General features: G+C 71.0%; 57 protein-coding genes, 2 tRNA genes and 1 riboswitch (2 of these 60 cut by a window edge). Of the genes, 16 read left to right on the top strand and 43 right to left on the bottom strand.

Annotated elements, in window-relative coordinates; translation table 11 throughout:
• The 3 genes from OG985_RS28325 to OG985_RS28315 form a co-directional block, all read right to left on the bottom strand.
• On the bottom strand, positions 1-283 hold the 5' end (the start) of the coding sequence (locus OG985_RS28325) for an ATP-binding cassette domain-containing protein (RefSeq protein ID WP_371671160.1). The gene continues 770 nt to the left of window position 1, outside the view; the window shows 283 of its 1053 coding nt (coding positions 1-283); the start codon lies at positions 281-283; the stop codon falls past the left edge of the window.
• A gap of 83 nt (positions 284-366) precedes the next feature.
• Complete coding sequence (locus tag OG985_RS28320; RefSeq protein ID WP_371674516.1) at positions 367-1173, bottom strand: ABC transporter permease; 807 nt, start codon at positions 1171-1173, stop codon at positions 367-369.
• 79 nt (positions 1174-1252) lie between these two features.
• Positions 1253-2059 carry an ABC transporter permease gene (locus OG985_RS28315; protein ID WP_371671159.1) on the bottom strand — a complete coding sequence of 269 codons (807 nt, stop codon included), beginning with the start codon at positions 2057-2059 and terminating at the stop codon, positions 1253-1255.
• Between the two features lie 228 nt (positions 2060-2287).
• Here OG985_RS28315 and OG985_RS28310 point away from each other — a divergent pair, with 228 nt between their 5' ends.
• Positions 2288-4717: a transglycosylase domain-containing protein gene (locus OG985_RS28310; RefSeq protein ID WP_371671158.1), complete on the top strand. Its 2430-nt coding sequence runs from the start codon at positions 2288-2290 to the stop codon at positions 4715-4717.
• Between the two features lie 5 nt (positions 4718-4722).
• On the opposite strand, the gene OG985_RS28305 is transcribed toward OG985_RS28310, so the two are convergent.
• The 3 genes from OG985_RS28305 to OG985_RS28295 all read right to left on the bottom strand — a co-directional run bounded on the left by OG985_RS28305 (position 4723) and on the right by OG985_RS28295 (position 5927).
• Positions 4723-5043, bottom strand: a complete 321-nt coding sequence (locus OG985_RS28305) for a multidrug efflux SMR transporter (RefSeq protein ID WP_371671157.1) — start codon at positions 5041-5043, stop codon at positions 4723-4725.
• Positions 5044-5075: 32 nt separating this feature from the next.
• Positions 5076-5148: riboswitch (guanidine-III (ykkC-III) riboswitch) on the bottom strand.
• 46 nt (positions 5149-5194) lie between these two features.
• Positions 5195-5551, bottom strand: a complete 357-nt coding sequence (locus OG985_RS28300; protein ID WP_356041228.1) for a co-chaperone GroES — start codon at positions 5549-5551, stop codon at positions 5195-5197.
• Between the two features lie 43 nt (positions 5552-5594).
• Positions 5595-5927 carry a DUF3618 domain-containing protein gene (locus tag OG985_RS28295; RefSeq protein ID WP_371671156.1) on the bottom strand — a complete coding sequence of 111 codons (333 nt, stop codon included), beginning with the start codon at positions 5925-5927 and terminating at the stop codon, positions 5595-5597.
• 140 nt (positions 5928-6067) lie between these two features.
• Between OG985_RS28295 and bcp the strand changes: the two genes are divergently transcribed.
• Complete coding sequence (bcp, locus tag OG985_RS28290) at positions 6068-6535, top strand: thioredoxin-dependent thiol peroxidase (RefSeq protein WP_371671155.1); 468 nt, start codon at positions 6068-6070, stop codon at positions 6533-6535.
• Between the two features lie 106 nt (positions 6536-6641).
• Positions 6642-6714: transfer RNA gene (locus tag OG985_RS28285), tRNA-Leu, on the top strand.
• Positions 6715-6772: 58 nt separating this feature from the next.
• On the opposite strand, the gene rdgB is transcribed toward OG985_RS28285, so the two are convergent.
• The 4 genes from rdgB to OG985_RS28265 all read right to left on the bottom strand — a co-directional run bounded on the left by rdgB (position 6773) and on the right by OG985_RS28265 (position 9061).
• Positions 6773-7375, bottom strand: a complete 603-nt coding sequence (gene rdgB, locus OG985_RS28280; protein WP_371671154.1) for an RdgB/HAM1 family non-canonical purine NTP pyrophosphatase — start codon at positions 7373-7375, stop codon at positions 6773-6775.
• Positions 7376-7409: 34 nt separating this feature from the next.
• Positions 7410-7811, bottom strand: a complete 402-nt coding sequence (locus OG985_RS28275) for a hypothetical protein (RefSeq protein ID WP_371671153.1) — start codon at positions 7809-7811, stop codon at positions 7410-7412.
• 185 nt (positions 7812-7996) lie between these two features.
• Entirely contained in the window at positions 7997-8734 is a 738-nt protein-coding gene (rph, locus tag OG985_RS28270) for a ribonuclease PH (RefSeq protein ID WP_371671152.1), read from the bottom strand.
• A gap of 93 nt (positions 8735-8827) precedes the next feature.
• Positions 8828-9061 carry a PTS glucose/sucrose transporter subunit IIB gene (locus tag OG985_RS28265; RefSeq protein ID WP_356041213.1) on the bottom strand — a complete coding sequence of 78 codons (234 nt, stop codon included), beginning with the start codon at positions 9059-9061 and terminating at the stop codon, positions 8828-8830.
• Between the two features lie 176 nt (positions 9062-9237).
• On the opposite strand from OG985_RS28265, the gene OG985_RS28260 reads away from it, so the two are divergent.
• Both OG985_RS28260 and OG985_RS28255 read left to right on the top strand, forming a co-directional pair.
• Positions 9238-10542 carry a PTS transporter subunit EIIC gene (locus tag OG985_RS28260; protein ID WP_371671151.1) on the top strand — a complete coding sequence of 435 codons (1305 nt, stop codon included), beginning with the start codon at positions 9238-9240 and terminating at the stop codon, positions 10540-10542.
• Positions 10543-10742: 200 nt separating this feature from the next.
• Positions 10743-11996: a PTS transporter subunit EIIC gene (locus tag OG985_RS28255; RefSeq protein ID WP_371671150.1), complete on the top strand. Its 1254-nt coding sequence runs from the start codon at positions 10743-10745 to the stop codon at positions 11994-11996.
• A gap of 64 nt (positions 11997-12060) precedes the next feature.
• On the opposite strand, the gene OG985_RS28250 is transcribed toward OG985_RS28255, so the two are convergent.
• Complete coding sequence (locus tag OG985_RS28250; protein ID WP_371671149.1) at positions 12061-12813, bottom strand: MBL fold metallo-hydrolase; 753 nt, start codon at positions 12811-12813, stop codon at positions 12061-12063.
• A 215-nt stretch (positions 12814-13028) separates the two neighbouring features.
• Here OG985_RS28250 and OG985_RS28245 point away from each other — a divergent pair, with 215 nt between their 5' ends.
• Complete coding sequence (locus OG985_RS28245; protein ID WP_371671148.1) at positions 13029-13529, top strand: type II toxin-antitoxin system PemK/MazF family toxin; 501 nt, start codon at positions 13029-13031, stop codon at positions 13527-13529.
• Between the two features lie 13 nt (positions 13530-13542).
• Here OG985_RS28245 and OG985_RS28240 read toward each other — a convergent pair whose 3' ends face one another.
• The 7 genes from OG985_RS28240 to clpS all read right to left on the bottom strand — a co-directional run bounded on the left by OG985_RS28240 (position 13543) and on the right by clpS (position 18304).
• Entirely contained in the window at positions 13543-14493 is a 951-nt protein-coding gene (locus tag OG985_RS28240) for a PLP-dependent cysteine synthase family protein (RefSeq protein ID WP_371671147.1), read from the bottom strand.
• Positions 14494-14510: 17 nt separating this feature from the next.
• The gene (locus OG985_RS28235; protein ID WP_371671146.1) at positions 14511-14789 is read right to left on the bottom strand and encodes a MoaD/ThiS family protein; all 279 of its coding nucleotides are present in this window, start codon (positions 14787-14789) and stop codon (positions 14511-14513) included.
• A gap of 121 nt (positions 14790-14910) precedes the next feature.
• Positions 14911-15006 (bottom strand): putative leader peptide, encoded by a 96-nt coding sequence (locus tag OG985_RS28230; protein ID WP_330354505.1) that lies wholly within the window; start codon positions 15004-15006, stop codon positions 14911-14913.
• Positions 15007-15085: 79 nt separating this feature from the next.
• Entirely contained in the window at positions 15086-15508 is a 423-nt protein-coding gene (locus tag OG985_RS28225; protein ID WP_371671145.1) for a Mov34/MPN/PAD-1 family protein, read from the bottom strand.
• 80 nt (positions 15509-15588) lie between these two features.
• The gene (locus OG985_RS28220; protein WP_371671144.1) at positions 15589-17040 is read right to left on the bottom strand and encodes an amino acid permease; all 1452 of its coding nucleotides are present in this window, start codon (positions 17038-17040) and stop codon (positions 15589-15591) included.
• A gap of 331 nt (positions 17041-17371) precedes the next feature.
• Positions 17372-17974 carry a DUF2017 domain-containing protein gene (locus OG985_RS28215; protein WP_371671143.1) on the bottom strand — a complete coding sequence of 201 codons (603 nt, stop codon included), beginning with the start codon at positions 17972-17974 and terminating at the stop codon, positions 17372-17374.
• A gap of 12 nt (positions 17975-17986) precedes the next feature.
• Entirely contained in the window at positions 17987-18304 is a 318-nt protein-coding gene (gene clpS / locus OG985_RS28210) for an ATP-dependent Clp protease adapter ClpS (protein WP_371671142.1), read from the bottom strand.
• A gap of 121 nt (positions 18305-18425) precedes the next feature.
• On the opposite strand from clpS, the gene OG985_RS28205 reads away from it, so the two are divergent.
• On the top strand, positions 18426-19772 hold the full coding sequence (locus tag OG985_RS28205; RefSeq protein ID WP_371671141.1) for a nicotinate phosphoribosyltransferase: 1347 nt from the start codon (positions 18426-18428) through the stop codon (positions 19770-19772).
• A 136-nt stretch (positions 19773-19908) separates the two neighbouring features.
• Positions 19909-20493, top strand: coding sequence for a nicotinamidase (locus OG985_RS28200; protein ID WP_371671140.1), 585 nt, complete (start codon positions 19909-19911; stop codon positions 20491-20493).
• Between the two features lie 65 nt (positions 20494-20558).
• Here the strand turns inward: OG985_RS28200 and OG985_RS28195 are convergent, their stop codons facing one another.
• A complete protein-coding gene (locus OG985_RS28195) occupies positions 20559-20879 on the bottom strand; it encodes a hypothetical protein (RefSeq protein ID WP_371671139.1) in 321 nt (106 codons plus the stop codon).
• 121 nt (positions 20880-21000) lie between these two features.
• Positions 21001-23337 (bottom strand): immune inhibitor A domain-containing protein, encoded by a 2337-nt coding sequence (locus OG985_RS28190; protein ID WP_371671138.1) that lies wholly within the window; start codon positions 23335-23337, stop codon positions 21001-21003.
• 411 nt (positions 23338-23748) lie between these two features.
• Here OG985_RS28190 and OG985_RS28185 point away from each other — a divergent pair, with 411 nt between their 5' ends.
• Positions 23749-24036 (top strand): hypothetical protein, encoded by a 288-nt coding sequence (locus tag OG985_RS28185; protein ID WP_371671137.1) that lies wholly within the window; start codon positions 23749-23751, stop codon positions 24034-24036.
• A gap of 106 nt (positions 24037-24142) precedes the next feature.
• Here the strand turns inward: OG985_RS28185 and OG985_RS28180 are convergent, their stop codons facing one another.
• Entirely contained in the window at positions 24143-24886 is a 744-nt protein-coding gene (locus tag OG985_RS28180) for an RDD family protein (protein WP_371671136.1), read from the bottom strand.
• Between the two features lie 89 nt (positions 24887-24975).
• Entirely contained in the window at positions 24976-26784 is a 1809-nt protein-coding gene (locus tag OG985_RS28175) for an RDD family protein (protein ID WP_371671135.1), read from the bottom strand.
• Positions 26785-27058: 274 nt separating this feature from the next.
• On the opposite strand from OG985_RS28175, the gene OG985_RS28170 reads away from it, so the two are divergent.
• Positions 27059-27535, top strand: a complete 477-nt coding sequence (locus OG985_RS28170) for an SsgA family sporulation/cell division regulator (protein ID WP_371671134.1) — start codon at positions 27059-27061, stop codon at positions 27533-27535.
• A gap of 43 nt (positions 27536-27578) precedes the next feature.
• Here OG985_RS28170 and OG985_RS28165 read toward each other — a convergent pair whose 3' ends face one another.
• The gene (locus OG985_RS28165) at positions 27579-28994 is read right to left on the bottom strand and encodes an FAD-binding oxidoreductase (RefSeq protein ID WP_371671133.1); all 1416 of its coding nucleotides are present in this window, start codon (positions 28992-28994) and stop codon (positions 27579-27581) included.
• A 92-nt stretch (positions 28995-29086) separates the two neighbouring features.
• Here OG985_RS28165 and OG985_RS28160 point away from each other — a divergent pair, with 92 nt between their 5' ends.
• Positions 29087-30577: a tetratricopeptide repeat protein gene (locus OG985_RS28160; protein WP_371671132.1), complete on the top strand. Its 1491-nt coding sequence runs from the start codon at positions 29087-29089 to the stop codon at positions 30575-30577.
• A gap of 21 nt (positions 30578-30598) precedes the next feature.
• Here OG985_RS28160 and hppD read toward each other — a convergent pair whose 3' ends face one another.
• On the bottom strand, positions 30599-31744 hold the full coding sequence (gene hppD, locus OG985_RS28155; RefSeq protein ID WP_371671131.1) for a 4-hydroxyphenylpyruvate dioxygenase: 1146 nt from the start codon (positions 31742-31744) through the stop codon (positions 30599-30601).
• 123 nt (positions 31745-31867) lie between these two features.
• Here hppD and OG985_RS28150 point away from each other — a divergent pair, with 123 nt between their 5' ends.
• The 3 genes from OG985_RS28150 to OG985_RS28140 all read left to right on the top strand — a co-directional run bounded on the left by OG985_RS28150 (position 31868) and on the right by OG985_RS28140 (position 33231).
• The gene (locus tag OG985_RS28150; protein WP_371671130.1) at positions 31868-32338 is read left to right on the top strand and encodes an Lrp/AsnC family transcriptional regulator; all 471 of its coding nucleotides are present in this window, start codon (positions 31868-31870) and stop codon (positions 32336-32338) included.
• Positions 32339-32435: 97 nt separating this feature from the next.
• Positions 32436-33020: an ArsR/SmtB family transcription factor gene (locus tag OG985_RS28145; protein WP_371671129.1), complete on the top strand. Its 585-nt coding sequence runs from the start codon at positions 32436-32438 to the stop codon at positions 33018-33020.
• A gap of 13 nt (positions 33021-33033) precedes the next feature.
• Positions 33034-33231, top strand: a complete 198-nt coding sequence (locus OG985_RS28140; RefSeq protein WP_371671128.1) for a hypothetical protein — start codon at positions 33034-33036, stop codon at positions 33229-33231.
• Here OG985_RS28140 and OG985_RS28135 read toward each other — a convergent pair.
• The 4 genes from OG985_RS28135 to OG985_RS28120 form a co-directional block, all read right to left on the bottom strand.
• Positions 33228-34019: a S16 family serine protease gene (locus OG985_RS28135; protein ID WP_371671127.1), complete on the bottom strand. Its 792-nt coding sequence runs from the start codon at positions 34017-34019 to the stop codon at positions 33228-33230. The genes OG985_RS28140 and OG985_RS28135 overlap by 4 nt on opposite strands.
• Before the next feature lie 135 nt (positions 34020-34154).
• The gene (locus tag OG985_RS28130) at positions 34155-34796 is read right to left on the bottom strand and encodes an IclR family transcriptional regulator (RefSeq protein WP_371671126.1); all 642 of its coding nucleotides are present in this window, start codon (positions 34794-34796) and stop codon (positions 34155-34157) included.
• Positions 34797-35152: 356 nt separating this feature from the next.
• Complete coding sequence (locus OG985_RS28125; protein ID WP_371671125.1) at positions 35153-36949, bottom strand: DEAD/DEAH box helicase; 1797 nt, start codon at positions 36947-36949, stop codon at positions 35153-35155.
• Between the two features lie 194 nt (positions 36950-37143).
• Positions 37144-38601: an MFS transporter gene (locus tag OG985_RS28120; RefSeq protein WP_371671124.1), complete on the bottom strand. Its 1458-nt coding sequence runs from the start codon at positions 38599-38601 to the stop codon at positions 37144-37146.
• Positions 38602-38827: 226 nt separating this feature from the next.
• Between OG985_RS28120 and OG985_RS28115 the strand changes: the two genes are divergently transcribed.
• Positions 38828-38902, top strand: a tRNA-Cys gene (locus OG985_RS28115).
• A gap of 88 nt (positions 38903-38990) precedes the next feature.
• Here the strand turns inward: OG985_RS28115 and OG985_RS28110 are convergent.
• The 13 genes from OG985_RS28110 to OG985_RS28050 all read right to left on the bottom strand — a co-directional run bounded on the left by OG985_RS28110 (position 38991) and on the right by OG985_RS28050 (position 52091).
• Positions 38991-39206, bottom strand: coding sequence for a hypothetical protein (locus OG985_RS28110; RefSeq protein WP_371671123.1), 216 nt, complete (start codon positions 39204-39206; stop codon positions 38991-38993).
• A gap of 96 nt (positions 39207-39302) precedes the next feature.
• Complete coding sequence (locus OG985_RS28105) at positions 39303-40367, bottom strand: SUKH-4 family immunity protein (RefSeq protein WP_371671122.1); 1065 nt, start codon at positions 40365-40367, stop codon at positions 39303-39305.
• Positions 40368-40576: 209 nt separating this feature from the next.
• Positions 40577-41104: an AAA family ATPase gene (locus tag OG985_RS28100; protein WP_371671121.1), complete on the bottom strand. Its 528-nt coding sequence runs from the start codon at positions 41102-41104 to the stop codon at positions 40577-40579.
• Positions 41104-41226, bottom strand: a complete 123-nt coding sequence (locus tag OG985_RS28095) for a hypothetical protein (RefSeq protein WP_371671120.1) — start codon at positions 41224-41226, stop codon at positions 41104-41106. The genes OG985_RS28100 and OG985_RS28095 overlap by 1 nt, the downstream gene beginning before the upstream one ends.
• The gene (locus tag OG985_RS28090) at positions 41223-43529 is read right to left on the bottom strand and encodes a xanthine dehydrogenase family protein molybdopterin-binding subunit (protein WP_371671119.1); all 2307 of its coding nucleotides are present in this window, start codon (positions 43527-43529) and stop codon (positions 41223-41225) included. Before OG985_RS28090 ends, OG985_RS28095 begins: the two co-directional genes overlap by 4 nt.
• Positions 43526-45100, bottom strand: coding sequence for a 2Fe-2S iron-sulfur cluster-binding protein (locus OG985_RS28085; protein WP_371671118.1), 1575 nt, complete (start codon positions 45098-45100; stop codon positions 43526-43528). Before OG985_RS28085 ends, OG985_RS28090 begins: the two co-directional genes overlap by 4 nt.
• On the bottom strand, positions 45097-45990 hold the full coding sequence (locus OG985_RS28080; protein ID WP_371671117.1) for a xanthine dehydrogenase family protein subunit M: 894 nt from the start codon (positions 45988-45990) through the stop codon (positions 45097-45099). Before OG985_RS28080 ends, OG985_RS28085 begins: the two co-directional genes overlap by 4 nt.
• 223 nt (positions 45991-46213) lie before the next feature.
• Positions 46214-47839 (bottom strand): beta-N-acetylhexosaminidase, encoded by a 1626-nt coding sequence (locus OG985_RS28075; protein WP_371671116.1) that lies wholly within the window; start codon positions 47837-47839, stop codon positions 46214-46216.
• 4 nt (positions 47840-47843) lie between these two features.
• Positions 47844-48689 carry a carbohydrate ABC transporter permease gene (locus OG985_RS28070; protein WP_371671115.1) on the bottom strand — a complete coding sequence of 282 codons (846 nt, stop codon included), beginning with the start codon at positions 48687-48689 and terminating at the stop codon, positions 47844-47846.
• Positions 48686-49669 (bottom strand): carbohydrate ABC transporter permease, encoded by a 984-nt coding sequence (locus OG985_RS28065; RefSeq protein WP_371671114.1) that lies wholly within the window; start codon positions 49667-49669, stop codon positions 48686-48688. The genes OG985_RS28070 and OG985_RS28065 overlap by 4 nt, the downstream gene beginning before the upstream one ends.
• Before the next feature lie 5 nt (positions 49670-49674).
• Positions 49675-50967, bottom strand: a complete 1293-nt coding sequence (locus OG985_RS28060; protein ID WP_371671113.1) for an extracellular solute-binding protein — start codon at positions 50965-50967, stop codon at positions 49675-49677.
• A 225-nt stretch (positions 50968-51192) separates the two neighbouring features.
• Complete coding sequence (locus tag OG985_RS28055; RefSeq protein ID WP_371671112.1) at positions 51193-51489, bottom strand: DUF3039 domain-containing protein; 297 nt, start codon at positions 51487-51489, stop codon at positions 51193-51195.
• Positions 51490-51518: 29 nt separating this feature from the next.
• Positions 51519-52091, bottom strand: coding sequence for a YqgE/AlgH family protein (locus tag OG985_RS28050; RefSeq protein WP_371674515.1), 573 nt, complete (start codon positions 52089-52091; stop codon positions 51519-51521).
• Positions 52092-52343: 252 nt separating this feature from the next.
• On the opposite strand from OG985_RS28050, the gene murA reads away from it, so the two are divergent.
• Positions 52344-53690: a UDP-N-acetylglucosamine 1-carboxyvinyltransferase gene (gene murA, locus OG985_RS28045; protein ID WP_371671111.1), complete on the top strand. Its 1347-nt coding sequence runs from the start codon at positions 52344-52346 to the stop codon at positions 53688-53690.
• Positions 53691-53829: 139 nt separating this feature from the next.
• Here the strand turns inward: murA and OG985_RS28040 are convergent, their stop codons facing one another.
• Positions 53830-54111, bottom strand: a complete 282-nt coding sequence (locus OG985_RS28040; RefSeq protein WP_006374476.1) for an HU family DNA-binding protein — start codon at positions 54109-54111, stop codon at positions 53830-53832.
• Positions 54112-54495: 384 nt separating this feature from the next.
• A protein-coding gene (locus OG985_RS28035; protein ID WP_371671110.1) for an NAD-dependent malic enzyme crosses the window boundary here: on the bottom strand, positions 54496-55178 show its end. 733 nt of this gene lie beyond the right edge of the window; only the last 683 of its 1416 coding nucleotides appear in the window; its start codon lies beyond the right edge, outside the window; the stop codon is at positions 54496-54498.

Here is a 55178-nt window from a genome sequence, read left to right as displayed (position 1 = left end):
GCGCGAGACGCAGCCGCTCACGGGACGGGTCGATGCCCGCCACCCGCAGCCGGCCGCCGCTCGGCGTCAGAATCCCGGTGAGCATCTTGATGGTGGTGGACTTGCCCGCGCCGTTCGGCCCGATGTAGCCGACCATCTCACCGCGCGCCACCGTGAAGGAGATCGAGTCGACCGCCCGCACCCGCCGCCGCTCGCTCCGCAGGAATCCGGTCTTCCTGCGCACGTCGAAGACCTTCTCGACACCGTCCACTTCGATGAACGCACCGTCCACGAGCCCCTCCATCCATCCCTCGATCCGTCCCTCCGTCGATCCCCGCGCGCCGGGGGCCGGGCCGTCAGTCCCTCTCCCGCTCGTCCCCGAGTCCCTCAGCTCCCCGTGCTCCGGTACGACCGCAGGCCCGCCCGCCAGGCGGCGCCCGCCAGCGCACAGCACCCCACCGCCACCAACGGCGGGGCGAAGGCGACCCACTCCGGCAGCCCGAGCGGGTACGGGCGCCCCAACAGGTAGGACACCGGAAGCCAGTTGACGAAGGCCAGCGGCAGCACGAAGGTCACCGCGCGCACCAGGTCCTTGCCGAACACCGTGGGCGGGTACTGCAACAGCGTCGTACCGCCGTAGGTGAACGCCGCCTGTACCTCGGCGGCGTCCTGCGCGACGAACTGGAAGGCCGCGCCCACCACGAACAGCGCGCAGAAGATGGCCGCGCCGCTGACCAGCGTCACCGGCAGCAGCAGCGTCTTCGGCACGCTCCAGTCGATGTCGACGGCCACCAGCGCGTAGCCCAGTACCAGCGCCCCCTGCACCATGCGGGCGAACCGGCGCGGGGCGAAACGGTCCGCCGAGGCCTGCGCGAGCACCGGTGCGGGCCGCACGAGCAGCGTGTCGAGCGTGCCGTCCCGTACGCGGGTGCCCAGCCGCCCCGCCGAGCCGACCACGAGGTCCGCGAACCCGAAGGACGTGACGGACAGGCCGTAGAGGAGGGCGACCTCGGGCAGCGAGTAGCCGCCGAGCGAGTCGACGCGGGAGAACATCAGCAGGATCGCCACGAAGTCGAGCGCGGTCACCAGCAGGTTGCCGAGGACGGTCATCGCGAAGGAGGCGCGGTAGGCCATCGTGGAGCGGATCCACATCCCCGCGATCAGTCGGTAGGCACGCAGCCCCTCCGCGACCATGGACCCCTCGCCCACCGTGGACCTTTCGCCCACCCTCGGCCCGTCGCCCACCGTGGACCTTTCGCCCACCCCGGTCACGTCACCCACCCTGGACCACCACCCTGCGGGTCGCCGCCGCCTGCACCAGCCGCCCTGCCGCCAGCAGCGCCACCGCCCACACCGCCTGGAAGGCGAAGGTCGGCAGCGGATCGGCCTCACCCAGCAGGACGTCCGCGGGAAGTTGCAGCAGCGCCGACCACGGCAGCGCCCGGACGACGTCGCCGAGTCCGCCGGGGAAGACGTTCAGCGGCAGCGTCATCCCGGAGCAGAACAGCCCCGTGATCATCAGCAGCTGAAGCATGCCCGTGCCGTCCAGCAGCCAGAAGCCGCTCAGCGCCACCAGGTACCGGACGGCGAAACTGACGACCGCGCCCAGCAGCAACGCGACCAGGAACGCGAGCCAGACCAGCGGGTCGTCCGGCAACGCCACCGGGAAGAAGAACGCCCCGAAGGCGAAGGGGATCACACCCCGGCCCAGCAACTGGAACGCGGAGCGGCCCAGGTCGGCCGCCAGCCACCACAGTTGGAGATCGGCCGGCCGGTAGAGGTCGATGGCGATCTCGCCCGTACGGATGCGTTCCATGAGCTCGTTCTCGAAGCCCCCGCCCTGGATGGCCAACGCGGCGAACAGCGCCTGGCCCAGCCACACATACGTGACGGCCTGCGACTGGTCGTAGCCGCCCAGATGCGGCCGCTCGTCCCACAGCGCCAGATACGTGTAGACCAGGATCAGGCCGAAGACGGTGTTGGTGAACACCCCGGCCGCGGTGGCCACCCGATACGTCGCGTACCGTCGGAACGCCCCTGCCGCGACGGCCGCGTACAACCGGCTCGAGCCCACACCCACAGCCTTCCTCGCCCACGCGAATCCACGCGAGGCCGTGCGAAACCGTTCAGACACCGAAACGCAGGAGCCTAGTCCCCAGGCCGCAAGCCGTGCCACGGGTTTTCCGGCCCAGAAGCGTGCCGCGATCCGGGAACGGAACGCATGGTGCGAGAGTCTTCAACAGGGGGCGCAGAACGCGAACGAGGTCGTACGGGAACGTATGACGCGAAACAGGAGTCCGTGCACGAGATGAGTGACGAGCCGCAGCAGCCGAAACAGGGCTGGGCACCGAGAGAGTTGGAAGCGGCCGCCGAGCCCGCGGGCACGAAGCCCAAGCGGCCGGGACGGCCCAAGCGCACCGGTTGGCGCCGGCTCCTCCCGACCTGGCGCATGGTGCTCGGCACCTTCGTCCTCGGCGTCGCGCTGCTCGCCGGCCTGTTCTTCCTCGGCTACTCCATGGTGAAGATCCCGTCCGCCAACGCCTTCGCCACCCAGCAGAGCAACGTCTACCTCTACGCGGACGGCACCCAGCTCGCCCGCGACGGCGAGGTCAACCGCGAGAACGTCTCCCTGCCCCAGATCTCCAAGGCCGCACAGCACGCCGTACTGGCCGCCGAGGACCGCGACTTCTACACCGAGTCCGCGATCGACCCCAAGGCGATGCTGCGGGCCGGCTGGAACACCGCCACCGGCAAGGGCAGGCAGTCCGGCTCCACGATCACCCAGCAGTACGTGAAGAACTACTACCTGGCCCAGGAACAGACCGTCACCCGCAAGGTGAAGGAGTTCTTCATCTCGGTCAAGCTGGACCGCACCGAGAGCAAGGACCGGATTCTCGAGGGCTACCTCAACACCAGCTACTTCGGCCGCAGGGCCTACGGCATCCAGGCCGCCGCCCAGGCGTACTACGGCGTCGACGCCTCCGGCCTCGACCCGGCCCGCGCCGCCTACCTCGCCGCACTCGTCAACGCGCCCAGCGAGTACGACGTCGTCGCCCGCCCGGAGAACAAGTCCGCGGCCGTCGCCCGCTGGAACTACGTCCTGGACGGCATGGTCAAGAAGGGCTGGCTCAGCGAGTCCGAGCGCACCGGGCTGAAGTTCCCGATGCCGAGGGAACAGACCGTCTCCACCGGCCTGTCCGGGCAGCGCGGCTACATCGTCAACGCGGTCAACGACTACCTCGTCGACAACAAGATCGTCGGCAAGGACGAGCTCGAGGCCGGCGGCTACCGCATCACCACCACGCTGCAGAAGAGCAAGCAGAACGCCTTCGTGAAGGCGGTCGACGACAAGGTGATGTCCAAGCTGGACAAGAAGAACCGCAAGGTCGACCGCTACGTCCGCGCGGGCGGCGCCTCCGTCGACCCGAAGACCGGCAAGGTCGTCGCGCTGTACGGCGGCATCGACTACGTCAAGCAGTACACCAACGGCGCCACCCGCGGTGACTTCCAGGTCGGCTCCACCTTCAAGCCGTTCGTGTTCACCTCGGCCGTCGCCAACGACTCCGAGACGCAGGACGGCCGCCTCATCACGCCCAACACGATCTACGACGGCACCAACAAACGGCCCGTCGAGGGCTGGGTCGGCGGCACCTACGCCCCCGAGAACGAGGACCAGGGCTCCTACGGCGACATCACCGTGCGGGAGGCCACCGACAAGTCGGTCAACTCGGTGTACGCGCAGATGGCCGTCGACGTCGGCTCCGACAAGGTCAAGCAGACCGCGATCGACCTCGGCATCCCGGCCGACACCCCCGACCTGACCGCGTCCCCGTCCATCGCGCTCGGCCCGTCCACCGCCAGCGTCCTGGAGATGGCGGAGGCGTACGCCACGCTCGCCAACCACGGCCGGCGCGGCACCTACCGCATGATCGAGAAGATCACCAAGGAGGGCAGGGACACGGCGGTACTGCCCGCGCGGAAGACCGACCAGGCCGTCAGCCGCGAGGCCGCCGACACCACCACCTCGGTCCTGCGCAGCGTCGTCGAGAACGGCACCGCGACCGCCGCCCTGGCCGCCGGCCGCCCCGCGGCCGGCAAGACGGGCACCGCCGAGGAGGACACCGCGGCCTGGTTCGCCGGCTACACGCCCGAACTCGCCACCGTCGTCTCCGTCATGGGCCAGGACCCGGACACCGCGGCCCACAAGTCGCTGTACGGCGCGATGGGCCTGCAACGCGTCAACGGCGGCGGGGCGCCCGCCGAGATCTGGGCCCAGTTCACCAAGGACGCCCTGAAGGGCAAGCCGGTCGGCGACTTCGACCTCCGGCTCCAGCCGGGTGCCGACCAGGTCCAGGAGTCACCCTCCGCCCCCGAGACGGATCCCGGCGAGGGCGACCAGGACGACGACCCGACGACCGGCGCCACGACCACCGGCGGCGGCACCACCGGCGCGTCACCCACCACGGGCGGCACGACCACCGGCGGCACCGCGTCGCCCACCACGGGCGGCACGACCGACGGCACCACCGGCGGAACGACGACGGGCGGCACCACGGGCGGCACCACGACCGACGGCGGCACCACGGACGGCGGCACCACCGACGGGGGCACCACCGGCGGGACGACGACCGACGGCGGCACCACGGACGGCACGACCGGCGGCAGCACCGGAGGGACGACCGGCACCACGCAGGGCACGGTGGCGGGGACACTGAGCACCGCACCGAGAAGACGCTGACCGGTTCAGTGCCCCGAGGTCGCCTTCAGCCCCACGACGGCGACCAGCAGCAGCGACACGAAGAAGATCCGGGCGGCGGTCACCGGCTCCCCCAGCACCACCATGCCGAGCACCGCCGCCCCGGCCGCCCCGATGCCCACCCACACGCCGTAGGCGGTGCCGATGGGCAGCGACTTCGCGGCGTACGACAGCAGCAGCATGCTGGCCACGATGCCCGCGCCGGTGAGCACGCTCGGCACCGGCCGGGTGAAACCGTCGGTGTACTTCATCCCGATCGACCAGCCGACCTCGAGCAGACCGGCGACGACGAGCAGAACCCAGGCCATGACTGAAACCTCCGAGACGGGCGGGTGCGGGCCATGCGTCGTCTTTGCCTGCGTCCCGGTACGGCGCGTCTCGTCGGGTCTCCTTCGAAGGTAGCAAGAAAACGGCTGGAGGGGCCGGTGACCATAGTCACCGGCCCCTCCAGCCGTCGATCTACAGGTACAGCCCCGTCGAGTCCTCGGACCCCTCGAACCGGTCCGCGGCCACCGCGTGCAGGTCACGCTCGCGCATGAGCACGTACGCGATGCCCCGCACCTCGACCTCGGCCCGGTCCTCCGGGTCGTACAGCACCCGGTCACCCGGCTCCACGGTCCGCACGTTCTGGCCCACCGCGACGACCACGGCCCAGGCCAGCCGCCGGCCGACCGCCGCGGTGGCCGGAATCAGGATGCCGCCCCCCGAACGCCGCTCACCCTCGCCGGTCTCCTGCCGCACGAGCACACGGTCGTGCAGCATCCGGATGGGCAGCTTGTCGTGCTGGGGGCTGGAATCGTTCCTGTTGGCGCTCACGCGTCGAATTTACCTGCCTCGGCCGGGTACGGACGCCGTCGGGTCAGCTCTTACGGCGCCGGGTGCCCAGCGCGAGCAGTCCCACCACCCCGATCACCGCGAGCGCGGCGACCGGCACGACCCGCTCCAGCCTCGGCGCGCCCTTCTCGTCGACGAACTGTCCCTTGACGTCACTCACCACGCGGTTGACGCCGACGTAGGCGCGCCCGAGCGTGTGGTCGATGTTGGAGACGACCTTGGCTTTGGCGTCCCCGACGATCGTCTTCGGGTGCACCCGCACCCCGATCTCGTCGAGCGTCTCGGCCAGCAGCTCGCGGCGGCGCGTGATGTCCGCCTCGATCTGCGCCGGGGTTCTCGTGTCCGACGTGTCCGCCACCGTACGGCCTCCGAAGTCTGCTGATGCTTGGTGCGGACAGTCTGTCAGCTCAGGGCCGGGCCGCACTGTCAGGACCCCCGGTTAGGCTCGGACTCGGCACCCGTTCTTTTGCTTTTGCTCGCACAAGGAGACCAGGACCGATGACGGAGCGACTCCAGCCCGGGGACACGGCCCCCGCCTTCACCCTGCCCGACGCCGACGGCAACGAGGTCTCGCTGGCCGACCACAAGGGCCGCAAGGTCATCGTCTACTTCTACCCCGCGGCTCTGACCCCCGGCTGCACGAAGCAGGCCTGCGACTTCACGGACAACCTGGAACTGCTGGCCGGCGCGGGCTACGACGTCATCGGCATCTCGCCCGACCAGCCCGAGAAGCTCGCCAAGTTCCGCGAGAAGGAGTCCCTGAGGATCACGCTCCTCGCGGACCCCGACAAGACCGCCACCGAGGCCTACGGCGCCTACGGCGAGAAGAAGAACTACGGCAAGACGTACATGGGCGTCATCCGCTCCACGGTCGTCGTGGACGAGGAGGGCAAGGTCGACCGGGCCCTGTACAACGTCCGGGCGACGGGCCACGTAGCGAAGATCATCAAGGACCTGGGGATCTGAGCACCCACTCGCCCCAACCGCCGCGCCGTCACCACCGTCTGGTGGCCGGAGGGTCCGAATACCCCTCGACCATGAGCGAGCCTCGGCGGGTAGCATGAGCCCGCAGGCGCCCGTACGCCAACGGCTGAGCGGCAATCTTTAGGTGGTTGTGTCTGTCGGTTCGAATCCGACCGGGCGTACCGAAGAAACAGGAAGCCTCGCACCTTGGATTCAGAGGTGCGAGGCTTTTTCGCGATCTCAGCTCACCAACTCCCGCACCACCGGCACCAACCCCCGGAACGCCTTCCCCCGGTGGCTGATCGCGTTCTTCTCCGCCGGGGTCAGTTCGGCGCAGGTGCGGGACTCGCCGTCCGGCTGGAGGATCGGGTCGTATCCGAAGCCGTTCGTGCCGGTGGGGGTGTGGCGCAGTACGCCGGGCATGCGGCCCTCGACCACCCGTTCCGTGCCGTCCGGCAGGGCGAGGGCCGCCGCGCAGGCGAAGTGGGCGGCGCGGTGTTCGTCGTCGATGTCGGAGAGCTGGGCGAGGAGCAGGTCGAGGTTGGCCTTGTCGTCGCCGTGGCGGCCGGCCCAGCGGGCGGAGAAGATGCCGGGGGCGCCGTTCAGGACGTCGACGCAGAGGCCGGAGTCGTCGGCGACGGCGGGCAGTCCGGTCGCCCGGGCCAGCGCGTGGGCCTTCAGCAGGGCGTTCTCGGCGAAGGTGACGCCCGTTTCCCTGACGTCGGGGATCTCGGGGTAGGCGTCCGCGCCGACGAGGTCGTGGGGCAGGCCTGCGTCGGCGAGGATCGACCTGAGTTCGGTGATCTTTCCGGCGTTGCGGGTGGCGAGGATCAGGCGGGTCATGGGGTCCAGTATCGCCAGTCGCCCGGGCGGCCGGTTACGGGGTGCAGACCTTCGTCAGTTCGCCGGCCGCGTCGGTGACGGGGCTGAGATCGGGGGTCTCGTCGCCGTTCTTGATGGACGTACGGACGTTGTCGACCGCCTTGCCGAGGCCGTCGACGGCCTTGTTGACGTCGGCGTTGTCCGTCTTGTCGCCTATCTTGTCGAGGTTCTTCTCGATGGAGTTGAGCGACTGGTCGAGCTGTGTCGGGTCGTTGGAGGCGTTCTCCACGGCCTGCTGGAGGTCGGTGACGCTGTCGGCGATGACGTCTGCGGTCTGGACGCAGTCCAGGGCCTTGTTGACGGCGTCGCAGCCGGTGGTGAGACCGGTGGTGAGCGCGACGGCCGCCAGGGCGGCGGCGATGGCGGAGCGGCGGCCTCGACGGCGACTCGCGGACATGACTGTGTTCCTCCCCTGGGCAGGCCCAACGGCCCCCGTTGCCGGCCGGGCGCACGGTGGTGTGCCGTGCGCCCGTATTCGTAGGGACGCGGGGGTGGGCGGCCGGGTTGCCCCGTACGGCCGCCCTTCTTGGTGCGTCCTTTACTCGGTGGGACTTTTCGAGAAGCACTGCTGCGCGGGAACCGCTACTTCTCGACGGTCGTCTCGAGTGCCGCGCGCTGGACGGCGGCCAGGTCGGTGCAGCCGGCGACGGCCAGGTCGAGGAGGGAATTGAGTTCCTCGCGGGCGAAGGGTTCGGCTTCGGCGGTGCCCTGGACCTCGACGAAGCGGCCGTCGCCGGTGCAGACGACGTTCATGTCGGTGTCGGCGCGCACGTCCTCCTCGTAGCAGAGGTCGAGGAGCGGGACTCCGCCGACGATGCCGACCGACACCGCGCTGACCGTGCCGGTGAGGGGCTGGCGGCCGGCCTTGATGAGCTTCCTGCCCTGGGCCCAGGCGACGGCGTCGGCGAGGGCGACGTACGCGCCGGTGATGGCCGCGGTGCGGGTGCCGCCGTCGGCCTGGAGGACGTCGCAGTCGAGGACGATGGTGTTCTCGCCGAGCGCCTTGTAGTCGATGACGGCGCGGAGGGAGCGGCCGATGAGGCGGCTGATCTCGTGGGTGCGGCCGCCGATCTTGCCGCGGACGGATTCGCGGTCGCCGCGGGTGTTGGTGGCACGCGGGAGCATGGAGTACTCGGCGGTGACCCAGCCTTCGCCGCTGCCCTTGCGCCAGCGCGGGACGCCTTCGGTCACGGAGGCGGTGCAGAAGACCCTGGTGTCGCCGAAGGAGACGAGGACGGAGCCCTCGGCGTGCTTGCTCCAGCCGCGTTCGATGGTGATCGGGCGGAGTTGTTCGGCGGTGCGGCCGTCGATTCGAGACATGGCGACGAGCCTAGTGGTAGATGCGGAAGGGGCTCCTCCCGCGGTGGGAGGAGCCCCTTCGGGGTGAGCGGGCGGCCCCGGGGGGCGCGTGGCTCACATCATGTCCTCGATCTCCGCGGCGATCGGGTCGGCGTCGGTGCCGATGACGACCTGGATGGCGGTGCCCATCTTGACGACGCCGTGTGCGCCGGCGGCCTTGAGCGCGGCGTCGTCGACCTTGCTCGCGTCCACGACCTCGGTCCGGAGGCGGGTGATGCAGCCCTCGACCTCTTCGATGTTGTCGATGCCGCCGAGCCCGGCAACGATCTTCTCAGCCTTGGTGGCCATGCTCTGTCTCCCTGATCCGAACCGCTTTTTCGCAGTAACCCACAGTTGGCCCATCTTCGCGAGCGGTCCTGTCGTGGGTGCCGAAGGATGGCGTGCACGACAGAAAACCGTGCGCCGACTGGTCTACACCACCTGGTGGACGGTAGCCAAACGCGGGCCCCGCCGGGAGGAGTTCGATGAGCGCCGACAGCGCCGCCACCGCCGACGGTGGCGTGAGCCCCGGGCGGGCCCGCTGGCACAAGGTGTTCCAGGGGCTGCAGAAGATGGGGCGCAGTCTTCAGCTCCCCATCGCCGTGCTGCCGGCCGCCGGCATCCTCACCCGTCTCGGTCAGCCGGATGTGTTCGGGGACGACGGGCTGGGGTGGTCGGACGTCTCGAAGGTGATGGTGGGCGCGGGCGGCGCGCTGCTCGACAGCAGTCTCGGTCTGCCCCTGTTGTTCTGCGTCGGTGTCGCCATCGGCATGGCGAAGAAGGCGGACGGTTCGACGGCCCTCGCGGCGGTGGCCGGCTTCCTCGTCTACTTCAACGTGCTGCGGCAGTTCCCCGAGGACTGCGCGGAGGGGTCGAAGCCCGTCGGGACGGGCTGCCAGTTGACCGACGGCACGGTGACCGTCTTCACCTACCAGAATCCGGGCGTCTTCGGCGGCATCGTCATGGGTCTGCTCGCCGCGTTCCTCTGGGCCCGTTTCCACCGTACGAAGCTGGTCGACTGGCTCGGGTTCTTCAACGGCCGCCGGCTGGTGCCGATCATCATGGCGTTCGTGGCGATCGCGTTCGCGGCCGTGTGTCTGTGGATCTGGCCGCCCATCGGCGACGGGCTGGAGAGCTTCAGTGACTGGCTGAGCGACGCGGGCGCGTGGGGTTCGGGCGTGTTCGGTCTGGCGAACCGCGCGTTGCTGGTGATCGGGCTGCACCAGTTCCTGAACGTGCCCATCTGGTTCCAGTTCGGCAGTTACACCAAGCCGGACGGCACGGTGGTGCACGGTGACATCAACATGTTCCTGGCGGGCGACCCGAACGCGGGGCAGTTCACGTCGGGCTTCTTCCCGATCATGATGTTCGCGCTGCCCGCTGCCGCCCTCGCCATCACGCACTGCGCCCGGCCCGACCGGCGCAAGGAGATCGGGGGCCTGATGACGTCGGTGGCGCTGACCTCGTTCGTCACGGGCATCACCGAGCCGATCGAGTACTCGTTCCTGTTCGTCGCACCGCTGTTGTACGTGGTGCACGCGGTGTTGACGGGTGTGTCGATGGCCGTGACGTGGGGGCTGGGTGTGCACGACGGTTTCAGCTTCTCGGCGGGTCTGATTGACTACGTCATCAACTGGAATCTGGCGACGAAACCGTGGGCGATGATTCCGATCGGGCTGTGCTTCGCCGTCGTCTACTACGCGGTCTTCCGCTTCGCGATCACGAAGTTCGATCTGAAGACGCCGGGGCGTGAGCCCGCGGACGAGGTGGAGGACGTCACAAAGGTCTGACGTCAGCGGGAAGTTGGGCCCTCGGACCATCGGTTCGGGGGCCTTTGTCATGCCTGTTCGCAGGCTCGCGGGCGTCTGCGGACCGGCACGGAGCGTAGTGCTCCGGTTGCAGAATTCGCGGGTTCCTTATATCGCCTTCACCGTGCTACAACATGGTCTACACCACTGAGTGGTGTAGACCACCACCCGATGGAGGAAGTATGAGCTCCGCCACCGCGACACCGGCGGCACCCGCGAAGAAGCGGGGATCCGGCCTGCTCCAGGGCCTGCAGAAGGTCGGCCGAAGCCTGCAGCTCCCGATCGCCGTGCTGCCGGCGGCGGGTCTTATAGTCAGGCTCGGCCAGCCAGACGTCTTCGGGGCCGACGGCCTCGGCTGGGACAAAGTCGCCTTGGTCTTCGACAAGGCAGGCGGCGCGATCACCGGCAACCTCCCGATGCTCTTCTGCATCGGTGTCGCCATCGGCTTCGCCAAGAAGGCCGACGGCTCGACCGCCCTCGCCGCGCTGGTGGGCTTCCTGGTCTACAGCAAGGTCCTCGAGGCATTCCCCGTGACCGAGGCCCAAGTCACCAAGGGCGCGGACCTGGTCGCGACTTACAACAACCCCGGTGTCCTCGGCGGCATCCTCATGGGTCTGCTCTCCGCGGTCCTCTGGCAGAGGTTCCACCGTACGAAGTTGGTCGACTGGCTCGGGTTCTTCAACGGCCGCCGACTCGTTCCGATCATCATGGCGTTCGTCGGCATCGTCGTCGGTGTCTTCTTCGGGCTGGTCTGGGAACCCATCGGCGAGGGCATCGGAAACTTCGGCGAGTGGATGACCGGTCTGGGTTCCTTCGGCGCCGCTCTCTTCGGTCTCATCAACCGTGCGCTGATCCCCGTCGGTATGCACCAGTTCGTGAACACGGTGGCCTGGTTCCAGCTCGGTGACTTCACCGACGCCGCCGGCCAGGTCGTCCACGGCGACTACAGCCGCTTCCTCGCCGGTGACCCGACTGCCGGGATGTTCATGTCCGGCTTCTTCCCGATCATGATGTTCGGCCTGCCGGCCGCCGCGCTGGCCATGGCGCACACGGCTCGCCCGGAGCGCCGCAAGGCCGTGCTGGGCATGATGATCTCGCTCGCCCTGACGTCGTTCGTGACCGGCGTGACCGAGCCGATCGAGTTCTCGTTCATGTTCATCGCCCCGCTCCTCTACGTGATCCACGCCGTGCTGACCGCTGTCTCCATGGCGGTCACCTGGGGGCTGGGAGTCCACGCGGGCTTCAACTTCTCCGCCGGCTTCATCGACTACGCCCTCAACTGGAACCTGGCCACAAAGCCATGGCTCATCATCCCCATCGGCCTGGCCTTCGCCGCGATTTACTACACCGTCTTCCGCTTCGCCATCATCAGGTTCAACCTCCCCACCCCGGGCCGCGAGCCCGAGGAGGAGCTGGAGGACCTCACCAAGGCGTGAGCCCCACGGCATGACGAAGGCCCCCGGAGTCGTACGGCTCCGGGGGCCTTTCACGTCGTAGCGCCTAGATCTCGTACGACACCCTCGGCGTCGCCAGTTCCACCGGGCCGTCGAAGACCGCGCGCGCGTCGGCGAGGTTGACCCGCGGGTCGGTCCACGGGGGGATGTGGGTGAGGACCAGCCGGCGGGCTCCTGCCCGGGCCGCCGTCTCTCCCGCCTCGCGGCCGTTGAGGTGCAGGTCGGGGATGCTCTCCTTGCCGTGCGTGAACGCCGCCTCGCACAGGAACAGGTCGCTGTCGCGGGCGAGGTCGTCCAGCGCGGCGCTGACGCCCGTGTCGCCGGAGTAGGTCAGGGTCTTCCCACCGTGCTCGACGCGGATGCCGTACGCCTCCACGGGATGGGCCACCCGCTCCGTGTGCACCGTGAACGGGCCGATCTCGAAGGTGGACGGCTTGACCGTGTGGAAGTCGAAGACCTCGCTCATGGAGGAGGCGGTGGGGGTGTCGGCGTAGGCCGTGGTCAGCCGGTGTTCCGTGCCCTCGGGGCCGTAGACGGGGATCGGGTCGCAGCGGCCTCCGTCGTGCCGGTAGTAGCGCGCGACGAAGTAGGCGCACATGTCGATGCAGTGGTCGGCGTGCAGATGGCTGAGGAAGATCGCGTCGAGGTCGTAGAGACCGCAGTGGCGCTGCAACTCGCCCAGGGCACCGTTGCCCATGTCGAGAAGCAGCCGGAAGCCGTCGGCCTCGAGGAGGTAGCTCGAGCAGGCCGATTCCGCGGACGGGAACGACCCCGAGCAGCCGACGACGGTGAGCTTCATAAAGCGGAAACCTCCGCGGGCGGGGAACTTTTCTGGAAAGGAGACGGGGGTCGTGCGGTCCGTCGAGCGTAAGGCGCAAAACCTTGGGTCGCTCCTCCACCAAGGGCTGTTGTGTGCGAACTCACCTGTGCTGTCACCGGTTCGGCTGGAAGAGGAGTGCATGAGGTGTGAGAGAGGGCGCGCGATGGGGATCGCGCGCCGGTAACGTCATCCGCATGGACACGTCCTGGTGGCTCGCGCTCGTGGCGGTGGTGCTGCTCGCCCTGGTTGCCACGCTAGTCGACGGCTGGGGTCGGGGGCACCGGCCGGGCGGTCGCAGGAGCAGGCCGCCGGGGCGCCCCGAGGGGCCGCGCGGACGGGCGGGTGCGCCGCGGGCGGCGGAGATCTGGTGGGCGAACGTGCCCTTCGAGGACGGCCGGGGGTCGAGAGGCGCCGCGCGCGGAGGGGTGACGGGCGCGGCGCGGGCCAAGGACCGGCCGTGTCTGGTCCTCGCGGTGCGCGGGCGGCGGGTGACCGTCGCGAAGATCACCAGCAAGTACCACGGCGAGCGGCCCGGGGTGATCCCGTTGCCGCCGGGTGCCGTGGGGGACGCCGAGGGCCGCGCCAGTTTCCTGGAGACGGACGAGCTGCGCGAGGTCCCGGTGCGGGACTTCCGGCGCCGGGTGGGAGTGGTGGACCCGGTCCTGTGGGACCAGGTCCGTCACCTCGCCCGCTGAGCCGGGCTCTGGCTCACGCCCAGAGCTGTCCCTGTACTGCCGCGATGGCCTCTTCCGTGGTGGCCGCCGTGTAGACGCCCGTGGAGAGGTACTTCCAGCCGCCGTCGGCCACGACGAACGCGATGTCCGCGCTCTCGCCCGCCTTGACGGCCTTGTTGCCGACGCCGATCGCCGCGTGCAGGGCGGCTCCGGTGGAGACACCGGCGAAGATGCCCTCCTGCTGGAGCAGCTCGCGGGTGCGGGTGACCGCGTCCGCGGAGCCGACGGAGAAGCGGGTGGTCAGGACAGAGGCGTCGTACAGCTCCGGTACGAAGCCCTCGTCGAGGTTGCGCAGGCCGTAGACCAGGTCGTCGTAGCGCGGCTCGGCGGCGACGATCCTGACGTCCGGTTTGTTCTCGCGCAGGAAGCGGCCGACGCCCATGAGGGTGCCGGTGGTGCCGAGACCCGCGACGAAGTGGGTGATCGACGGCAGGTCGGCGAGGATCTCCGGACCGGTGGTGGCGTAGTGGGCGCCGGCGTTGTCCGGGTTGCCGTACTGGTAGAGCATCACCCAGTCGGGATGTTCGGCGGCGATCTCCTTGGCGACGCGTACGGCGGTGTTGGAGCCGCCCGCGGCGGGGGACGAGATGATCTCGGCGCCCCACATGCCGAGCAGGTCACGGCGTTCCTGCGAGGTGTTCTCGGGCATCACGCAGACCATGCGGTAGCCCTTGAGCTTGGCCGCCATGGCCAGGGAGATGCCGGTGTTGCCGGAGGTCGGTTCCAGGATCGTGCAGCCGGGGGTCAGGCGGCCGTCCTTCTCCGCCTGTTCGATCATGTGCAGGGCCGGGCGGTCCTTGACCGAGCCGGTCGGGTTGCGGTCCTCGAGCTTGGCCCAGATCCGGACGTCGGCGGACGGCGAGAGCCGCGGCAGGCGCACCAGGGGGGTGTTGCCGACCGCGGCCAGCGGGGAGTCGTAACGCATGAGGGCGCGACGGCCGATCAGGCCATGCCGCCGGCCACGGCCGGCAGGATCGTCACGTTGTCGCCGTCGGCGAGCTTGGTGCTGATGCCGTCGAGGAAGCGGACGTCCTCGTCGTTGAGGTAGACGTTGACGAAGCGGCGCAGTTCGCCGCCGTCCACGATGCGGGCCTGGATGCCCGTGTGCCGGCTCTCGAGGTCGGTGAAGAGATCGGCGAGGGTCTCTCCGGTGCCCTCCACCGCCTTCTTGCCGTCGGTGTACTGGCGGAGGATGGTCGGGATGCGGACCTCGATGGCCATGGCTCAGGGCTCCTGTCGGTGGTGTCTGGTCGGTGGGCGCGCGGCAACGGCACGGGCGCGTGGTCGTACGCGGGGTGGGCGGTCGCCGCGGCTCACGGGCCGTACGGCGGCGGGGCCGGCGTCAACAGATGGCGCTGGCGAGCCTGCACAGGTCGACGTGCAGCCGCGCCACGAGCAGCGTGCCCGGCGTCTTCTCGCTCACGTCGTGGAGAACCATGGGCTCATCGTATCGATTCCCGGTCCGGCCCCCGGAATGTGATCTCACTCTTCGGACACATTTCATCCGAGGTACGAGATCAGTATGTTTCCACCACCCTGACCTCCTCCTCCGTGACCTCTCCCTCCACGATCCGGAACGAGCGGAACTGGAACGGGCCGGCGTCGTCGGTGTCCGCGGTGGAGACGAGGACGTAGTGGGCGCCGGGCTCGTTGGCGTAGGAGATGTCGGTGCGGGAGGGGTGGGCCTCGGTCGCCGTGTGCGAGTGGTAGACGATCACCGGTTCCTCGTCGCGGTCGTCCATCTCGCGGTACAGCTTGAGGAGGTCCTGGGAGTCGAACTCGTAGAACGTGGGCGAGCGGGCGGCGTTCAGCATGGGGATGAAGCGCTCGGGGCGGTCCGTGCCCTCCGGGCCCGCGACCACGCCGCACGCCTCGTCGGGGTGGTCCTCGCGCGCGTGGGCGACGATCTGGTCGAACAGGGCCTGGGTGATGGTCAGCATGCTGGTCAGGATAAACAGAGGCGCAGCCCCGTACCGGTGGGTGGTACGGGGCTGCCCGGATGCCGGATGTCCCGGGTGGATCAGCCGACGTTCTCCAGTTCCGGTTCGCGGCGCTCGGCGATCCGGGGGTTGCGGCTCTTGAGGACCGCCCAGCCGATACCGAGGGCGGCGGCCCAGCCTGCCATCACGTAGAGACAGACCCGGGAGTCGGCGTCGTAGGCGATCAGGCCGGTGACGAAGAGGAGGAAGGCGATGGCGACGTACGAGCACACCGCGCCGCCCGGGGCGGGGAAGGACGAGGCGGGCAGGCGGCCGGCCTCGACCGCGCGGCGGTACAGGACGTGGCTGATCAGGATCATCAGCCAGGTCCAGATGCCGGCCGCGGTGGCCACCGAGGTGACGTAGCCGAAGGCCTTCTCCGGGACGACGTAGTTCAGGACGACGCCGATGCCCATGAAGGCGACGGAGACCGTGATGCCGAGGGCCGGGGTCTTGGTGGCCGACAGCTTGCTGAAGCCGCGCGGCGCCTCGCCGTTGTCCGCGAGGTTGCGCAGCATCCGGCCGGTGGAGTACATGCCCGAGTTGCAGGAGGACAGGGCGGCGGTGAGGACGACGAAGTTGACGATGGCCGCGCCGGCCGGGATGCCGATCTTCGCGAAGGCCGCGACGAAGGGGCTGACGCCGGGGGCGAACTCCGTCCACTTCACGACGCAGAGGATGACCGTGAGGGCGCCGACGTAGAAGAGGGCGATGCGCCACGGGAGGGTGTTGATCGCCTTCGGGAGCGTCTTCTCGGGGTTCTCGGACTCGCCGGCCGTGACGCCGACCAGTTCGACGGCGAGGTAGGCGAACATGACGCCCTGAAGGGTCATCAGGGACGAGCCGATGCCCTTGGGGAAGAAGCCGTCGAACTGCCAGAGGTTGGCGACGGCGGCCGTGTCACCGGCGGAGCTGAAGCCGAAGGTGAGGACGCCCAGACCGATGACGATCATGCCGATGAGGGCGGTGACCTTGACCATCGAGGCCCAGAACTCGATCTCGCCGAACACCTTCACCGAGATCAGGTTGGCCACGAAGAGGACGATCAGGAACACCAGGGCCGACACCCATTGGGGGACCGAGGGGAACCAGTAGTTGATGTAGATGGCGGCGGCGGTCAGCTCCGCCATGCCGGTGACCACCCACATCAGCCAGTACGTCCAGGCGGTGAAGTAGCCGAAGAACGGGCCGAGGAACTCTCGGGAGTACTCCGCGAAGGAGCCCGAGACCGGGCGGTAGAGCAGCAGTTCGCCGAGCGCCCGCATGATGAAGAAGATGATCACGCCCGCGAGGGCGTACATCAGGATGAGGCTGGGGCCCGCCTTGGCGATGTTGGCCCCGGCGTTGAGGAACAGGCCGACGCCGATGGCGCCGCCGATCGCGATCATCTGGACCTGGCGGCTTCCGAGCCCTCGCTCGTACCCCTCTTCTGGGGCGTCGCCGCTCACGGCCTCACTGCCGTCGTGTGCCTTACCGACCTGCGATGAGGTCATGTCTGGTGCGCCTTTCTCCATGCCGGTCCGCGCCAGTCCCATGGCGTCGGATCGGGTTCCGATCCCCCCGGATAGGTGGAGCTTCGTGCCTGGCCGGCGGTTGCCGGCTCGGTGGCGCACCCGGCCGGACATGGGTGGTGTCGGCCGGGCGGTCGTGAAGATCTATCACGGGCGCAGCGGTGATCACCGGCTTGGCGTGTGGCGCACGCCACAGGGAGAAGCGGACAAACCGATCCCGCGCCCGCATAAACGGCCGCACCGGTGACCCGATCGTTATCCGGATTTGAGCGTCCGCTGAGCGAACGCTCCACGGTGTCGACAACGGGAGGAGTCAGGGCATAAGCGTCGCGACGAGCGACTCCTGAAGGCCGCCCAGCCACAGGTAGGCCATCACCATCGGCTTGCGCGGGTCCTCGTCCGGGAGCCGGTAGAGGAGGTCGGTGTCGTCCTCGTCGCTGATGTCCAGCCGGGAACCGATGGCCAGCCGCAGGTCGTTGAGGGCGCCGAGCCACTGCTTCGACTCCTCCGGCGCCAGCTTCAGGACCGCCCCGCCGTCACCGGCGGACATCAGGACGTCGAGGGAGCGGATCACCGCGAGGGCGCTCTCCCGCTTGCCGGCCCGCAGGTCATTCTCGGTGTAGCGGCGGAACTCGGACGAATGCGCCCGCTGCTCCTCGGCAGCCTGAGGTCCCGGGGTCGCCTCCGGGTCGCCGTAGGCGTCGGGGAAGAGGCGGCGCAGCACCGGGTCGGCGGGCGGTTCGCTCGGACCCTCGGCGAACAGCTCGGCGAGCGGGTCCTCGGGGGTCTCCTCGGCGGGGCCGGGGCCGATGAGCTCCAGGAGCTGGACGGCCAGCGAGCGGATGATGGAGATCTCGACGTCGTCGAGGGCGACGGCCGCGCCGCCGCCGGGGAGCGGTTCGAAGTGTCCTGGCATCAGGGGATATCGCTACTTCCGGTCCTGCTGGAGGGTGGCCCACAGACCGTAGCCGTGCATGGCCTGCACATCGCGTTCCATCTCTTCGCGGCTGCCGCTGGAGACGACCGCGCGGCCCTTGTGGTGGACGTCCATCATGAGCTTGGTGGCCTTGTCCTTCGTGTAGCCGAAGTACGTCTGGAAGACGTACGTCACGTAGCTCATGAGGTTGACCGGGTCGTTGTGCACGATCGTGACCCAGGGGACGTCCGGCTCGGGTACGGCGAAGACCTCCTCCGCCGACTCGGTGCGTTCGATCTCAAGGGGAGCGGGTGACGTCACAGAGCCCATGCTGCCACCGCAGGGGGGTGGTCGCACAAACGGGCTCGTGAACTGTCCCGCGAACGGGTTCCCGCACCCGCCCGGCGGACCAAATCGTCAGAGTGACGAAATGGGGGTAGTATCCGTGGTCATGAACACAGCGGACCTTGGCCTGCCGGTGGACGTTCCCTCGACGGCACTCTTCACGGACCAGTACGAGCTCACCATGCTGCAGGCCGCTCTCAAGGCGGGCACCGCCGAGCGGCGCAGCGTGTTCGAGGCCTTCACCCGGCGACTGCCGGACGGGCGCCGCTACGGCGTCGTCGCGGGGACCGGCCGGGTGCTGGACGCCGTGGAGAACTTCCGTTTCGACGCGGGCGTCCTCGGCTTCCTGCGCGAGCGGCAGATCGTCGACGAGCAGACCCTCGAGTGGCTCGCCTCCTACCGCTTCGGCGGTGACGTCTGGGGCTACCCCGAGGGCGAGGTGTACTTCCCCGGCTCGCCGATCCTGCGAGTGGAGGGCACCTTCGCGGAGTGCGTGCTCCTGGAGACCGTGATCCTGTCCATCCTCAACCACGACTCGGCGATCGCCGCCGCGGCCTCCCGCATGTCCGCCGCCGCCGGCGGCCGCCCGCTGATCGAGATGGGCGCCCGGCGCACGCACGAGCTGGCCGCGGTCGCCGCCGCGCGGGCCGCGTACGTCGGCGGCTTCACCACCACCTCCGACCTCGCGGCCGGTTTCCGTTACGGCATCCCGACGGTCGGGACGAGCGCGCACGCCTTCACCCTGCTGCACGACCACGAGCGGGACGCCTTCCAGGCGCAGGTGAACTCGCTGGGCCGGGGCACCACCCTCCTCGTGGACACGTACGACGTCACCGAGGCCGTCCGGGCGGCCGTCGAGGTCGCCGGGCCCGAGCTGGGCGCGGTCCGCATCGACTCCGGCGACCTGCTGCTCGTCGCGCACCGGGTGCGGCAGCAGCTGGACGAGCTGGGCGCGACCGGCACGAAGATCATCGTGACCTCGGACCTCGACGAGTACGCGATCGCCTCGCTGGCCGCGGCGCCCGTGGACGCGTACGGCGTCGGCACCCAGCTGGTGACCGGCTCCGGCCACCCGACGGCGTCGATGGTCTACAAGCTGGTCGCGCGCGCGGAGACGGCCGACCCGAAGGCACCGCTGGTGTCGGTGGCGAAGAAGTCCACCGGCGGCAAGACGTCCGTCGGCGGCCGCAAGTGGGCCGCGCGTCGTCTGGACGCGCACGGGGTGGCGGAGGCGGAGGTCGTCGGCACCGGGCCGGTACCGGCCGAACTCGCCGACCGCCAGTTGCTGGTCGAGCTCGTCAAGGGCGGCGAGGTCGTCGCGCGCGAACCGCTCGACGTGCCCCGCGAGCGGCACACGGCCGCCCGCGGCAACCTGCCGCTGTCGGCGACCCAGCTCTCCCGCGGCGAACCCGTCATCCCGACGGAGTACGTGCACGGGCGCTCGGGTAGCTAGCACCTGTCCGGTCGACCGCGGTGAGGGAAAGCACGCACCCCCTCCCCCGCCGCCGTCGAAGTCAATAGGCTCGGAGGCTCATCGGCCGGGCCCGCACCCCTTCCGCTCCCGACCCCATAGTCGAAGGACACCGCCCATGCGCCGCGCCTTGATCGTCGTTGACGTGCAGAACGACTTCTGCGAGGGGGGCAGCCTCGCGGTGACCGGGGGCGCCGACGTGGCCGCCGCCATCACCGAGCTGATCGGGCAGGCGCCCGCCGGCTATCGGCACGTGGTGGCGACCCGCGACCACCACATCGCCCCCGGCGGCCACTTCGCCGACAACCCCGACTTCGTCCACTCCTGGCCCGCGCACTGCGTGGCCGGCACCGAGGGGGTGGGCTTCCACCCGAACTTCGCCCCGGCCGTCGCCTCCGGCGCGATCGACGCCGTCTTCGACAAGGGGGCGTACGCCGCGGCGTACAGCGGCTTCGAGGGGCACGACGAGAACGGGGTCTCGCTCGGCGACTGGCTGCGGGCCCGGGACGTCGACGAGGTGGACGTCGTGGGCATCGCGACCGACCACTGCGTGCGGGCCACCGCGCTGGACTCGGTGCGGGAGGGTTTCCGCACGCAGGTCCTGCTCGACCTCACCGCCGGAGTGGCCGAGGACACCACCGGCCGGGCCCTGGATGAGCTGCGGGAGGCCGGGGTCGAGCTCTCCGGGAAGCCGGTCGTCTGACCTTCTTCCCGGACCGGCCCGGTTCGACCGGGGCGCGGCGCGGCCCGCCCCGGTCGACCGGGACGTCAGTGGGTCGCCAGGCGCACCCCGGCCAGGGTGGTGAAGGCCCGCCAGGCGGTCGGTTCGCAGGCGGTGATCTCCCGCCACACGAGACCGTCCGGGTGGTACAGCACCGCGGATATCTCGTCCGGCGTCGGCGGGGCCGCGTTGCCCCGCAGGTAGATCGCGCGCAGCCCCAGATTGCGCAGCCTGGTCAGCGCGCGGGCCCGGTTGGCCGCGTGCACCAGCACCCGCACCCCGGTTTCGCCGCCGGGCGCCGGACTGGGCAGGTTCAGCGCCACCACGACGCTGCCGGTCGGCAGCTTGCAGAAACCTCCTGCGGCCATGCGGTCACACCCCCGTGCGAGTCGGTGTCAATAAGAGAGCCACAGGACGCACCTAAACACGATCGGCGGCAACCCGCCAGGGGGTCACCGCCGATACGCTTCTGACCTGCGAAAACAGTGGCTACTTCGCGGAGGGTCCGACCTGGAGCGTGATCGTCGAGCCGCTCAGCGGCTCCTTGACAATCTTGATCCGGGTGTTGGTGTCAGTGATCTTGACGCCCGCGTACGGGTTCGACGCGTCGTAGTACGACGACTTGGCGTCATCGAAGACCGGGACACCCGCACGCGCCTTGATCTTGGTCGCGACATCCGCCTTGTGCAGCGTGATCGCGTCCGTCGGGTACCAGCTGAAGGTGGAGTCGAAGGCCTGGATGCGGTTGCGCATCAGGGTGCCGTCGGCCCACTTCAGCGGGGTCGGGTGCGAGTCGATGGGAAGGATCAGACCCTCACCCGCGTGGGCGCTGGTGTTGTCGTCCGCCTGGGAGGTGTCCCACTTCCAGATCAGCAGACCGTTCTGGTAGGCGTAGTGCTCCACCCAGTCCGGACGGGTCGTCGAGAAGCCGTAGTTGTACGGGCCGACCTTCAACACCTTGTCGTACGAGACGTACTGGCGGTTCTCGGCGATGTAGTACTGGGCGTAGTCGTCCGTGATGGACGCGCCGATGAGCGAGAAGCCGTCCGCCGTCCAGGCCGCGTCAGCGGACTCGGCGTTGTCGGCGAAGACGGTGGCGCCGTCGGCGGTCACCGTGATCTCGTCGGCCGCGAAGCCCTTCTGGGCCACGCCCCCGTCGGTGGCGTAGCGGAAGCGCAGGTCGACCTTCTTGCCCGCGTAGGCGTCGAGCGGGAACGTCAGCTTCTGGTAGGCGGCCACCGTGCCGGTGAGGGCGGGCTTGTCGCTGCCGTCGCGCGGGATGGCGGTGCCGTCGGCCAGGGTTCCGTCGACGGGCGTCCAGTTGGCGCCGTCGGTGGAGACCTCGGTGTAGAGGTAGTCGTAGTCCTGCTCGATGTCCCACCAGGCGTCGAGCGTGAGGCTCGCGCTGGTCTTGCCGGTCAGGTCGACCGAGCGGGACAGGGAGTTGCGCAGGTCGTTGCCGCTGCCGCTCCACCACTGCGAGGCGCCCTGCGCCGGGGCGACCACCTGGGTGGTGACCTCCTTCTCCGGCAACTGGACCACGAGGGCCTGGGCGTTCTTGGTGTTGTACTCCGCCACGCCCAGCCTGTGGGCGGACTTCACGCCCGCCTTGGCGACGTCGTAGTCGAGCCAGCCGAGCTGGAGCTTGTCCCAGGCGTTCATGTCACCGGGCAGGTCGCCGATGGACTGCTTGCCGGTACCGAGCCAGGAGCCGGACGACATCAGGGTCCAGAAACCGGTGGAGTTCTCGCCGCCGGCCGTGTCGTACTCGTCGGGCAGGCCGAGGTCGTGGCCGTACTCGTGGGCGAAGACGCCCAGGCCGCCGTTCTCCGGCTGGATGGTGTAGTCGCCGACCCAGACGCCGGTGTCGCCGATCTGGGTGCCGCCGAGCTTGTTGGTGTCCGGGCCGGTGGCGCCGGCGTCGGTGCCGAAGGCGTACCAGCGGTGGGCCCAGATCGCGTCCTCGCCCTGGGCGCCGCCGCCCGCGGACTCGTCCTCGCCGGCGTGCACGATCTGGAAGTGGTCGATGTAGCCGTCGGGCTCGTTGAAGTTGCCGTCGCCGTCGTAGTCGTAACGGTCCCACTGGTCGAACTCGGCCAGTTCCGTCTTGATCTCGGCGGCGGTGTCGCCGGCCGCCTCGCGCTCGGCGACCCAGGCGTTCACGCCGTCCTGGACCGCGTACCAGGCGCCGGTGGAGGCCTTGTTGGAGCCGTAGCGGGCCTCGTTGTAGGGGACCTTGACCCAGTCGGTCACTTCGCCCTCGACCGAGTAGCGGCCCGAGGACTGCTTCTCGTAGTACTTCTTCAGCGACTCGGTCTTCTTGCCGGTGCCGAAGTACAGGTCCTGGAAGTGCGCCTGGTTGTAGTCCGCCTGCCAGGCCGTGCTGTTGTCCTTCTTGCGGTCCGGCGCGGCGATCGTGTTGTGCGCCGGGCCCGCCGTGCCGCCGTAGCGGCTGTCGACCTGGTCGCCGAACTCGACCAGGATCGTGAAGATCTTGTCGGTCTTCTCGCGGCCCAGCTCGACGTACTTGTCCTTGCCCTTGAGCTTGACGACCTTCGAGCCGTTGCGGTCCTTGACGGACGCGGCGCCCGATATGACCTGGTCCAGCGCTTCCTGGTGCTGCGCGTCCTGAGTCTTCGTCAGGGGCCCGTCGAGGTCGTGCTTCTTCGTCTTGACCGGCTGCGGATCATGCCGGTCCACCGTGGCGCTCGCCGCGGACCCGCCGTCCGCGGCCTGTGCCACGGCGAACGCAGAGAACGTGGCCGAGGCCGCCGCAAGGGCGACGACCGTCGCTGCCGTTCTGAACGTCCAGGATCTACCCGTCACTTGATGCCTCCCCTAACGCGCCCGTCTACGCGGAGGGGGATCCTGATCAAGGGGGTCCTGATCATCTAAGGTCCGCGCGCGGTATACGCGTGTAGTCAAGTGACGACATTTGACTACTGGTTTACGAGAAAAGACAGACCTTGACTTGGACAGAACAAGTGCATTATTAGGAGGTGGTGTTCGCATTGCGGACACGAGACTGTAACGGAACAGGCGCGCGACGCCGTCCACTTGATGGACGTCATGACTCCGTGCGCCCCCTGTGCACCGGCACTGTTGGTTAGGTCACGCTTACCGTTCGTTCCACTCGGGCATGCAGCCGATTAGAGTCGGTCGGCGGAACGCCCAGTTATCGGCGGAAAGCCAGGCCGACGCCCCCCGTGGACCCCCACTTCCGAGGACACGATTGCCATGCCTCGTCCGACTGCCGCACAGCTCGCCTACGGTTCGTTCACCGTGATCTTCTCGACGCTCGCCATGCTGCTGCTGTCGCAGACGAGTTCGGGTGTGGGGATCGCGGTCATCGCCATCGCGGGACTCGCCCTCGGGCTCCTGGTCGCCATGACGGTTCCGCTGCCGAGGCAGAGCGCCGTCCGGGGACCGCGGCCCGTCGCCGCCCTGCGGGAGGCGCCGGCACCCGTCGTGGCCTCGGTCGCCTCGGTGGCGTCCGAGCCCGTGCACGAGCGCGCCGCTTCCTGACCCCTCCCGGCGCGTCCAGACACGAACGCGCCGGGTCTCTCCGCGTCTGCCCGGCACGAACCGGCAGGACAGAGCACGAACCGGCACGACCGGCCGCGCCGCGGCCTCAGCCGGTCCTGACGACCACCGTCTTGGCCGCCTTGTCGTGCAGGCCCTGCTTGTAGGGCTTGTCGAAGAAGCTCCAGCCGCCCGCGATCGCGGTCCAGATACAGGCGCAGCAGAAGGCGAACGGAATCCACAGCACGGCTGAGCGGACCAGTGTGTTCTGCACGGAGGGCGTGGCGCCGTTGTCCAGGTTGGCCACCCGCATGCCCAGCCACTTCTTGCCGAGCGTCTGCCCCGACCTGCTGATCAGGATCGTGTCGTAGGCGATGTAGAGGACCGCGGCGACCAGCGACTGCGCGAAGGACCTGCCGACCTCGAACTTGTCGCTGTCCACCTCGTACTCGCGGACGTTGAAGGCCCAGGTCAGCAGCCAGACCACGACGCCCACCATGATCATGTCGATGATCCGGGCCAGCGTGCGCTTGCCGCTGTCGGCGAGCGGCGGCATCCCGGCCAACGGGTCCGAGGCGTAGGGGCCGCCGGGGCCGCCGGGACCACCGCCGTAGGGGCCGCCGCCGCCGTAGGGATCACCTCCGCCCGGACCGCCCGGACCGCCGCCGCCCGGACCGCCGCCGTAGGGGTCGCCGCCGTAGGGGCCGCCCTGGTGGGGCGGGGGCCGGCTGCCGTGCGGGGCGTCGGACGGCGGGCCCGAACCCGGGCCGGGTGCGCCGGGCGGGGGCTGCTTCCTGAACGGGTCGTCCTCCGGTGGCTGCTGACCGGAGCCGGGAGGCGGTTCGCTGCTCATGGCCCGAGTCGACCGCGAACCCCCCGGCTCCGCATCCGGCGAGCGGCCGTACGGGGGACCGAATCAGCCGGCTCCGGTGCCGTATACGGTCATCCCGCCACGAACGTATGCGCGGCCTTGTCGTGCCAGCACTGGTGCCACGGCCGGTCGAACAGGCCCCACAGGACACCCACGACACCCACCACGAGCAGGCCGGGCACACTGTAGACGAGCCAGCGGCGCAGGGCTCCGCCGAAGGTCGGGGGCTCGTGGCCCTCGATGTCCCGTACCTCCAGGCCCAGCAGCTTCTTGCCGAGGGTGCGGCCCCACCTGGCCGTGGGCAGCACCTCGTAGAGGACGCCGAAGACGAGCAGGACGGCCAGGACGATGCCGAGGTACACCGAGGTCGTGCCGTCGAGCAGCCAGACCGTGACGGTCTCGCCGGAGAGCTTGGCCGCGTCGATCTTCTCGTTGACGTGGTCGAGCGCCCGGGTGCCGAGCGGTACGGCGGCCGCCCCGGTGACGCCGGCCAGGACGACGGTGTCGATCAGCCGGGCCGTGAGCCGCTTGCCGAGCCCGGCGGGCCTGGCCTCCGACTGCCGCCGGGCGGCCGCCTGGAACACGTCCTCGACCGGCGGCTTCCAGGGCGTGACGGGCTGATCGTCGCCGGGCGCCCCCGCCAGCCGGTGCACCTGCTGCGCCCACGAGGGCTGACCGCCACCGGAACCGGCGGCCATCGGGGCGGAAGCCGCCTCCTGCTGGGGTCCGGCGGCCTGCTGGGGCACCGCCGGCGCCGCCGCCTGCCGACCGGGGGCGGAGGACGCCGAGGGGGCGGAGGAAGCGGCGGGTGTCGAGGGGGCGACAGGGGCTGGAGCAGCGGCATGGGCCGACGGGGCGGCGGGAGCGGAGGATGCCGCACGGGCCGACGGGGCGGACTGCGGGCCGGAGGCCGGGGCCGCCTGCTGCGGTCCGGACAGGGCCGCCGAGGCCGGGGCGGCCTGGGACGCCGCGGCGCGGGCGGCAGCGGCCTTCCCGGCACCGAAGCCGGGCGCTCCCGGCCCACCGGCCGCCGCGTCTCCACGGGCCGCCACCGGCCCGCCGAAGCCGCCGTCCGCCGACGCCGGTTGACCGCCCGCGCCGGGGCCGCCCGCCTGCGCCGACGGGCCCGCCGGGTTCGTGCCGCCGGTCTGCGCCCCGGGCGCCGGGTGCTGCTGCCCCGCGCGCGGGGAGAGCGCACGGAAGGTCATGGTGCCCTCGTCGGCGGCGGGGCCGCCGGGACCGGGGATGTGCGGAGTGGCCGCCGGCGCGGAGGCGCCGGGTGTCGCGGTGCTGCCGGCCGGGCTGTCGCCCTGACCCGCCGTCGGCCGGCGGAACACGAACGTCCCGCCGGCGCCGCCCGCGTCCGAGGGCGCCGGGCCCGCGGGCGGCGCCGTCGCCGGGCCGTCCGTGGGGGCGGCGCGGTCGTCGGGCCGCGCGGGGTCGCCGGCCGGCAGCCGCGGGTCGGGGCCCTGCGGGGAGCCCCAGGACACCCGGCGGTCCTGCTCGCCGCCGAAGCCGGCCTGCCGGGACCGGTCGGCGCCCCAGGCGGACGCGGGCTCGGGCCGGCTGCCGTGGCGGGCGTCGGGGACGGAGGGGGCGGAGGGGGCGGAGGTGGCGACCGGGTCCTCGTCGAAGAAGAACGGGCCTGTCTCCTCAGCCGAAGCCGAAGCCGAAGCCGATTCGGGCGCGGGCGCGTGTGTGTGCGCCGGTGGTGCGCCGGTCGGTGGTGCGAGCGACCCGCCGTCCGTGGGCGCCGGACGGCTGGTGCCGGGCACCCACGCGGCACCGTTCCAGTACCGGACATATCCAGGAATGGACGGGTCCGGGTAAAACCCTTCGCGGGGCCTGTCGTCACCGGGGGCCGGGGTTGGGGCGCTCATGTCCGTCGTCCCGTATCTGCTCGGGGGTCAAATGGGGGCCTCCACATCTATCAGACCGGCGCAAGCCCCACCGCCAGTCCCGCCGGACCCGCCCCTTTCCGGGCAACCTCGTACACGTACTTCACACGATCAGGGCGCCCGCGGGACACGGCCGGAGAAAATGTTCCGCGAACCCGCGTAATGCTCCGGGCCGCACCCCCTCTCCACTCGTACGGGCCCACCGCCGGGCCCCCTACGAGCAGTTCGCGAGCTTCGTGAGAGAGGACGGCACGCCATGCGCCACGCAGTCGTTGAGCGGGAACTGGAAGTCAGACTCATCCTGTCGCCCGAGCGCAGCATCCCGGTCCCGGCCCGGCTGAGCTACCGCACCGACGACCCGTACGCCGTCCACGTCACCTTCCACACCGGCTCGGACCATCCGGTGAGCTGGACCTTCGCCCGCGAGCTGCTCGTGGAGGGGGTGTTCCGGGCGTCCGGGCACGGGGACGTGCGGGTGTGGCCGACGAAGACGGAGGGGCGCGGGGTCGTCCTGATGGCGCTCAGCTCACCCGACGGGGACGCCCTCCTGGAGGCTCCCACGGCACAGGTCTCGGCCTGGCTGGAGCGCACGCTGCGGGCGGTGCCCCCGGGCTCGGAGGCGGAGCAGCTGGGCATCGACGAGGGCCTGGCCGAGCTGCTCGCGCCCACGCCGGCCGACGAGTTGTGGCTGTGCGACCCGTGGCCCTCGGACGAGTCGCAGGACGGGGAGTGACCGGTCGTCCGGAGAGCCGGAGCCGGGAGGGGCGGGGCAGACGTCAGAACAGCTTGCCCGGGTTCAGCAGGCCCAGCGGGTCGAACGCCGTCTTGATCGCCCGCTGCATCTCCACCCCGACCGGGCCGATCTCCCGCGCCAGCCACTCCTTCTTCAGGACGCCCACGCCGTGCTCGCCGGTGATCGTGCCACCGAGTTCCAGGCCGAGAGCCATGATCTCGTCGAAGGACTCGCGGGCGCGCCGGGACTCGTCGGGGTCCTGGGCGTCGAAACAGACGGTCGGGTGGGTGTTGCCGTCGCCCGCGTGCGCGCACACCCCGATGGTGAGCCGGTACTTCTCGGCGATCCGCTCGACCCCCTCGAGCATGTCCCCCAGCCTGGAACGGGGCACGCACACGTCGTCGATCATCGTCGTGCCCTTGACCGCCTCGAGCGCGGTGAGGGACAACCGGCGTGCCTGGAGGAGCAGTTCGGACTCCGCCGCGTCCTCCGCCGGTACGACCTGGGTGGCGCCGGCCGCCTCGCACAGCGCGCCGACGGCGGCGAGGTCGGCGGCCGGGTCCGCGGTGTCGAAGGCCGCGAGCAGCAGCGCCTCCGTGCTCTCCGGCAGTCCCATGTGCGCGAGGTCGTTGACCGCCTTGACCGTCGTACGGTCCATCAGTTCGAGGAGGGACGGCACGTGACCGCCGGCCATGATCCGGCACACGGCGTCGCAGGCTGCGGCCGCGGACGCGAACTCGGCCGCCAGCACCAGCTGCTCGGGCGGCTTCGGGCGCAGCGCCAGGATCGCCCGTACGACGACGCCCAGCGAGCCTTCCGAGCCCACGAACAGGCGGGTGAGGTCGTATCCGGCGACGCCCTTGGCGGTACGGCGGCCGGTGGACATGAGGCGGCCGTCGGCCAGCACCACGTCCAGCCCGAGCACGTACTCGGCCGTCACCCCGTACTTGACGCAGCACAGGCCGCCGGAGGCGGTGCCGATGTTGCCGCCGATTGTGCACATCTCCCAGCTGGAGGGGTCCGGCGGGTAGCACAGGCCGTGCGCGTCGACCGCGCGGGAGAGGGCCGCGTTGACGACGCCGGGCTCCACCACGGCGATGCGGTCGACCGGGTTGATCTCGAGGATCCGGTCCATCTTCGTCAGGGACAGCACGATGCAGCCGTCGGAGGCGTTGGCCCCGCCCGACAGGCCGGTGCGGGCGCCCTGCGGGACGACCGGGACGCGCAGCTCGGTGGCGGTGCGCATGACGTGCCGGACCTGGTCGACCGTGCGGGGCAGGACCACCGCGGCCGGGGCGCCGGCCGGGCAGAAGCTCGCCATGTCGTTGGCGTAGGAGGCCGTGACGTCCGGGTCCGTCAGGACGGCCTCGGCGGGCAGACCGCTCAGGAGCCGGTCCACGAGGGTGCCGGCCGTTTCCGTGTCTTCGTCGGGACGCGCTTGGATACGGCTCATGATCACAGCGTCGCACCCGGGGCCATCGGTGTGAACCCCGTCTGCGCCGACCGCCGTATGCCGCGGTGTGGTCGTCGTGGGGACGCACAGTGATCGCCATGGAGAGCCAACAGGACACCCGTGACCCGGCGGACAGGCGGCGCCCGCGCGTCGGCCGGCGGTTCCTGCTCACCTCCGTCGCCGGGTGTGCCGTGCTCGGCGGGGGGTTGATGCTGCTGCCCCGGGAGTCGACGCCGCCCCCGGCGCCCGCACCGGCACCGGGGGCACAGGCGCTGACCGCGGTCGCCGCCGGGGCGCCGGCCACGCTGCCCGGCCTCGCCGCGCTGATCGGCGAGCGGGAGGCCCATCTGCGGACGCATCCCAAGGACGCCCGGTCGTGGGCGGTGCTGGGGACGGCGTACGTGGAGCAGGGCCGGCGGACCGCCGACGCCGCATCCTGCTACCCGCGGGCCGAGCGGGCGCTGCGCACCTCGCTGAAGGTGCGCGGGCGAGGGAACGCGGAGGCGCTGGAGGGCATGGCGGCCCTGGCGAACGCGCGCCGGGACTTCCCCGCGGCACGGACCTGGGCCGAGGCGGCGCTGAAGCTGGACCGCGGGCGGTGGACGACGTATCCGCAGCTGATCGACGCGTACACGGGGCTCGGCGACTACAAGGCGACCGGGCGGACCCTGGACAAGCTGCTGGAGCTGCGGTCCGGGCCTGCCGTGCGGGCGTGGGCCGCGACCGTCTACCGCGACCGGGGCCGGCGTGAGGACGCGGCCGCCGCCCTGTCCGACGCCGCGGCCGCGGCGCGGTCCCCGGCCGAGCAGGCGGCGTGGCTGGAGCGGGTCGGGCAGCTCGCGTTCGAGCGCGGCGACCGGGAGGAGGCGCTGCGGCACTTCCGGGCCGCGGTGCGCCTCGACCCCGATCAGCGGGCCGCGCAGGCCGGGGAGGCCCGGACGCTGGCGGCGCTGGGGCGCACGACGGAGGCGCTGAACGCGTACCGGGCCGCGCTGGCCAGGCAGCCGCTGCCGCAGTACGCGCTGGAGCTGGGTGAGCTGTACGAGTCGCTGGGGCTCGGGCAGGCGGCCCGGGTGCAGTACGACCTGCTGCGGGAGCGGGTGCGGAGCTCGGCGGCGGGCGGGGTGGACGACGAGTTGCTGCTCGGGCAGTTCGAGGCGGACCACGGCGACGCGCGGGCCGCCGTACGACGGCTGCGGGCGGAGTGGCTGCGCCAGCCCGGGACCGCGGTGGCCGACGCGCTGGGCTGGGCACTGCACCGCAACGGGGAGGACACGGAGGCGCTGAAGTTCGCCACCGCGGCGACGGACAAGGTGCACGGGGGCGGGGTCCGCAGCGCGCCGTACGCCTTCCACCGGGGCATGATCGAGCGGGAGCTGGGCATGAGCTGGCCGGCGCGGCGGCATCTGGAAGAGGCGCTGCGTATCAACCCGTACTTCTCACCGCTTCAGGTTCCCCTGGCGCGGGAGGCGCTGAGGGCCCTGGGCGAGCCCCCGGCGGGGGCCCCGCCCGCCGGGGCGGAGGGCGGGGAGGACGAGGACGGCGGGGAACCCGACGACGCCGGGGAGCCGGGCGGTTCGCGGTCCTAGGAGTCCTGGGTCCCGCGACGCCTACAGGTTGCCGCGCTTGTCCTGCTCCCGCTCGATCGCCTCGAACAGGGCCTTGAAGTTGCCCTTTCCGAAGCCCATCGAGCCGTGCCGTTCGATGATCTCGAAGAAGACGGTCGGCCGGTCCTGGACCGGCTTGGTGAAGATCTGCAGCAGGTAGCCGTCCTCGTCGCGGTCGGCGAGGATCTTCAGCTCGCGCAGGGTGTCGACGGGGACGCGGGTGTCGCCGACCCACTCGCCGAGGGTGTCGTAGTACGAGTCGGGCGTGTCGAGGAACTGGACTCCGGCGGCCCGCATCGTCCGTACGGTCTGCACGATGTCGTTGGTGTTGAGCGCGATGTGCTGGACGCCCGCGCCGCCGTAGAACTCCAGGTACTCGTCGATCTGGGACTTCTTCTTGGCGACGGCGGGCTCGTTGATCGGGAACTTGACCTTGAGCATGCCGTCCGCGACGACCTTCGACATCAGCGCGCTGTACTCGGTCGCGATGTCGTCGCCCACGAACTCCTTCATGTTCGTGAAGCCCATGACCTCGTTGTAGAAGCCGACCCACTCGTTCATCCGGCCGAGTTCGACGTTGCCGACGCAGTGGTCGATGGCCTGGAAGGTGCGGTGGGCGGGCGGCTCGACGATCGGGGCGGCGGAGACGAAGCCCGGAAGGTAGGGGCCGTCGTAGCCGGTGCGGTCGACCAGGGTGTGGCGGGTCTTGCCGTACGTGGCGATGGAGGCGAGCACGACCGTGCCGTGCTCGTCCTTCAGCTCGTACGGCTCGGCGACCGGACGGGCGCCGTGCTCGACCGCGTAGGCGTACGCGGCCCGGGCGTCCGGCACCTCGATGGCCAGGTCGACGACGCCGTCGCCGTGCTCGGCCACGTGCTCGGCGAGGAAGTGCCCCCAGGTGGTGGCGGGCCTGATGACCGAGGTGAGGACGAAACGGGCCGAGCCGTTCGTGAGCACGTACGAGGCGGTCTCGCGGCTGCCGGTCTCCGGTCCGGAGTAGGCGACGAGCCGCATGCCGAAGGCGGTCGAGTAGTAGTGCGCCGCCTGCTTGGCGTTGCCGACGGCGAAGACGACCGCGTCCATTCCCTTGACCGGGAAGGGGTCGGCCTGCCGGGCGGTGTCGGGAGTGTGCTGTGTGGTCTGCGTCATGTCGGCAGCCTCGCCCTCCCCCGCAAGGTGCGCAATAGTTCGCGTATGTGCTGGGCAATATGCCCAGCGGTCTGCCCGGATCGCCGGGCGTTGTGTACAGGATGACCAGCTCCGGAGGCTGAAGTGGCGATCGACCGTCTGGACGGCCGGATCATCGTGCTGCTGGCGCGGGAGCCGCGCGTCGGGGTGCTGGAGATGTCCCGGCGGCTGGGGGTGGCCCGGGGGACCGTGCAGGCCCGCCTGGACCGGCTTCAGTCGAACGGTGTCATCCGCGGCTTCGGTCCCCAGGTCGATCCGGCGGCGCTCGGCTACCCGGTGACCGCCTTCGCGACCCTGCAGATCCGGCAGGGGCAAGGGGCCGACGTACGGGCGCACTTGGCGGGCGTACCCGAGGTGCTGGAGCTGCACACGACCACCGGCGGCGGGGACATGCTGTGCCGTCTCGTGGCCCGCTCGAACGCCGACCTCCAGCGCGTGATCGACCGGGTTGTCGGCTTCGACGGCATCGTCCGGGCCTCCACGGCGATCGTCATGGAGAACCCCGTTCCGCTGCGGGTCATCCCCCTCGTGGAGCAGGCAGCACTGCACGAGTGAGGCGGCGACACCCCGGAACGGAACGAGCCGTCGGCCGACACGGCGACTTACAAAGATAGCGTTGCAAAGAACTCTTTGCAACGCTATCTTTGCACGCATGACGGAGCACGAAGAACGCAAGCGGCGTCATCTCGACGCCCGCTCGCTGCGCGGCCTCGCGCATCCCCTGCGCATGCAACTCCTGGACGCACTGCGGCGCGGCGGGCCGGCGACCGCCTCCCGACTGGCCGAGCGGCTGGGCGAGTCCAGCGGGGCGACCAGCTACCACCTTCGCCAACTCGCCTCGCACGGCTTCGTCGAGGACGCGCCGGAACACGGCAAGGGGCGGGAGCGCTGGTGGCGGGCGGTGGACCAGGGACTGGTCTTCGACAGCGCCGAGTTCGAGGGCGCCGGTCCCGAAGTGCGCGGAGCGGCCGAGTTCTACCTGCACGAGATTGCCAACACTCACGCCCGTGAACTGTCCGCCTGGCTCGCCACCCGGGACGACTGGGCCAAGGACTGGACACAGGGCTCCGACATGAGCGATTCCACGCTACGGCTCACTCCGGCCCTGGCCGCCGAGCTCGTCCAGAAGATGCACACCCTGATCGACGGCTACCGCGACCTGGTCACCGAACCGGACACCCCGGAAGCCGAGCAGGTACGGATCCACACGCACCTCTTCCCCATCAGTACGGACTGAGAGGCCACCACCGATGCATCCCGAGACCAGGCTCGCCCTGCACCGCGCCCACGCCGCCGACCTGCGCGCCGAGGCCGAGGCCCACCGCCTCGCCCGCGCCGCCCGGCGCCCGCGTGACCTCCGTGCCCGCCTCGGCTGGACCCTGGTGGAGGTCGGTCTGCGCCTCGCCGCTCCCTCGCGGCCGGCCCTCACGTCCCTGGGCCAGGCCTAGCAACCGGGTACGGAGCCCTTGCCCTGCTCCAGGGCGACCAGGGAGGACACCGCGTTCTTCAGGGTTGTCACCGGGACGAGCCGCAGGCCCTCGGGGAGTTCGGACTGGGCGTCGGAGCACTCCGCCTTCGGCACCAGGAACACCGTCGCCCCGTCCCGCCTCGCGGCCTGCGTCTTCAGGGCCACACCCCCGACCGCGCCGACCGTCCCGTCGGTGTCGATCGTGCCCGTACCGGCGATGACGCGGCCGCCGGTGAGATCGCCGCCGCTGCCGTCGCCGTCCAGCTTGTCGATGATGCCGAGGGTGAACAGGAGGCCGGCGCTGGGACCGCCGACGTCGGCGAGCTCCAGCGTGACCTTGACGTTCTTGTCGTCGAGGTCCAGGTACGCGAGCGCGGCCTCGGTGGCCGCGTCCTGGGACTCCTTCATCTGCGCGGTGTTGTGCCGCTCGATCTCCTTGGTGTTCTGGCCGCTCGGATAGACCGAGTCGCGCGGCATGACCGCCCGGTCGGTGCGGAACCAGGAGTCGACGATGTCGCCCAGCGCGACGTGCGCGTCGGGGTTGGTCGCCTCGATGGTCGTCATCCGCAACTGCCCGCTCGTGTCACGGGTCGGCACGCCGGAGATGGTGATCACCTCGGTGCCCTGGTTCTTGCCGAGGACGTTCGCCGTGAGACCGGGCTGCGCCAGCGAGAACGGCAGCGGCGCGAAAGCCGCCGTGGCGAGAAGAGCCACGACAGGCAGGGCACAGACGGCGACGGCCTGGGGGCGTGTGAGGCGAGAGAGCACGGGATCAATCTAACGTGACGACGACTTCCGGCCAGGGGCGGGCGGGCGGTGCCGGGGCTCAGCCGCCGGCCGCCCTCCGCCCTCCGCCGACCGCCGACCGTCAGGCGTCAGGCGTCAGGCGTCAGGCGTCAGGCGTCAGCGCAAGGCTTCCGCGACCTCGCGTGCCGCGTCGACGACCCTCGGTCCCACCCGTTCCGGTACGGCGTCCGCCAGCATGACGACTCCGACGCTGCCCTCGACCCCCGTGACCCCGAGCAGCGGGGCGGCCGCCCCGCTCGCGCCGGCCTCCAACTCCCCGTGCGTCAGCGTGTATCCCGGCTCCTGTGCGGGCTTCTGCCGCGCGGAGAGGATCGCCCGGCCCGCGGCCCCGCGGTCCAGCGGGTGCCGGAACCCGGCGCGGTAGGCGACGTGGTAGTCCGTCCAGGTCGGCTCGACCACGGCCACGGCGAGTGCCTCCGCCCCGTCCACCAGGGTGAGGTGAGCGGTCGCCCCGATGTCCTCGGCCAGCGACCTGAGCGCGGGCAGCGCCGCCTCTCGCACCAGCGGATGCACCTGGCGGCCCAGCCTCAGCACGCCGAGCCCGACCCGGGCACGTCCGCCCAGGTCACGTCGTACGAGCGCGTGCTGCTCCAGCGTGGCGAGCAGCCGGTACACCACCGTCCGGTTCACCCCCAGCTTGTGGGACAGCTCGGTGACGGTCAGCCCGTGGTCCGTATCGGCCAGCAGTTTGAGGACACGTAGTCCCCGGTCGAGCGTCTGGGAGGTCTCCGCGGTCACGACGCCCACTCCTTAAGTGGTGAGGTCGGCAACCTCCGTCGCGGCAGATGCGTCACGAAGTCCCGTCCGTGACGCGCGTCAGAGGCCGCCGATCAGCTGGCGATCCGGCCAGTCCGGACCGCGTCGCTTCACGGCTGCGCTCCGCGGCGGCGCTGCCACGGGGCGTGTGCGTAGCGGGACAGTAGCGAAGCAGGTTCGCTGAGCGGAAGGCTCCGTCCAGAATCCGGGCAGTGTCCGGGACGGACTACGTCCGTTTGTCCCCATACGTACGGCGCGTGGCGGGATCGCGCGCCCCGAAGCCGGACACGGTGTCGTATGTCACTGCAGGCTGTCGCCGGAGGCTGTCACCGGAGGCCTCACCGCATACGGGTGGCCCACTCCTGCACCTTGGCGATGCGCTGCCGCAGTTGTCCGGCCGTGGCCTCGGCGCTCGGCGGCCCGCCGCACACGCGCCGCAGCTCGGTGTGGATGACCCCGTGCGGCTTGCCGCTCTGGTGGACGTACGCGCCGACCATCGTGTTGAGCTGCTTGCGCAGCTCCATCATCTCCTTGTGCGAGACGACGGGCCGCCGCTCGGCGGGCAGTTCCAGCAGGTCGGCCTCGTCGTCCGGCTTCTTGCGGCTGTGCGCGATCTGCCTTGCCTGCCGTTTCTGCAACAGGAGTTGGACCTGGTCGGGCTCCAGCAGGCCGGGAATGCCGAGGTAGTCCTGCTCCTCCGCGCTGCCGGGGTGGGCCTGCATGCCGAACTCGGCGCCGTCGTAGAGGACACGGTCGAAGACGGCCTCGGACTCCAGGGCCTCGAAGGCGAACTGCTCCTGCTCGCCGGTGTCCTCGTCCTGCTCCTGGTTCGCCTCCTCCATCTCCTTCTCGGACTCGGCGTACGGGTCCTCCTCGCCCTCCTTCTTCGGCTTGTCGAGGGCGTGGTCCCGTTCCACCTCCATCTCGTTGGCGAAGGTGAGCAGATCGGGGACGGTCGGGAGGAACACGGAGGCGGTCTCGCCGCGCCGCCGGGAACGGACGAAACGCCCGACGGCCTGCGCGAAGAAGAGCGGGGTCGAGATGGTCGTGGCGTACACGCCGACCGCGAGCCGCGGCACGTCGACCCCTTCGGACACCATGCGCACGGCGACCATCCAGCGGTCGTCGCTCTGGCTGAACTCGTCGATCCGGTTGGACGCGCCGGCGTCGTCGGACAGGACGAGGGTCGCCCTGCTGCCGGTGATCTCGCGAATCAGCTTGGCGTAGGCGCGGGCGGAGTCCTGGTCGCTGGCGATGACGAGGGCGCCCGCGTCCGGGATGCCCTTGCGGACCTCGGTGAGCCGCCGGTCGGCGGCGCGCAGCACGCTGGGCATCCACTCGCCGCGCGGGTCGAGCGCGGTACGCCAGGCCTGCGAGACGGCGTCCTTGGTCATGGGCTCGCCGAGCCGGGCGGCGATCTCGTCACCCGCCTTGGTCCGCCACCGCATGTTGCCGCTGTAGGAGAGGAAGATGACGGGCCGGACGACCCCGTCGGACAACGCGCTCCCGTAGCCGTACGTGTAGTCGGCGGCGGACCGCCGGATCCCGTCGTTGCCCTCCTCGTAGGCCACGAACGGGATGGGGTTGGTGTCGGACCGGAAGGGCGTACCGGTGAGCGCCAGACGGCGGGTGGCGGGCTCGAAGGCCTCCAGGCACGCCTCGCCCCAGGACTTGGAGTCACCGGCGTGGTGGATCTCGTCCAGGATCACCAGTGTCTTGCGCTGCTCGACGCGGTTGCGGTGCAGCATCGGCCGCACGCCGACACCCGCGTACGTGACGGCGACCCCCTGGTAGTCCTTGCCGAGCGGGCCCGCGCTGTACTCGGGGTCCAGCTTGATCCCTATCCGGGCGGCGGCCTCGGCCCACTGCTTCTTCAGGTGCTCGGTCGGCGCGACCACGGTCACCTGCTGCACGACGTGGTGGTGCAGCAGCCAGGAGGCGAGGGTCAGCGCGAAGGTCGTCTTCCCGGCGCCGGGTGTCGCGACCGCGAGGAAGTCGCGCGGCTGCTCCTGGAGGTACCTCTCCATCGCCCCCTGCTGCCAGGCACGCAGCTTGCCGGCGGTGCCCCAGGGGGCGCGGCCGGGGAAGGCGGGAGAGAGGTGGTGGGACGTGGAGGAGGCGGCGGTGGTAGTCACGGTCTCCGTAGGGGGGTCGAATGGGAGGGGCCGCGCGCGGCGCGTCGGGTGGGACGAGTGGTGTGTGACGGGCGGGCGGGCGGCTTGCTACGTATGACAACCGGGCCACCCTACCGGCGGCCCGGCGGTGTCCACGCGCGGACAAGGCCGGGTGACTCGTGGGTGGGATCCACGTCACAGCCCCGCTGTACGACTCACCGCTCCCGCAGCCGGGTCGTCACCCACGCCCCCACCAGCGCCACTCCCGCCATCGGCAGGAAGACCGCGGCGAAGGCCGCCGGGTGCCCGCCGGACGCCTCCGTGGCGGCGTGGGTCACCGTGCCGCCGCCCAGGGCGGCGAACGCGGCGCCGCCCGCGGCCAGCAGGAGCACGTTGGACAGGCCGTCGGAGATCTGGAGGGCGGCCGAGTTGGCGCCGGCCTCGGCCGGGGCGGACAGGTGCAGCAGGAGCACGCTGGTGGAGGAGATCACCAGGCCCATCCCGAGGCAGCCGAAGGCCCAGGCGACCGCCACGGTCCAGGCGGGCACGGCGTCGATCAGCACGCTCGGCGCCGCGGCGATGGCGGCCGCCACCAGCACCATGCCGAACGTCATCAGCCGCTCCCGGTACGGCTCCACCCGCGGCCGGGACTGCACCCACGAGCCCAGCGCCCAGGTCCCGCCGCCCGCCGCGAGCGAGAACCCGGCCAGCGTCGGGGAGAGCCCCCGCTGGGTGACCAGCATCAGCGGCACGAAGGACTCGGCCGCGATGAAGGAGCCCGCGGCGACCCCGCGCAGCAGCACCACCGACGGCAGTCCCCGCGCCGCCCGCCAGGTGCCGTGCGGAAGCAGCCCGAGCACGGCCGGCCCGAGCAGCGCGACCCCCGCGGCGGCCGGGATCAGCGACAGCCACCGCAGATCCTGCGCGGCGTACTGGAGCAGCCCCGCCCCGAGGGAGATACCGAGCGCCAGCCGGATGCGGCGGCGCCCGGAGGAGACGCCGGTCCCGCTCTCCGGGGCGCCCTCGACCGGGCCCGCCGCCCGGCGTCGTATCTGCGGAAGCGCCAGCGCCAGCGGGAACACCACCAGCATCGGGATCCCGAGGAACACCCAGCGCCAGCCGAGGTGTTCGGTCACCGTGCCCGAGGCGAGCGGGCCGACGACCGACGGGACGACCCAGCTCGCCGCGAACGCCGCCATGATCGACGGCCGCAGCCGCTGCGGATAGGCCCGTCCGACGACGACGTACAGCGCGACGATCACCAGTCCGCCACCCAGCCCCTGCACGGCCCGGCCGAGGATGAACAGCCACATCGCGGCCGCCGTGCCGGCCAGCACGAGCCCGGCGGCGAAGGCGGCGATGCCCGCCGTCAGCGCGCCCAGCGGGCCCCGCCGGTCCGACCACTGCCCGGCAAGGACCATCCCGAACAGGCTCGTCGTGAAGTACCCCGAGAACGCGAACGCGTACAGCGACACCCCGTCCAGCTCCCGCGCCGCGACCGGCATCGCCGTACCGACCGCCGTCGCCTCGAACGCGATCAGCAGCACGACGGAGACGATCCCGACGCTCAGCGCCCGGTACGGCCGGCCGAGCACGGTCTCCTCGCACTCGGCGACCGGTGAGGGGGCAAGGGTCTGTGCGACGCCGGTGTCGCGCGGTTCCGGGGCGGTCATGGTGGCCAGCGTAAGGGCCACGAGACGCTTTTGCCCCTGTCCACGGGATGCCTCGCACCGGGACCTTGGTCCTACGACCACCGGCGATCCCCACGCTCCTTTCATGAACGGCGTATGGCAGTCCCGTTGCGGCACACCCGACGTCCTTGAACCCCTCCCCCGCCCCGCCCTACGGTCGACTCACCGAGTCCGACGCCGGTGACACCCGACCGACGACTCCACCAGTGACCGTGTGCCCGAGTGGTTCAGGGGCTCGCCTGCAAAGCGAGTTACGTGGGTTCGAATCCCGCCACGGTCTCCATGTCCGGCCGAGCCGGAGCACGAGGGCGGCACCGCTTCGGGGGTGTCGCCCTCCTCGCTCCCGGGACGGTGGTCCCACGGCCCGCGGCTCACCGGGCCCACGCGTCGGGCCCGCCGCCGCGCCACTCGATCCGGTCGGACTGCCGTACCCAGTCGTCGTCGACGTTCTCCAGTCCCGCGAGGCGCAGGAACTCCACGATGTCCAGGACTCCGTACGCCATCCCGAGGAACCGGTCGGCGGCTCGGACCCGCCGACCGCCGTCTCCGCCGGGCGGATAGATCACGATGGGCTGCACGATGACCATGGCTACAGCCTGCGGTCGGGGCGGGAGGGGCGCACGGTGTGATGCGCCGGCCGCGTGCCGCCCGGGTCGGCCGCCCGGCCTGGGAAGGCCGGGTGGTCAGTGGCGCTCGCCCGCCTCCTCCTGGAAGAGGTCCGTCCAGTCGGGCCGGTCCGTCTCGGGCGTGGTGGCCGTCCGGTCGGCGGTCGACAGGACGTGGATCATCGTGGCGGCGAGCTGGTCGTAGGTGTCCGTCGTCAGCTCCTGGGCCAGGCCCGCGTCGGTGTTCTCGTCCCGGTGCAGCAGCCAGAGCGTGCACGCGAGCGTGGAGAGGTCGGTGTTCAGCGGATACGGGGTGGCCTCGGGCTCGCTCCAGTTCAGGACCGCGCCCGTGGCGCCGTCGAGGACCAGGCTGTTGCCCTCGTCGAGCTGACCGAGGCGTATCAACTCCTCGGCACAGGAGGGCAGTTCGGCCGGGCCGGACTCCGTGGGCCACTGGTCGGCGTAGTGCTCCGCGAGAGTCGGCAGCGGTGCGTCGGTGTCCAGGTGGAAGAGGAACGCGTCCTCCGGCAGACCGGTTTCGCGCAGGAAGCGGCGGGTCGGCTCATGGGTGAGGGCCGCGGGGAAGTCGACGTCCTCGAAGCGGGCCACCCCGCCCTGGCCGAACTCCTGGTCCAGCAGCCGGGCCGGCAGGTCCAGGGCCAGTCCGGAGTCGGTGCCCGGACCCGGGTTCGCCGCGAGGGACAGGGGCCGGATCAGGGCCGCCAGCTTCCACAACGGCGTCGGCTCGCCGCCCGCGCTCCCCTCGAACTCCGCGAGCAGCCGCCGGGACGCGCGCGCCGCCGCCTCCGCCCCGAAGCGTCCGGCGTACGAGGCGAACTGACCTCGCAGGCGCGCCAGTTCGTCGGTCACGGCGGCGAACCGCACCAGCGTCCGCAGCGCGGGTGCGAGCGGGCGGCGGTCCATCAGGTCGGGACGGTCATGGAAGAAGTACGTCGGGTCGACCGTGGAGTCCGCCATCGTCCTGAGGCCTTCCCGGCGCAGCTCGTCGAAGGTCAACAGGTCCCTGTGCGGGGGCGGTTCGGCGTCGGTCGGCCAGTAGTGCGCCGACCCGTGGGTGACGTACGTTTCCAGGTCTCGCTCGGTCAGGGCGATCACCGCGGTACAGGTGTCGATCGTGCTCATGGTTCCCCCGTGCATGCGTCGCGCGGTCCCCCGGCAGGGCACACCCCAGCCGTCCGGTCCCGTCGAAGGGGCCGTCCCCCACTGGTCGAAGCGGCCGTCCCCCACTGCTCGGAACACTACGCCGCGCCACTGACAACGCCCGGATCGGCGGCGCCACCGGCACCGGCCGGCTCCGCCGCGCCACCGGCACGCCCTGCCCCACAGGACGCTCAGCGGACCCTCGCCCGTTCCCTCCCGGCCAGAATCGCCTCGACCGTCTCCGTCACCGTCAGCCGCGAGGTGTCCAGCCACAGACCGAGGCGCGGAGTCCCGGCCCGCAGCCCACCGTCCAGTTCCCCGACCGTCCAGGCCCCGTAGCCGGTCTTCGCCCGCCCGGCCTCCCGGGCCGCCACCGTCTCCGGGTCGGGCGCGAGGACGACGACGTACAGCGGGCGGGTACGCAACAGGCCGACGAAGGCGGGCAGTTCCTCCCCCAGCACCACGTCCTGCACCACCGCCGTGAAGCCCGCCCGCGCGTAGGCGTCCGCCGTCTCCGCCGACAGCCGGTGGCGCAGCCTGAGTTGCGCCTCGGCCTCGGCGCCCGCGCCGGGAACGTAGTCCTCGCGTCCGGAGACGATCATCCGCCGGAACAGGTCGCCGCGGACGTGCGCGGCGCGCGGCAGCCGTTCGGCCAGGGCCTGCGCGACCGTCGACTTGCCCGCGGCCATGATGCCGGTGACGAGGACGACGCCGTCCATCACGTGAGGTAGATGCCGCCCAGCACGACGACGACCGCCGCCAGGACGAACACCAGGACCCACAGCAGCAGCTTCCCGACGCTGGGCGGGGGCTCGTAACGCGGTGGCTCGGGTGCGGTCACTGGCCGGTCACCACCGCCGCCTGCGGCCGTATCGGCAGCCGGTTCACGGGGCGGCCGGTGGCGGCCCGAACCGCGGAGGCGATCGAGGCCGGGGAGGTCACCACCGGCACCGCGCTGGCCGCCTTCGCGCCGAAGGGCGCGACCACGTCCCGTTCCTCGACCAATTTGACGATGTGGATGTCGGGCGCGTCCAGCGCGGTGGGCAGGGCGTACCCGGTGAGGTCGGGATGGCGGACCAGCCCGCGCGCGGTACGCAGGTTCTCCGTCAGCGCGATGCCCACGCCCTGGGTGACGCCCGCCTCGATGCGCGCCGCGAGCTGGGTGGGGTTCAGCACCCGGCCCACGTCCTGGGCGAGCGCCAGCTCCACCACCCGTACCGAGCCGAGTTCGATGTCGACGTCCACCACCGCGCGGATCGCGCAGAAGGCGAGGCCCACGAAGGCGTCGCCCTGGCCGGCCGCGTCCAGCGGCTCCGTCGGATGGGGGCGGCACTGGGCCGTGGCCCACAGCTCCTTGCCCTCCATCGCCTCGGTGACCGTGGTCGACAGCACACCGTCGTACGACGTGATCTTGCCGTCGGTGATCTGGAGGAGTTCGGTGGACATGCCGAACTTGTGCGCCAGGGGCTGCAACAGCTGCGTGCGGACCATCTTGGCGGCCCGCTCCACCGCGCCGCCGGACACCCAGGTGTGGCGGCCCCGGCAGCCCGGGCCGGCCGGCGGCTGGTCGGTGTCGACGGGCGCCACGTGCACCTCGTCGATACCGAGCGTCTCCTGCACGATCTGTCTCGCGAGGGTCGTGAAGCCCTGTCCGGTCTCGACGGCCGCGCACAGCACCGTCGCCACGCCGTCCTGGACCCGCACGGTGGCCGTGGAGACCTCGTCGGCGCCCTCCGCGCCCAGCATGTGCACCATGCCCAGCGCGTAGCCCACGCCCCGGCGCACCGCGCCCGGTTCGCCCGCGCCCTCGGGACCGCCGGGCAGCAGCCACTCGTCCTCGGGGGTGTCCTTGGGCAACGGCGGCAGGGGGTAGTCCCGTACCGCCTGGAGGAGTTCGGCGACCGGCGCCGGGCAGGTGACCGTCTGGCCCGTCGGCAGGACGTCACCGGTGGCCATGGCGTTGCGCAGGCGCAGCTCGGCCGGGTCGAGGCCGAGCTTCTTGGCGAGCTTGTCCATCTGCGCCTCGTAGGCGGCGCACACCTGCATGGCGCCCTCGCCGCGCACATGGCCCGACGGCGGGTTGTTGGTGCGGACGGCCCAGCCCTCGATGAAGGCGTTCGGCACGACGTACGGCCCGCAGGCGAAGCCCACGGCGGCTGCCAGCGTCTCGGCGGACGTGTCCGCGTAGGCGCCGCCGTCGAGCAGGATCTGCGCCTCGACCTTGACGAGTCTGCCCTCGGCGTCCGCGTGGTGGCGGTAGCGCAGCAGGGTGGGGTGCCGGTGGGCGTGCCCGAGGAAGGACTCCTCGCGCGTGGCGGTCAGTTTCACCGGGCAGCCGGTCTTCAGCGCGAGCAGGCCGAGCGGGAGCTGGAAGCCCTGGTCCTCACGGTCGGCGGTGGCGCCGGGCACACCGGTGACGACGACCTTCACGCGCTCGGGGTCCAGGCCGTAGCAGGCCGCTGCCGCGTCGCGGTCGGTGTGCGGGTCCGTGGACGCCACGTACAGCTCGACGCCGCCGTCGGGGCGGGGCACGGCGAGGCCGGCCTCGGCGCCGATCGGGGCGGGGTCCTGGCGGCCGATGCGGTACTGGCCCTCCACGACGACGTCACCGGTCGCGTCGGGGTCTCCGTGGTGCAGCGGGATGTGCCGGATCAGGTTGCCGTCGGGGTGCAGCGGCTCCGCCTCGAAGGCCTGCTCCGGGTCGGTCACCGGGTCGAGCACCTCGTACTCGACGATGACGGCGGCGGCGGCCATGCGCGCGGTGTCGGGGTGATCGGCGGCGACGGCCGCGATGGGCTCCCCGTGGTGGCGTACGACGTCCGAGGCGAACAGCGGGCGGTCGGCCTTGCCGCGACCGTGCGGTGCGCTGCCGGGGACGTCCTCGTGGGTGACCACGGCCCGTACGCCGGGCATCTCGCGCGCGTGGGAGGTGTCGATGGACAGGATGCGCGCGTGCGCGTGCGGGGACCGCAGTACGGCCGCCCACAGCAGGCCCTCGGCCCACAGGTCGGCCGCGTACGGGAAGGTGCCCTCGGTCTTGGCGCGGGCGTCGGCGGGCTGCAGGGAGGCGCCCAGACCGTGCGGGATTCCCTCGGGGGCGGGGGCTGCCTCCGCGGTGGTCGCGGTGGCGGCTTCGTTGCTCACGCCTGGCCTCCGTCCTGTCCGTACGCCTGGTCATGGGTTCGCGGCGACTCGAACGCCGAGGGGTTGACCCCGCCGGCTCCCGGGCCCGCCTGGTGAGGGATACGTGCCTCGTCGCCGTCGTGTTCGGCGTCGCCGGCCCTGCCGTGCGCCTCGCGTTCGGCGGCGACCTCCTTGACGGCCTCGACGACACCCCGGTAGCCGGAGCAGCGGCACAGGTTGCCGCACAGGGCCTGCCGGGTCTCGAGTTCGGTCGGCGCCGGGTTGCCCTCGAGGAGGTCGTGCACGGTCATCGCCATGCCGGGCACGCAGAAACCGCACTGCACGGCCCCGCACCTGGCCAGCGCCCGCTGTACGTCCGAGGGCTGCCCGTCGACGGCCAGGCCCTCGACCGTACGGACCTCGCTGCCCGCCGCGGTCACCGCCGGCACTAGGCAGGACGCCACGAGCCGTCCGTCGACCTGGACGTTGCAGGCCCCGCACTCGCCCTGCGAGCAGCCGTCCTTGGCGCCCGCGAGTCCGAGCCGCTCGCGCAGCACGTAGAGCAGGGACTCGCCGATCCAGGCGTCGCTGACCGGGCGTTCGGTGCCGTTGACGCGCAGCACGTAGGAGGCGAGGGGGTGTTCCTCGCCGGAGGGGGCGGGGGCGTCGCCGGGCGTTCCGGAGCCGGCGTCCTCGGCGGGTTCTCCGGGCGCCTCGGGGCCGGCTGTCCCGTCACCGGTCTCGGTGCCGGGCTCGTCGAGGGGCGGGGAGGGTCGCTGAGCGGCCTCTGCGGCCTCTTGCGCGGCCTCGGCGGCCTCCCTGGCCTCATCGGCTTCCACGGCGGCCTGTGAGGCGGCCACGGCGACTTCGGCGGGTGTTTCCCCGTAGCGTCCGGCGGAGGCGTCGTGCGCGCTCGGGCCCGGCCCGGCGAGCCGCGGGTCCGCCGGCTCTTCCGGTCGGCCGACGGGCTGTGCGTGTCCGGGCCCGGGCACGCCCTGCCGCTCGGCCGTTCCGGTGTCCGGCGACGGCTGCGTCCAGGGCTGGGCCGGCTGTGTCGCCCAGGGCGCGGACGCGCCGCCGGGAAGTGTGGCCGGGGGCGTGCCGCCCCACTGCTCGACCAGCGCGGACGTGGTGAACTCGCCCGATTCGTCCGGAAGGTCGCCGCCGGCGACGGGGATCGACCACTGTCCGGTGACGTCGTGCCCCGGAGCGGCCGCGGCGTCCGCCGCCGTGACGTCCCCGAAGTCCCACTGCCCGGTGGCCCCGGGGCGGTAGGCGAACCGGTCGTCGCCGGTGTCCTGGGGCAGGGCGTTCGGGTCGGGCCACCGGGGGCCGTCGGCGGGCATCGCCCAGGTGCCGGCCGGCGCCGGATCGGTTCCCTCGTCCGTGGCGGGAGCGACCGTTATCGGCGGCGGCACGTATCCGTGGCCGGGCGCGGCGAGCGGGGTGTCGGCCGACGCGAGGAGCGCGTCGATGCCGCCCTCCGGCAGTTTCACGAAGGCGGTGGCGCCGTCGTCGTAGTCGCCCTGGGGCAGCGGGTCCCAGCGGCCACCGCTCCTGGGCGTGCCCTCTCCGTGCTGGTCGTCGGTCACGACAGCGCCCTCCCCAGTGCTCGTCGGGCCAGTGCGGCGACGGTGCGCCGCAGGTGCAGTACGGCCGGCGGATGCTGCGGTACGGAGCCGTCCTCGGCCTGGGCCGGGTCGGGGATACAGGCCGCGGCGACGTACTCGCCGAAGGCGCTCAGCGCCTCCGGGACGATCGCGCGGCCGTTGTCCCAGTCGATGAGCCGGCCGACCCACTGCTCGGCCTCCAGGGGCCTGAGCGGCATCGGGGCTATGGCGCCGACGGCACACCTGACTCCGCGCCGGGCGGGGTCGAGGACCAGCGCGACGGACGCCATCGCCCGCCCCGGTCCGGTGCGGCCGGTCGCCTTCAGGAAGACCTGCGGCGCGTGCAGCAGCGGCACGCGCACGTAGCCGATGAGTTCGCCGGCCCGCAGCATCTCCATGCCGGCCAGCAGGTGCGACACCGGCATCTCCCGGCGGGCTCCGCCCGGACCGGCGATGATCAGCGTCGCCTCCAGCGCCGCCAGCACGGGCAGCGCGTCCCCGGTGGGGGCGGCGGAGGCGATGTTGCCGCCCAGGGTGCCCGCGTTGCGGATCTGCGGCGGGCCCGCGGCGCGTGCGGCGGCCGCGAGCGCGGGGATGAGGGCGGCGAAGTCGGGGCGGCCCATGCGCGCGTGAGTGAGGCCCGCGCCGAGCAGCGCGTGCCCGTCCTGGTACTGCCAGCCACGGATCTCGCTGATCCGGCCGAGGCCGACGAGTGCGGCCGGCCTGAGCTGCCCTGAGTTGACGGCGGCCATCAGGTCGGTGCCGCCCGCCACGGGCACGGCGGCGGGCGTGGCGGTGAGTGCCGCCACTGCCTCGTCCAGCGTCGTGGGCAGCGTGACGGCCTGCCCCGCCTGCGGTGCGTGCGTGGTCAAACCGGCTGCCCCTTCCCGCTGCCCCACCTGGTCCCACCTGTGCTGCCGTACGGTACGTGCTGACAGGGCGGACGTGGCAACTCTGGCACATCTTCGCAACACCCGAAGACGGGGGTCCGCTAGGAGGAGTTCGCCCGTTTCGCCCGGGATATCACCCGTTTACGTACGGCATCACCGGTACGTACTCCTTGCCACCTTTCGTTGACCCCTGAGGCCTTTCCCGCTACCTGTTCGGGGGCGGCCCCTCGATCGGGCGGCCGAGCACCCCCGGCCGCCGCTGCCACGGCAGCGGTCCGGACGGCGGCCGGTAGGCGACACCCAGGGCGTCGAGTCGCCGGTAGTGGACGGCCATCCGCCGCTCGAAGCCGGCGAAGTCCCGTTCCGCCGGGGCGGGCAGGGAACTCCAGGCCACCTCCGCGAACGCCGAGAGCCGGGGGAAGGTCTGGTAGTCGACGCGCCCGCGGTCCTCCATCACCTCGGTCCACACGTTGGCCTGCGTGCCGAGCACGTGCCCGGCCTCCTCGGGGGTCAACTCCGGCGGGACGGGCTCGAACCGGTAGACGTCCTCCAGGGTGCGCACGTACGCGATGGGCACCGGTTCGTCGGCTCCGCCGTCCTGCCGGTAGTCCAGATAGACATGCTGCTCGGGGCACATGACGACGTCGTGGCCGGCCCGCGCTGCGGCGATGCCGCCCTGGTACCCGCGCCAGGACGAGACGGCCGCCTTGTCCGCGAGGCCTCCTTCGAGGATCTCGTCCCAGCCGATCAGCCTGCGGCCGCGCTCGGCAAGCCATGTGTCGAAGTGTCCGATGAACCAGGACTGCAACCCGTCCTCGTCCGTGACCCCGAGTTCCGCGATGCGCGCCTGCGCGGTGGGTGACTGCCGCCACTGGTCCTTGAGGCATTCGTCACCCCCGACGTGAACGAACTCCGAGGGGAACAGGCCGAGGATTTCCTCGAAGACCCCTTCGTAGAAGCGCAGGGTGTCGTCGGTGGGCGCGAGGACGTTCGGGGAGATCCCCCAGTTGTCCCAGACGGAGAGGGCGGTCGTGTCGATGACGTCGGTGTTGCCGAGTTCCGGGTATGCGGTGATGGCGGCCTGCGAGTGCCCGGGTACGTCGATTTCCGGGACGACGGTGATATGCCGCTCGGCGGCGTAGGCCACGATCTCCCGGATGTCGTCCTGGGTGTAGAAGCCGCCGTGCGGCCTCTCGTCCCACAGCGGTGAGGCGCGGTGGCCGGATTTCGTGCGCGTCCGCCAGGAACCGACCTCGGTCAGCCTGGGATAGCGCTCGATCTCGACGCGCCAGCCCTGGTCGTCCGTCAGATGGAAGTGGAAGACGTTGAGTTTGTGCGCGGCCATGAGATCGAGTTGGCGCAGCACGTCGTCCTTGGGCAGGAAGTGCCGGGCCACGTCGAGCATGAGGCCGCGCCAGCGGAACCGGGGGGCGTCCTGAATGCGCGTCAGTGGCAGCCGCGGGCGCCGTCCGGGCAGCGGAGCGCGCCGGAAGGCGTCCGGGCCGAGCAGCTGACGCAGCGTCTGTGCGCCCCAGAAGAGCCCGGCGGGCCCGCCGCCGGCCAGGCGCACCCCGTTGGGCAGGACGTCGAGCCGGTAGCCCTCTTCCCCCAGTTCGGCGGTGACCGCCGGGTCGAGGGAGAGGCGGATGACGTCGTCGTCGCCGGCCTCTCCGGGAGGCAGGGGCAGGCCCGTGGCCGCGCCCAGCGTGGCGCGCAGCCAGCGTTCCGTCCCCTGCGTGCCGTCGCCCGCGCTCAGCCGGGTGGCCGGGCCCGGTGCGAAGGAGCCGTCCTGGTGAGCCGCCACGTGCCGGGGCTCGGGAATCACATCCACCACGTCAGTCCTTAACCGCTCCGCCCAGCCCGGAGACCAGTCGTCGCTGTACGAGTACGAAGAAGAGCAGCACCGGAATCGTCATGACCGTGGAGGCGGCCATCACGCCGCCCCAGTCCGGGTCGTCCGGCTTGTAGAACACCAGCAACGCCATCGGCAGCGTTGACTGGGAGGTGTCGCTGATGATGAAGGACTTGGCGAACAGGAAGTCGTTCCAGGCCGAGATGAAGGAAAACACACTCGTGGCCACCAGCCCCGGGAAGACCAGCGGGAAAAGGATCTGCCACAGAAAGCGCGCCCGGCTCGCCCCGTCGATGTACGCGGCCTCCTCCAGCGCCTCCGGTACGGCTTTCACGAACCCCCGCAGCATCCAGATCGCGAAGGGCAGCGAGAAGGCGATGTGCGGCAGGATCAGCGAGCCCAGGGTGTTCAGCTGGCCGAAGTCCCGCATGAGGAAGAAAAGGGGGATGGTCAGGGCTTCCACGGGCACCATCTGGGCCACCAGAAACATGATCAGCAAGGTGGTCCGGAAGCGGAAGCGGAATCGTGTGACGGCGGTCGCCGCGAGAAACGCGATCAACGCCGAGACGATCACGACGGTGCAGGCCACGACAAGGCTGTTGACGAAGTAGCGGCCGAATTCCTGCTGTCCGAGGACCCGTCGGAAGGAATCCAGGGAGGGGGACGCGGTCCACGGCCGCGGCTCGGTCGACTCGATCTCCCCCGCCGGTTTGAAGGCGCCGAGCACCATCCAGTAGAGGGGGAAGGCGACGACGACCGCGATCAGCAGGGCCGAGGTCTCGGCGGCCAGCCGCCACGGACGCCGCACCCGCCGTCGGAGAGAGTTCACAGTTCCTCCCCCTGCCGTCGCCGCAGCCGCAGGTATCCGACGGTGACGGCCATCAGGATCAGCAGCATCACCACGCCGATGGCCGAGCCGAGGCTGTACTCGGACGAGGCGAACGCCTGTTGGTAGGCGTACACGTTGAGGACGAGGTTCTGTCCCGCGATGCCACCGCCGCCCGTCATCACGTAGATCTGGGTGAAGACCTTGAAGTCCCAGATGACGGACTGGATGGTGACGACGGTCAGGATCGGCCGGAGCATCGGCGCGAGCACGGACCGCCAGATCCGCCACTGCGAGGCGCCGTCCAGCGAGGCGGCCTCCAGCACCTCGCCGGGTACGGCGCGGATCCCGGCGTACACCGTCACCATCACGAACGGGAAGGAGCACCACACGACTTCGAGCAGTACGAGGAGGAAGGCGCTGTAGCGCCCGTACGTCCACGAGTGGTCACCGAGCCCCAGGAGCCGGTTGACCGGCCCGAAGTCCGGGTCGAAGAGGAACAGCCAGACGGTCGAGCCGGTGACGGCCGGGGTCGCCCACGCGCCCAGCGCGGCCAGCATCAGGGCCAGGCGCGGCAGCGCGCGCACCCGGGTGAGCAGCACGGCGAGCGCGCAGCCCACCGCCAGCGTCGACCCGACGCACGCCGCCGCGAAGAGCACGGTCGCCAGCAGCACCTGCCAGAACTGCTCGTCCCCGAAGAGCTCGGCGTAGTTCCCGAAGCCCTGGAAGGTGGTCGGTTCGCCGCCGCTGACCTGGGCCTGGGTGTACCGGAAGAACGAGATCAGACCGAGCTGGTAGATGGGGTAGACGAGCAGGGCGCCGAGCACCACGAGGGCGGGCGCCAGGTAGAGCCAGGGCGTCCGGCCGGCGCCTCCCCGACGCCGTGCGCCGCGACGCCCCAGGGGGCGCGGGGCACTGCGCGACCGGGCGGGCGCGCCCGGCGGCCGCAGGCGCTCCGCGACCCCTGAACTGTCGGGCGTCATCGGCGTCACCCGGCGGAGCCGAACGCGTCGTTCATCTTCTTCGCCGCGTCCTCGGAGGCGGCCGCCACGTCCTTCTTGCCGCTGACGATCTCCTGGAACATCGTCGGCAGCACCAGCGAGGAGTCGATCTGGGCCCAGGCGGGCGAGGCGGGGACGAACTCGGTGCCGGCGGCGAGCGTCCGTACGAAGGGCTTCACGTACGGCTTCTTCGCCGCCACCTGCTGACGTACGTCCGTGAAGGTGGGCAGGAAGCCCATCGCGTCGAAGAGTCGGGACTGCGTCTTCTTCGAGGCGAGCTGCTCCATCAGGTCGACGGCGAGGGTGCGGTGCGAGGTGCTCTTCAGTACGCCGATGTTGTTGCCGCCCGCGAACGCCGGGGCGATCGAGCCGGAGGTCACCCCCGGCAGCGGGACGACCGCGTACTCGCCCTTCACCTTCCCTGCCTCGACGGCGGCGTGGCTGAAGTCGCCGCCGATCGCCATGCCCGCCTTGCCGACCGCGAACGCGGTGACCGTGTCGTTGCCGCCCATGCCCGCGCACTTGGCGGCGGGACAGTTGTCGTCGCCGAAGAGGGAGGTGTAGGCCTTGATGCCCTTCTGCGCGGCGGCGCCGTCGATGGCGGCGGCGTACGAGCCGTTCTTGCCGGTGGCCAGTTCGCCCCCGTTGGCCCAGACGAAGGGCATGGCGCCGTAGGTGTAGGCGCCGCCGACGACCAGGCCGTACAGGTCGGGCTTCGCGGCGCGGATCGCGCGCGCGGTGGACGCCAGTTCGGCCATCGTCTTCGGGACGCTCAGGCCCAGTTCCCTGAAGACGTCGGTGCGGTAGTACAGGGCGCGGACGCCGACGTAGAAGGGGGCGCCGTAGATCTTGCCGTCCACGGTGACGGACTGTCTGGCGGTGGGGTCGGTGTCCTTGGCCTCGCTCCAGTCGCCGAACTCCCCGGTCACGTCGAGGAGCCCGCCGTCGTGGACGTATCCGGCGGTGTCGGTGTTGCCGTACTCGATGACGTCAGGGGCGGACTTCGGGTCGTTGAAGGCCGCCTTGACGCGCTGGGCGCGGGTCTCGACCGGGATGTACTCGACGTCGACCTTCGTGTCCTTGTGGGCCTTCTCGAAGGCGGCGACGACGGAGTCGACGGCCTGTTCCTTCGGCTTGTTGCCGACCTCCTGGAAGAGCCAGACGCGCAGGGTGCCGGTCTTCCTGTCCGTGGGGGAAGAGGAGTTGTCGGACGTCTGGGGGGCGCAGGCGGTGACGACCACAGCGGTCAGGAGCACGGCCAGCCGGGCGGGGAGCTTCATGGAGCGATCCTCCGAGTGTTGCAACATATGCAATGACTGTTTCGCTCTGCACAACACACTCGAGGCTATGGACTACATGAACATGCCGACAAGAGGTCTCAACCACTCTGTGACCACCCGACGCATCCCGTGCAACGGTGGGACCCCGACAGAAACGGCAAAGGCCCCCGTGACGCGTCATAACGCGCCTCGGGGGCCTCGTGGATCTCGGGCGGGGAGGAAGGGCTACTTGTCGCCGCCCTTGTCCTTGTCGCCGCCGCCGGCGCCCATGGACTCGTAGATCTCCTTGCACATGGGACACACCGGGTACTTCTTCGGGTCGCGGCCCGGCACCCACACCTTGCCGCACAGCGCGACGACGGGCGTCCCGTCGAGGGCGCTCGCCATGATCTTGTCCTTCTGGACGTAGTGGGCGAAGCGCTCGTGGTCACCGTCGCCGTGGGACACCTGCGGCGCCGGCTCTACGAGGGTCCCCGTACCAGTACCTCGCTGCGGCTGGGGCTCGGGCTCAAGAGTGCTCATAGCAGCCAGGATACTGAAGCCCACACGCATCAGTTGAGCGAAGGATCGTCCGGGTAGGTGGCCACCATCGCCAGCTCGTTGCGCTGGCGGCGCAGGACCTCGCGCCAGAGTCTCTCCGGCGACGGGCAGGAGACGTCTCCGGGCTCCGACTCGACGACGTACCAGGCGCCCTCGACGAGTTCGTCCTCCAGCTGGCCGGGGCCCCAGCCGGCGTACCCGGCGAAGATCCGCAGCGAACCGAGCGCGGAGGCCAGCAGTTCCGGCGGGGCCTCCAGGTCGACCAGACCGATCGCGCCGTGCACCCTGCGCCAGCCCAGCGGGGTCCCGTTGAGCGAGGCGCCGCCCGGGATCACGGCGACGCCGAGCGCCGAGTCCAGGGAGACCGGGCCGCCCTGGAAGACGACCCCGGGTTCCCCCGCCAGGTCGGCCCAGCCCTCCAGGATGTCGCCGACGTCCACCGGGGTCGGACGGTTGAGGACGACACCGAGGGAGCCCTCCTCGTCGTGGTCGAGAAGGAGCACCACCGCACGGTCGAAGTTCGGGTCCGCCAGGGCGGGCGTTGCCACGAGCAACCGCCCTGTGAGCGAGGACACCTCGGTCATGCCAGACATGATCCCGCATCTTCCCATCCCGTGGGGAGGCAATGGGGGTACGGGAGGGAATGCAGCTCAGGGCGGAAAGAAGCGCCCCCGGCGCACGCTCGCCCCGGTGACCCCATGTGCCCGTCGGGGAACCGTTCGTGTTGTGACACAGCTATGACGCGGCTGGGGCGTCCTTGGGCTTACGGAAGGGGGGTGGGCGGCGATTACCCTTTCCCTTCTGGCCCCTGCCCGACTCATCGGAACGCGAGATACATGACCGTCAACGGCTCTGACGACGTACTGCTTGTCCACGGCGGAACCCCGCTCGAGGGCGAGATCCGTGTTCGTGGTGCGAAGAACCTCGTACCGAAGGCCATGGTCGCCGCCCTGCTGGGCGGTGAGCCGAGCCGTCTGCGCAACGTGCCGGACATCCGGGACGTGCGCGTGGTCCGTGGACTGCTGCAACTGCACGGCGTGACGGTCCGTCCGGGTGAGGAGCCGGGCGAGCTGGTGATGGACCCCTCGCACGTCGAGAGCGCGAACGTCGCGGACATCGACGCGCACGCGGGTTCGAGCCGCATCCCGATCCTCTTCTGCGGCCCGCTGCTGCACCGTCTGGGCCATGCCTTCATCCCCGGACTCGGCGGCTGCGACATCGGCGGCCGGCCGATCGACTTCCACTTCGAGGTGCTGCGGCAGTTCGGCGCGCGGATCGAGAAGCGGGCGGACGGCCAGTACCTGGAGGCGCCGCAGCGACTGCGCGGCACGAAGATCCGGCTGCCCTACCCGTCGGTGGGCGCGACCGAGCAGGTACTGCTGACGGCCGTCCTCGCGGAAGGCGTCACCGAGCTCTCGAACGCGGCCGTGGAGCCGGAGATCGAGGACCTCATCTGCGTCCTGCAGAAGATGGGCGCCATCATCGCGATGGACACCGACCGCACCATCCGCATCACCGGTGTGGACGAGCTCGGCGGCTACGACCACGGCGCACTCCCGGACCGCCTGGAGGCCGCCTCGTGGGCGTCCGCGGCGCTGGCGACCGAGGGCAACATCTACGTCCGCGGCGCCCAGCAGCGCTCGATGATGACGTTCCTGAACACCTACCGCAAGGTGGGCGGCGCCTTCCGGATCGACGACCAGGGCATCCGCTTCTGGCACCCCGGCGGCCAGTTGAAGTCGATCGCGCTGGAGACGGACGTGCACCCCGGCTTCCAGACGGACTGGCAGCAGCCGCTCGTGGTGGCCCTCACCCAGGCCACGGGCCTGTCCATCGTCCACGAGACGGTGTACGAGTCCCGGCTCGGATTCACCTCCGCGCTCAACCAGATGGGTGCACACATCCAGCTCTACCGCGAGTGCCTGGGCGGCTCCGACTGCCGCTTCGGCCAGCGCAACTTCCTGCACTCGGCCGTCGTGTCGGGCCCGACCAAGCTCCAGGGCGCCGACCTGGTCATCCCCGACCTGCGCGGCGGCTTCTCCTATCTCATCGCCGCCCTCGCGGCCCAGGGCACCTCCCGGGTGCACGGCATCGAGCTCATCAACCGCGGCTACGAGAACTTCATGGAGAAGCTCGTGGAGCTGGGCGCGAAGGTGGAACTGCCGGGCAAAGCCCTGGGCTGAGTGACCGGCCGGTGACGGCACCGGCCGGCTGTCGGCGTCGCAGCACACCACGAAGGGGCGGCACCCGGAAGAACCGGGCGCCGCCCCTTCGACGTCGCTCACCTGCCCTACGCCGTCCCGTGGCGTACAGGCGGCAAGGTCACTTGCCCTTGGCGGCTTCCTTGAGCTTCGAGCCCGCGGAGACCTTGACGCTGTAGCCGGCCGGGATGTCGATCGGGTCGCCGGTCTGCGGGTTGCGCGCGGTACGAGCGGCACGGTGGGTGCGCTCGAAGGTCAGGAAGCCGGGGATGGTCACCTTCTCGTCACCCTTGGCGACGATCTCACCGACGGTCTCGGCGAACGCGGCCAGAACGGCGTCGGCGTCCTTGCGGGTCACCTCGGCGCGGTCGGCCAGCGCGGCCACCAGCTCACTGCGGTTCATGTTGTTACTCCCGTGTTCTTCTTGCTGTTGAGGCGTGACACGCGGCGGAGCCGCATGTTGGGTACAGCGAAGCCGATGCTGCCAGGGTCTGCGGTGAGCCCCCGGACCCGGGTCCGTCGTCAGACCCTCGCGCCCAGAGACGCATCCTGCCCCTACCTGCGGCGGGAAAGCCAATCCGGCACCCCCAGGAGTCGTGAGAACACCCTTGGGAGTCACACGGGGAGCGCCGCGGCCTCGGACTGGTGACGCTCCGTGGTGGGCTTCAGCCTGGCCGACACCTTAAACGGCCTCCTGAGGGCCCGGGTTCCACGACGCGCCGATGTCAGGCCTGTCGTGGCGATCCTCACAACCGGCACACACCCCGGGCCCCGCGGGCACCGCAGCCTACGCGGTGGCGCCCGCCGCCTTCGCGGCCTCGCGCACCGCGCCCGCGACGGCGCCCGCGACCTTGTCGTTGAACACGCTGGGGATGATGTAGTTCGCGTTCAGCTCGTCCTCGGTCACCACGTCGGCGAGGGCGGTCGCGGCGGCGAGCATCATCTCCGTGTTGACGGTGCGGGACTGCGCGTCCAGCAGGCCGCGGAAGACACCCGGAAAGACCAGCACGTTGTTGATCTGGTTCGGGAAGTCGGAGCGGCCGGTGGCGACGACCGCGGCCGTCTGACGGGCGATCGCCGGGTCGACCTCCGGGTCGGGGTTCGCGAGCGCGAACACGATGGCGCCTTCGGCCATGGCGGCCACGTCGTCGCCGTCGAGGACGTTCGGGGCCGAGACGCCGATGAAGACGTCCGCGCCGCGGACGGCCTCCTTGAGGGTGCCGGTCAGACCCTCGGGGTTGGTGTTGTCGGCGATCCAGCGCAGCGGCGAGTCCGCGGCGGCCTCGACCAGGTCCTCCCGGCCGGCGTGCACGACGCCGTGGATGTCGGCGACGACGGCGTTCTTGACGCCCGCGGCGATCAGCAGCTTGAGGATGGCCGTACCGGCCGCGCCCGCGCCGGACATGACGACCCGGATGTTCTCGATCGCCTTCCCGGTCACACGCAGGGCGTTCATCAGGGAGGCGAGGA

The organism is Streptomyces sp. NBC_00289 (assembly GCF_041435115.1).
Lineage (GTDB): Bacteria > Actinomycetota > Actinomycetes > Streptomycetales > Streptomycetaceae > Streptomyces.
Note: the sequence above shows the minus strand (reverse complement) of the source record. Positions and strands in the feature narration are given on the sequence as shown.

Excerpts from the sequence above, each read along its gene's own strand:
- OG985_RS28320 (WP_371674516.1), bottom strand. The coding sequence starts at position 1,173 with ATGGTCGCGGAGGGGCTGCGTGCCTACCGACTGATCGCGGGGATGTGG.
- OG985_RS28310 (WP_371671158.1), top strand. The coding sequence starts at position 2,288 with ATGAGTGACGAGCCGCAGCAGCCGAAACAGGGCTGGGCACCGAGAGAG.
- OG985_RS28305 (WP_371671157.1), bottom strand. The coding sequence starts at position 5,043 with ATGGCCTGGGTTCTGCTCGTCGTCGCCGGTCTGCTCGAGGTCGGCTGG.
- bcp (WP_371671155.1), top strand. The coding sequence starts at position 6,068 with ATGACGGAGCGACTCCAGCCCGGGGACACGGCCCCCGCCTTCACCCTG.
- rdgB (WP_371671154.1), bottom strand. The coding sequence starts at position 7,375 with ATGACCCGCCTGATCCTCGCCACCCGCAACGCCGGAAAGATCACCGAA.
- OG985_RS28275 (WP_371671153.1), bottom strand. The coding sequence starts at position 7,811 with ATGTCCGCGAGTCGCCGTCGAGGCCGCCGCTCCGCCATCGCCGCCGCC.
- rph (WP_371671152.1), bottom strand. The coding sequence starts at position 8,734 with ATGTCTCGAATCGACGGCCGCACCGCCGAACAACTCCGCCCGATCACC.
- OG985_RS28265 (WP_356041213.1), bottom strand. The coding sequence starts at position 9,061 with ATGGCCACCAAGGCTGAGAAGATCGTTGCCGGGCTCGGCGGCATCGAC.
- OG985_RS28260 (WP_371671151.1), top strand. The coding sequence starts at position 9,238 with ATGAGCGCCGACAGCGCCGCCACCGCCGACGGTGGCGTGAGCCCCGGG.
- OG985_RS28255 (WP_371671150.1), top strand. The coding sequence starts at position 10,743 with ATGAGCTCCGCCACCGCGACACCGGCGGCACCCGCGAAGAAGCGGGGA.
- OG985_RS28250 (WP_371671149.1), bottom strand. The coding sequence starts at position 12,813 with ATGAAGCTCACCGTCGTCGGCTGCTCGGGGTCGTTCCCGTCCGCGGAA.
- OG985_RS28245 (WP_371671148.1), top strand. The coding sequence starts at position 13,029 with ATGGACACGTCCTGGTGGCTCGCGCTCGTGGCGGTGGTGCTGCTCGCC.
- OG985_RS28240 (WP_371671147.1), bottom strand. The coding sequence starts at position 14,493 with ATGCGTTACGACTCCCCGCTGGCCGCGGTCGGCAACACCCCCCTGGTG.
- OG985_RS28235 (WP_371671146.1), bottom strand. The coding sequence starts at position 14,789 with ATGGCCATCGAGGTCCGCATCCCGACCATCCTCCGCCAGTACACCGAC.
- OG985_RS28230 (WP_330354505.1), bottom strand. The coding sequence starts at position 15,006 with ATGGTTCTCCACGACGTGAGCGAGAAGACGCCGGGCACGCTGCTCGTG.
- OG985_RS28225 (WP_371671145.1), bottom strand. The coding sequence starts at position 15,508 with ATGCTGACCATCACCCAGGCCCTGTTCGACCAGATCGTCGCCCACGCG.
- OG985_RS28220 (WP_371671144.1), bottom strand. The coding sequence starts at position 17,040 with ATGACCTCATCGCAGGTCGGTAAGGCACACGACGGCAGTGAGGCCGTG.
- OG985_RS28215 (WP_371671143.1), bottom strand. The coding sequence starts at position 17,974 with ATGCCAGGACACTTCGAACCGCTCCCCGGCGGCGGCGCGGCCGTCGCC.
- clpS (WP_371671142.1), bottom strand. The coding sequence starts at position 18,304 with ATGGGCTCTGTGACGTCACCCGCTCCCCTTGAGATCGAACGCACCGAG.
- OG985_RS28205 (WP_371671141.1), top strand. The coding sequence starts at position 18,426 with ATGAACACAGCGGACCTTGGCCTGCCGGTGGACGTTCCCTCGACGGCA.
- OG985_RS28200 (WP_371671140.1), top strand. The coding sequence starts at position 19,909 with ATGCGCCGCGCCTTGATCGTCGTTGACGTGCAGAACGACTTCTGCGAG.
- OG985_RS28195 (WP_371671139.1), bottom strand. The coding sequence starts at position 20,879 with ATGGCCGCAGGAGGTTTCTGCAAGCTGCCGACCGGCAGCGTCGTGGTG.
- OG985_RS28185 (WP_371671137.1), top strand. The coding sequence starts at position 23,749 with ATGCCTCGTCCGACTGCCGCACAGCTCGCCTACGGTTCGTTCACCGTG.
- OG985_RS28180 (WP_371671136.1), bottom strand. The coding sequence starts at position 24,886 with ATGAGCAGCGAACCGCCTCCCGGCTCCGGTCAGCAGCCACCGGAGGAC.
- OG985_RS28175 (WP_371671135.1), bottom strand. The coding sequence starts at position 26,784 with ATGAGCGCCCCAACCCCGGCCCCCGGTGACGACAGGCCCCGCGAAGGG.
- OG985_RS28170 (WP_371671134.1), top strand. The coding sequence starts at position 27,059 with ATGCGCCACGCAGTCGTTGAGCGGGAACTGGAAGTCAGACTCATCCTG.
- OG985_RS28160 (WP_371671132.1), top strand. The coding sequence starts at position 29,087 with ATGGAGAGCCAACAGGACACCCGTGACCCGGCGGACAGGCGGCGCCCG.
- hppD (WP_371671131.1), bottom strand. The coding sequence starts at position 31,744 with ATGACGCAGACCACACAGCACACTCCCGACACCGCCCGGCAGGCCGAC.
- OG985_RS28145 (WP_371671129.1), top strand. The coding sequence starts at position 32,436 with ATGACGGAGCACGAAGAACGCAAGCGGCGTCATCTCGACGCCCGCTCG.
- OG985_RS28140 (WP_371671128.1), top strand. The coding sequence starts at position 33,034 with ATGCATCCCGAGACCAGGCTCGCCCTGCACCGCGCCCACGCCGCCGAC.
- OG985_RS28120 (WP_371671124.1), bottom strand. The coding sequence starts at position 38,601 with ATGACCGCCCCGGAACCGCGCGACACCGGCGTCGCACAGACCCTTGCC.
- OG985_RS28110 (WP_371671123.1), bottom strand. The coding sequence starts at position 39,206 with ATGGTCATCGTGCAGCCCATCGTGATCTATCCGCCCGGCGGAGACGGC.
- OG985_RS28105 (WP_371671122.1), bottom strand. The coding sequence starts at position 40,367 with ATGAGCACGATCGACACCTGTACCGCGGTGATCGCCCTGACCGAGCGA.
- OG985_RS28100 (WP_371671121.1), bottom strand. The coding sequence starts at position 41,104 with ATGGACGGCGTCGTCCTCGTCACCGGCATCATGGCCGCGGGCAAGTCG.
- OG985_RS28065 (WP_371671114.1), bottom strand. The coding sequence starts at position 49,669 with ATGACGCCCGACAGTTCAGGGGTCGCGGAGCGCCTGCGGCCGCCGGGC.
- OG985_RS28060 (WP_371671113.1), bottom strand. The coding sequence starts at position 50,967 with ATGAAGCTCCCCGCCCGGCTGGCCGTGCTCCTGACCGCTGTGGTCGTC.
- OG985_RS28055 (WP_371671112.1), bottom strand. The coding sequence starts at position 51,489 with ATGAGCACTCTTGAGCCCGAGCCCCAGCCGCAGCGAGGTACTGGTACG.
- OG985_RS28050 (WP_371674515.1), bottom strand. The coding sequence starts at position 52,091 with ATGACCGAGGTGTCCTCGCTCACAGGGCGGTTGCTCGTGGCAACGCCC.
- murA (WP_371671111.1), top strand. The coding sequence starts at position 52,344 with ATGACCGTCAACGGCTCTGACGACGTACTGCTTGTCCACGGCGGAACC.
- OG985_RS28040 (WP_006374476.1), bottom strand. The coding sequence starts at position 54,111 with ATGAACCGCAGTGAGCTGGTGGCCGCGCTGGCCGACCGCGCCGAGGTG.